53 protein-coding genes (1 of these 53 only partly in view) are annotated in these 57411 nt (G+C 73.0%); 17 read left to right on the top strand and 36 right to left on the bottom strand.

Features of this window, described 5'->3' with window-relative positions; all coding sequences use genetic code 11:
* The first annotated feature begins 96 nt into the window (after positions 1-96).
* The 3 genes from ACNAW0_RS07100 to ACNAW0_RS07110 are packed head-to-tail and all read left to right on the top strand — an operon-like array spanning position 97 to position 1468.
* Positions 97-1158, top strand: a complete 1062-nt coding sequence (locus ACNAW0_RS07100; protein WP_416286922.1) for a S8 family serine peptidase — start codon at positions 97-99, stop codon at positions 1156-1158.
* Positions 1159-1172: 14 nt separating this feature from the next.
* Positions 1173-1325 (top strand): hypothetical protein, encoded by a 153-nt coding sequence (locus ACNAW0_RS07105; protein WP_416286923.1) that lies wholly within the window; start codon positions 1173-1175, stop codon positions 1323-1325.
* Entirely contained in the window at positions 1322-1468 is a 147-nt protein-coding gene (locus ACNAW0_RS07110) for a hypothetical protein (RefSeq protein ID WP_416286924.1), read from the top strand. Before ACNAW0_RS07105 ends, ACNAW0_RS07110 begins: the two co-directional genes overlap by 4 nt.
* Positions 1469-1600: 132 nt before the next feature.
* Here the strand turns inward: ACNAW0_RS07110 and ACNAW0_RS07115 are convergent, their stop codons facing one another.
* On the bottom strand, positions 1601-2821 hold the full coding sequence (locus ACNAW0_RS07115) for an LCP family protein (RefSeq protein ID WP_416286925.1): 1221 nt from the start codon (positions 2819-2821) through the stop codon (positions 1601-1603).
* A gap of 385 nt (positions 2822-3206) precedes the next feature.
* On the opposite strand from ACNAW0_RS07115, the gene ACNAW0_RS07120 reads away from it, so the two are divergent.
* Entirely contained in the window at positions 3207-4358 is a 1152-nt protein-coding gene (locus ACNAW0_RS07120) for a hypothetical protein (protein WP_416286926.1), read from the top strand.
* 35 nt (positions 4359-4393) lie between these two features.
* Here the strand turns inward: ACNAW0_RS07120 and ACNAW0_RS07125 are convergent, their stop codons facing one another.
* Both ACNAW0_RS07125 and ACNAW0_RS07130 read right to left on the bottom strand, forming a co-directional pair.
* A complete protein-coding gene (locus ACNAW0_RS07125) occupies positions 4394-5464 on the bottom strand; it encodes an NYN domain-containing protein (protein WP_416286927.1) in 1071 nt (356 codons plus the stop codon).
* 57 nt (positions 5465-5521) lie between these two features.
* On the bottom strand, positions 5522-6538 hold the full coding sequence (locus ACNAW0_RS07130) for an SDR family oxidoreductase (protein ID WP_416286928.1): 1017 nt from the start codon (positions 6536-6538) through the stop codon (positions 5522-5524).
* Positions 6539-6673: 135 nt separating this feature from the next.
* Between ACNAW0_RS07130 and ACNAW0_RS07135 the strand changes: the two genes are divergently transcribed.
* A complete protein-coding gene (locus ACNAW0_RS07135; RefSeq protein WP_416286929.1) occupies positions 6674-8467 on the top strand; it encodes a glycoside hydrolase family 15 protein in 1794 nt (597 codons plus the stop codon).
* A 49-nt stretch (positions 8468-8516) separates the two neighbouring features.
* On the opposite strand, the gene ACNAW0_RS07140 is transcribed toward ACNAW0_RS07135, so the two are convergent.
* The 3 genes from ACNAW0_RS07140 to ACNAW0_RS07150 form a co-directional block, all read right to left on the bottom strand.
* Positions 8517-8936 (bottom strand): hypothetical protein, encoded by a 420-nt coding sequence (locus ACNAW0_RS07140; RefSeq protein ID WP_416286930.1) that lies wholly within the window; start codon positions 8934-8936, stop codon positions 8517-8519.
* Positions 8937-9061: 125 nt separating this feature from the next.
* Positions 9062-12166, bottom strand: coding sequence for an FAD-binding and (Fe-S)-binding domain-containing protein (locus ACNAW0_RS07145; protein ID WP_416286931.1), 3105 nt, complete (start codon positions 12164-12166; stop codon positions 9062-9064).
* The gene (locus ACNAW0_RS07150; protein ID WP_416286932.1) at positions 12163-13932 is read right to left on the bottom strand and encodes a thiamine pyrophosphate-dependent enzyme; all 1770 of its coding nucleotides are present in this window, start codon (positions 13930-13932) and stop codon (positions 12163-12165) included. The genes ACNAW0_RS07145 and ACNAW0_RS07150 overlap by 4 nt, the downstream gene beginning before the upstream one ends.
* 348 nt (positions 13933-14280) lie before the next feature.
* On the opposite strand from ACNAW0_RS07150, the gene ACNAW0_RS07155 reads away from it, so the two are divergent.
* Positions 14281-14985 carry a phosphatase PAP2 family protein gene (locus tag ACNAW0_RS07155; protein ID WP_416286933.1) on the top strand — a complete coding sequence of 235 codons (705 nt, stop codon included), beginning with the start codon at positions 14281-14283 and terminating at the stop codon, positions 14983-14985.
* A 12-nt stretch (positions 14986-14997) separates the two neighbouring features.
* Here the strand turns inward: ACNAW0_RS07155 and ACNAW0_RS07160 are convergent, their stop codons facing one another.
* The 10 genes from ACNAW0_RS07160 to coxB all read right to left on the bottom strand — a co-directional run bounded on the left by ACNAW0_RS07160 (position 14998) and on the right by coxB (position 24989).
* Positions 14998-16128, bottom strand: coding sequence for an enolase C-terminal domain-like protein (locus ACNAW0_RS07160; protein ID WP_416286934.1), 1131 nt, complete (start codon positions 16126-16128; stop codon positions 14998-15000).
* Positions 16129-16269: 141 nt separating this feature from the next.
* Entirely contained in the window at positions 16270-18054 is a 1785-nt protein-coding gene (locus ACNAW0_RS07165) for a cytochrome b (RefSeq protein ID WP_416286935.1), read from the bottom strand.
* Positions 18051-18914: a Rieske 2Fe-2S domain-containing protein gene (locus ACNAW0_RS07170; RefSeq protein WP_416286936.1), complete on the bottom strand. Its 864-nt coding sequence runs from the start codon at positions 18912-18914 to the stop codon at positions 18051-18053. Before ACNAW0_RS07170 ends, ACNAW0_RS07165 begins: the two co-directional genes overlap by 4 nt.
* On the bottom strand, positions 18911-19714 hold the full coding sequence (locus ACNAW0_RS07175) for a c-type cytochrome (protein WP_416286937.1): 804 nt from the start codon (positions 19712-19714) through the stop codon (positions 18911-18913). Before ACNAW0_RS07175 ends, ACNAW0_RS07170 begins: the two co-directional genes overlap by 4 nt.
* Positions 19715-19717: 3 nt before the next feature.
* Positions 19718-20113, bottom strand: a complete 396-nt coding sequence (locus tag ACNAW0_RS07180) for a c-type cytochrome (protein WP_416286938.1) — start codon at positions 20111-20113, stop codon at positions 19718-19720.
* Entirely contained in the window at positions 20110-21009 is a 900-nt protein-coding gene (locus ACNAW0_RS07185) for a cytochrome c oxidase assembly protein (RefSeq protein WP_416286939.1), read from the bottom strand. The genes ACNAW0_RS07180 and ACNAW0_RS07185 overlap by 4 nt, the downstream gene beginning before the upstream one ends.
* Complete coding sequence (locus ACNAW0_RS07190) at positions 20997-21398, bottom strand: hypothetical protein (RefSeq protein ID WP_416286940.1); 402 nt, start codon at positions 21396-21398, stop codon at positions 20997-20999. The genes ACNAW0_RS07185 and ACNAW0_RS07190 overlap by 13 nt, the downstream gene beginning before the upstream one ends.
* On the bottom strand, positions 21398-22027 hold the full coding sequence (locus tag ACNAW0_RS07195) for a cytochrome c oxidase subunit 3 (RefSeq protein ID WP_416286941.1): 630 nt from the start codon (positions 22025-22027) through the stop codon (positions 21398-21400). Before ACNAW0_RS07195 ends, ACNAW0_RS07190 begins: the two co-directional genes overlap by 1 nt.
* Positions 22024-23952, bottom strand: coding sequence for a cytochrome c oxidase subunit I (gene ctaD / locus ACNAW0_RS07200; RefSeq protein ID WP_416286942.1), 1929 nt, complete (start codon positions 23950-23952; stop codon positions 22024-22026). Before ctaD ends, ACNAW0_RS07195 begins: the two co-directional genes overlap by 4 nt.
* 8 nt (positions 23953-23960) lie before the next feature.
* Positions 23961-24989, bottom strand: a complete 1029-nt coding sequence (gene coxB / locus ACNAW0_RS07205) for a cytochrome c oxidase subunit II (RefSeq protein ID WP_416286943.1) — start codon at positions 24987-24989, stop codon at positions 23961-23963.
* Positions 24990-25126: 137 nt separating this feature from the next.
* Between coxB and ccsA the strand changes: the two genes are divergently transcribed.
* From ccsA to ACNAW0_RS07230, 5 genes are read left to right on the top strand one after another with little or no spacing between them, the layout of a single operon-like run.
* Positions 25127-25885 carry a cytochrome c biogenesis protein CcsA gene (gene ccsA / locus ACNAW0_RS07210; protein WP_416286944.1) on the top strand — a complete coding sequence of 253 codons (759 nt, stop codon included), beginning with the start codon at positions 25127-25129 and terminating at the stop codon, positions 25883-25885.
* An 11-nt stretch (positions 25886-25896) separates the two neighbouring features.
* On the top strand, positions 25897-26292 hold the full coding sequence (locus ACNAW0_RS07215; protein WP_416286945.1) for a cytochrome c maturation protein CcmE: 396 nt from the start codon (positions 25897-25899) through the stop codon (positions 26290-26292).
* On the top strand, positions 26282-28258 hold the full coding sequence (locus ACNAW0_RS07220) for a heme lyase CcmF/NrfE family subunit (RefSeq protein WP_416286946.1): 1977 nt from the start codon (positions 26282-26284) through the stop codon (positions 28256-28258). Before ACNAW0_RS07215 ends, ACNAW0_RS07220 begins: the two co-directional genes overlap by 11 nt.
* Entirely contained in the window at positions 28255-28818 is a 564-nt protein-coding gene (locus ACNAW0_RS07225; protein ID WP_416286947.1) for a TlpA family protein disulfide reductase, read from the top strand. The genes ACNAW0_RS07220 and ACNAW0_RS07225 overlap by 4 nt, the downstream gene beginning before the upstream one ends.
* Entirely contained in the window at positions 28815-29705 is an 891-nt protein-coding gene (locus ACNAW0_RS07230; RefSeq protein WP_416286948.1) for a cytochrome c-type biogenesis protein CcmH, read from the top strand. Before ACNAW0_RS07225 ends, ACNAW0_RS07230 begins: the two co-directional genes overlap by 4 nt.
* Positions 29706-29958: 253 nt before the next feature.
* Here ACNAW0_RS07230 and ACNAW0_RS07235 read toward each other — a convergent pair whose 3' ends face one another.
* The 17 genes from ACNAW0_RS07235 to ACNAW0_RS07315 form a co-directional block, all read right to left on the bottom strand.
* Complete coding sequence (locus ACNAW0_RS07235) at positions 29959-30141, bottom strand: hypothetical protein (protein ID WP_416286949.1); 183 nt, start codon at positions 30139-30141, stop codon at positions 29959-29961.
* A 53-nt stretch (positions 30142-30194) separates the two neighbouring features.
* Entirely contained in the window at positions 30195-30629 is a 435-nt protein-coding gene (locus ACNAW0_RS07240; protein WP_416286950.1) for a ChaB family protein, read from the bottom strand.
* Positions 30630-30680: 51 nt separating this feature from the next.
* On the bottom strand, positions 30681-31127 hold the full coding sequence (locus ACNAW0_RS07245; protein ID WP_416286951.1) for a phage holin family protein: 447 nt from the start codon (positions 31125-31127) through the stop codon (positions 30681-30683).
* A 134-nt stretch (positions 31128-31261) separates the two neighbouring features.
* Positions 31262-32740: a polyprenol phosphomannose-dependent alpha 1,6 mannosyltransferase MptB gene (mptB, locus tag ACNAW0_RS07250; RefSeq protein ID WP_416286952.1), complete on the bottom strand. Its 1479-nt coding sequence runs from the start codon at positions 32738-32740 to the stop codon at positions 31262-31264.
* 144 nt (positions 32741-32884) lie between these two features.
* Positions 32885-33640: an ABC transporter permease gene (locus ACNAW0_RS07255; RefSeq protein WP_416287052.1), complete on the bottom strand. Its 756-nt coding sequence runs from the start codon at positions 33638-33640 to the stop codon at positions 32885-32887.
* A gap of 98 nt (positions 33641-33738) precedes the next feature.
* A complete protein-coding gene (locus tag ACNAW0_RS07260) occupies positions 33739-34719 on the bottom strand; it encodes an ATP-binding cassette domain-containing protein (RefSeq protein ID WP_416286953.1) in 981 nt (326 codons plus the stop codon).
* Positions 34720-34786: 67 nt separating this feature from the next.
* Positions 34787-37951, bottom strand: coding sequence for a BTAD domain-containing putative transcriptional regulator (locus ACNAW0_RS07265; RefSeq protein WP_416286954.1), 3165 nt, complete (start codon positions 37949-37951; stop codon positions 34787-34789).
* 103 nt (positions 37952-38054) lie between these two features.
* The gene (locus ACNAW0_RS07270; RefSeq protein WP_416286955.1) at positions 38055-39155 is read right to left on the bottom strand and encodes a hypothetical protein; all 1101 of its coding nucleotides are present in this window, start codon (positions 39153-39155) and stop codon (positions 38055-38057) included.
* Between the two features lie 162 nt (positions 39156-39317).
* Positions 39318-40235, bottom strand: coding sequence for an RNA-guided endonuclease InsQ/TnpB family protein (locus ACNAW0_RS07275; RefSeq protein WP_416286956.1), 918 nt, complete (start codon positions 40233-40235; stop codon positions 39318-39320).
* A 2-nt stretch (positions 40236-40237) separates the two neighbouring features.
* Complete coding sequence (locus ACNAW0_RS07280) at positions 40238-40762, bottom strand: helix-turn-helix domain-containing protein (protein WP_416286957.1); 525 nt, start codon at positions 40760-40762, stop codon at positions 40238-40240.
* 155 nt (positions 40763-40917) lie between these two features.
* The gene (locus ACNAW0_RS07285) at positions 40918-42051 is read right to left on the bottom strand and encodes a P1 family peptidase (protein ID WP_416286958.1); all 1134 of its coding nucleotides are present in this window, start codon (positions 42049-42051) and stop codon (positions 40918-40920) included.
* Between the two features lie 301 nt (positions 42052-42352).
* Positions 42353-43555, bottom strand: a complete 1203-nt coding sequence (locus ACNAW0_RS07290; protein ID WP_416286959.1) for a peptidase M23 — start codon at positions 43553-43555, stop codon at positions 42353-42355.
* Between the two features lie 194 nt (positions 43556-43749).
* Positions 43750-45333, bottom strand: a complete 1584-nt coding sequence (locus ACNAW0_RS07295; RefSeq protein ID WP_416286960.1) for a DHA2 family efflux MFS transporter permease subunit — start codon at positions 45331-45333, stop codon at positions 43750-43752.
* A gap of 389 nt (positions 45334-45722) precedes the next feature.
* Positions 45723-46220 (bottom strand): DUF305 domain-containing protein, encoded by a 498-nt coding sequence (locus tag ACNAW0_RS07300; protein ID WP_416286961.1) that lies wholly within the window; start codon positions 46218-46220, stop codon positions 45723-45725.
* Positions 46221-46381: 161 nt separating this feature from the next.
* On the bottom strand, positions 46382-47119 hold the full coding sequence (locus tag ACNAW0_RS07305; RefSeq protein WP_416286962.1) for a lytic polysaccharide monooxygenase: 738 nt from the start codon (positions 47117-47119) through the stop codon (positions 46382-46384).
* A gap of 95 nt (positions 47120-47214) precedes the next feature.
* Positions 47215-47910, bottom strand: a complete 696-nt coding sequence (locus ACNAW0_RS07310) for an SDR family NAD(P)-dependent oxidoreductase (protein WP_416286963.1) — start codon at positions 47908-47910, stop codon at positions 47215-47217.
* Positions 47911-48120: 210 nt separating this feature from the next.
* On the bottom strand, positions 48121-49761 hold the full coding sequence (locus ACNAW0_RS07315) for an MDR family MFS transporter (protein WP_416286964.1): 1641 nt from the start codon (positions 49759-49761) through the stop codon (positions 48121-48123).
* Between the two features lie 175 nt (positions 49762-49936).
* Between ACNAW0_RS07315 and ACNAW0_RS07320 the strand changes: the two genes are divergently transcribed.
* The 4 genes from ACNAW0_RS07320 to ACNAW0_RS07335 all read left to right on the top strand — a co-directional run bounded on the left by ACNAW0_RS07320 (position 49937) and on the right by ACNAW0_RS07335 (position 53449).
* Complete coding sequence (locus tag ACNAW0_RS07320) at positions 49937-50539, top strand: TetR/AcrR family transcriptional regulator (protein ID WP_416286965.1); 603 nt, start codon at positions 49937-49939, stop codon at positions 50537-50539.
* Between the two features lie 32 nt (positions 50540-50571).
* Complete coding sequence (locus tag ACNAW0_RS07325) at positions 50572-50913, top strand: MmcQ/YjbR family DNA-binding protein (protein WP_416286966.1); 342 nt, start codon at positions 50572-50574, stop codon at positions 50911-50913.
* Positions 50914-50983: 70 nt separating this feature from the next.
* Positions 50984-52315 carry a low temperature requirement protein A gene (locus ACNAW0_RS07330; RefSeq protein WP_416286967.1) on the top strand — a complete coding sequence of 444 codons (1332 nt, stop codon included), beginning with the start codon at positions 50984-50986 and terminating at the stop codon, positions 52313-52315.
* A 57-nt stretch (positions 52316-52372) separates the two neighbouring features.
* A complete protein-coding gene (locus ACNAW0_RS07335) occupies positions 52373-53449 on the top strand; it encodes an SRPBCC domain-containing protein (protein WP_416286968.1) in 1077 nt (358 codons plus the stop codon).
* Between the two features lie 102 nt (positions 53450-53551).
* Here ACNAW0_RS07335 and ACNAW0_RS07340 read toward each other — a convergent pair whose 3' ends face one another.
* On the bottom strand, positions 53552-54199 hold the full coding sequence (locus ACNAW0_RS07340; protein WP_416286969.1) for a DedA family protein: 648 nt from the start codon (positions 54197-54199) through the stop codon (positions 53552-53554).
* A gap of 142 nt (positions 54200-54341) precedes the next feature.
* Between ACNAW0_RS07340 and ACNAW0_RS07345 the strand changes: the two genes are divergently transcribed.
* Together ACNAW0_RS07345 and ACNAW0_RS07350 are read left to right on the top strand one after the other, a co-directional pair.
* Complete coding sequence (locus ACNAW0_RS07345) at positions 54342-54908, top strand: ATP-binding protein (RefSeq protein WP_416286970.1); 567 nt, start codon at positions 54342-54344, stop codon at positions 54906-54908.
* Between the two features lie 60 nt (positions 54909-54968).
* On the top strand, positions 54969-55736 hold the full coding sequence (locus ACNAW0_RS07350) for an HD domain-containing protein (protein ID WP_416286971.1): 768 nt from the start codon (positions 54969-54971) through the stop codon (positions 55734-55736).
* Between the two features lie 5 nt (positions 55737-55741).
* Here ACNAW0_RS07350 and ACNAW0_RS07355 read toward each other — a convergent pair whose 3' ends face one another.
* The gene (locus tag ACNAW0_RS07355) at positions 55742-56959 is read right to left on the bottom strand and encodes a hypothetical protein (RefSeq protein WP_416286972.1); all 1218 of its coding nucleotides are present in this window, start codon (positions 56957-56959) and stop codon (positions 55742-55744) included.
* Positions 56959-57411, bottom strand: the 3' portion of a protein-coding gene (locus ACNAW0_RS07360; protein ID WP_416287053.1) for a polysaccharide deacetylase family protein. It continues 267 nt past the right edge of the window; only the last 453 of its 720 coding nucleotides appear in the window; its start codon lies off the right edge, out of view; the stop codon is at positions 56959-56961. The genes ACNAW0_RS07355 and ACNAW0_RS07360 overlap by 1 nt, the downstream gene beginning before the upstream one ends.

Consider the following 57411-nt stretch of genomic DNA (forward strand, 5'->3'; position numbering starts at 1 on the left):
GCCCTGAAGGGTCGAGATTGCAGATCGTGCTCGGTGCTGGCTGCATCGGTCACGCCGCGTTTGGCAGGCTGACTGCTGCCCAGTCCGCGACACCGCGTGCGGCGATGTTGCGGGGCGGTCATCCAGTTCACCGCCGGTAACAGCGGCTACGTGAACCCGTCGCCGCGAGGCGCCGCGCCCTACTTCTTGCCGGAGCTGGAGGGCAGCTGGTACACGACGTCGGGGATCAACCCCACGGTGGGGCGCACGTTCAACCCTGACGGGTCGGTCCTGGTCCCCGGCCAGCAGACGTTCAACCAGTGCGGCGTCGCGAAGTGGTCCTGCGTGACGGCGCCGAGCAACGGGATCAACAGCACGACCGTGTCGGTCGTCAACGGCGTGCCGGAGGCCCGCTACGGAAGTTCGTCCGGCACGTCGATGGCCGGACCGCACTCGGCGGCCGCGCTGTCGCTGATCATGCAGCGCTTCCCGTACCTGACCAACGAGCAGGCGCTCTACACGATGTTCACCACCGGCCGGCAGAACAACACGGTCAGCGACGCGGCGGGCAACGCCGTGTCGAACCCCACCCGGGGCCAGATCGTGCAGGTTCCGGACAGCCGCAACGGCTGGGGCACGGTCAGCCTGCGGGAGGCCATGAACGGCCCGGGCCAGTTCCTGGGGCCGTTCGTCGTCGACACGCAGGGGCACAGCGACGTGTGGTCGAACGACATCTCCGACGTCGCGATCCAGGCGCGCCAGCAGGAGGACGCCGCCGAGGCGGCCGCCTGGGAGGCGACCAAGGTCGCCAAGGGCTGGACGCAGGGTCTGCCGGCCGACGCGAGCGACGCCGACAAGTCGGACTACGCCATCGGGATGCGCCGCGAGCAGGCCCGCAAGGCCCGCGCCTACGAGGGCAGCCTCACGAAGCGGGGCGACGGCACCCTGTGTTCCTCACCGGCAACGAGGCCTGGCACGGGACGAGCACCGTCCTCGGCGGCAAGCTCTCGGTCGTCGGCTCGCACGCGAGCGCGATCGACGTGCGTGGCGGGACGCTCGGCGGCAGCGGCAGCGTGGCTGACAACGTCACCGTCACCGGCGGCGTGCTGCGGCCCGGCCTGGCGGCCGACGAGGCCGCGCAGATCACCGACGCTTCCGTCGCCGCGGGCAACGTCCTGAACGTCGGTGGGAACGTGACCATCGGCAACGAGGGTCGCCTCGCCGTCACCATCTCCGGCGACCGCGACTACACGAGCGTCCGGGCCGCGGGTGACCTGGTGCTGGCCGGCGAGCTGGACCTGGACGTGCGCGGGACGTTGACCCGGGCACCGTCTTCACGATCATGAGCGGCAAGTCGATCAAGGGCGCCCTCCACGCGCTGCCCGAGAACCGGGTGCTGAACGTGGGCGGTCACCTGTTCCGGGTGTCGTACAAGAACAACAGCATGACGCTGACCGTCATGCAGGCGGTGCCGAACAACGGGCAGTAGGCCGTGACCTGTTGGTTCAACTCGGCTTGACCAAGATCGAGCCGTGGTGAAGGACAGGAAGGAAAGGTGGGCCGCGACGCCGAGTTCGGCGTCGCGGCCCACCGATTCACATGGTCATCTGCGGCGGCCGGCCTAGTGGGCGGGCGGCGGGGGCCCGGAGTCGGCCACCCAGTCGGGGTGGGCCGCGACGAACTCACCGACGGTGTCGTCCCGGACCGCGTGCAGCAGTTGCAGGCTGGTCGGGCTGAGGACCTCGGCGCTGCCGACGCCCGGCACGGTACGGCTGTTGAACGTCCCGTTGTTGGTCTTGATCGTGGTGATCGAGTCGGGGCGGATCCCCCGCATGGCGAAGGCCCAGTCGTCCAGCGGGATGCCGCCGTCGTCGACGGTCATCGCCTTGCCGACCGCCGACAGCAGCCCGGGCAGCTTGGTCGGCGAGTTCAGGCCGTCGGTCACCACCTGGTGCAGCACCGCCTTGATGAACTGCTGCTGGTGGCGCTGCCGACCGTAGTCGACGTCGTGGTTGGCCAGGAGGTCCCGCTGCCGGACGAAGTCCAGCGCCTGCGTCGGGTCCAGGCACTGGTTGCCCTTGGCGTAGACGTTCGGGGTGACCCCGGGGATGCGGTGGTTCACCGTGCCGTCCGGATTGATCTTGTACGGCGCCGCCGGCTTGCCGGTCTTGTCGTCATGCCCCACATGGATCGAGGTGGTGGTCTCGTCGACGTACATGCAGACCTTGCCGAGGACCTGAACGATCTTCTTGAAGCCCTGGAAGTCGATGATCGCGCCGGCGTCCGGGGTGATCCCGGTGAGGTCGCGAACGGTCAGGGCCAGCAGCTCGAAGCCGTGCGACGTCGCCGGCGCGCCGGTGAGTCCCCGGCTGCCGAACGCGAAGGCAGCGTTGATCTTGCCCTGCCCACCGCGGTACGGCGTCGCGCCGTTGTCGTAGGCCGGGATGGTGACCAGCGAGTCCCGCGGCAGCGAGACCAGGTACGCCTGGCTGTGGTCCGCCGGGATGTGCAACAGGATGATCGAGTCGGCCCGGACGAGCTGGCTGGAGTCCTGGTTGGGGCGGCTGTCCACCCCGACGAGCAGGATGTTCTTCGCCCCCGTGATCGTCTGGTGCTGGCGTGGGGGCGCGGCGGCGCCGAGCAGGTCCTGCCGGGCGACCTTGCTGGTCGCGCTGTGCAGCAGGAGCGCGCCGCCACCCAGCGCCAGGGCGCCGAGCGTCATCAGCGTGGTGCCGACGGCCACGCACCACCGGGCCCAGCGGGGCCACGGCCGACGGGCCGGCCGCCGCGGATCTGCCGGCCGGTCGCTCGGCTCGGAGGGAGTGGCGGTGACGTACGACACATGACTCCTCTGGGTTACCGGGGGGATACAACCCGCTCCAGGCTATGCCGGCCGGCGATCTGACGGACAGGTCACCGCGCTGTGAACTGCCTGGGAGGCCGGCCAGCCCACCCCGACCGCGGTCACCCCGCCGGGCGGTCCCGCCGATCGGGTGCGGTTGGCGGACGTCGGCGACCACCAGGCCGTCCCGGCCCCGCAGCGCGCGGCGCCCGGTCTGCGTGTCCTTTCCCGGATGGTTGCCGTTGTACGAGATGTGCAGGCGAAACGATCCGCCGTCGCGATGAGCCCCACGGCGGGATGCTCCCGATGGCAGGTCGGGTGGGCGCGACACGAGAACGATCGGCGGCGGCGGGCGTACGACGCGCAGGCCGAAGCCTGGTGCCGAGTGGAGGACCATCTCGTCCGGCTGCGGATCGAGGCCACCGGGTTTCTCGGTTGCACGCAGCCACAGACCGGCCTGCCAGCCGAACTCGACCACGACGAGGTGGTCTACCGCGTACTCCCGGCCGCGGAGCTGGTCGAGGCCGAGGCCCGGCATCTCACCGGGCTGCCCGCGCCGGAGCTGACCGTCGCGGCCGCCGCCGTCCAGGAGCCCGGGCGTACGCTGCCGGCGGGCCTGCGGGTCGTCGACGTCGGCATGGCGGTCGTGACCGACCGCCGCGTGGTCTTCGCCGGGCGCGACCGCCGACGCGAGTGGGCGTACACCGACATGCGGGGCCCGGGGCATCACCCCGACCTTCCGATCACCCTGCTGCACACCGCGGACGGCCGCCGTCCGGCCGGGTTGCGGGTCCCCGCGGCCATGGCCGTGAACGCCCGGTTCTACCTCACCCTCGCGTTCGCCACCGCCACCGGGGCCCGCGCCGTCATCGTCCCGCAGCTCGACGCGTTGCTGGCGGCCCACCGCGACGCCCGGCCGTCGCCACCGCCACCGGTGGCGCCGCACCACGCTCCGCTCCCCCTGCCGCGTCCCGAGCGGGTGGCGGCGGCCGCCGCCGTCGTCGTCGCGGTGACGTTCGCGGCGCTGACCACCGGCACGGTCCAGGCGGGCCCGGCCGAGCTGCCGTACCGGGCGCAGGCGCGTGCGGGCGGGATCGCCGAGACCGGGGACGCGGGCCGGGCCACCGGCAGCCCGGTCCCGAGCACGCCCACCGACCCCGAGCCGTCGGGCAGTCCGGTTCTCCAACCGGCGACGGGCACCACCGCGACCCGGGTCGCGGGCGGTGGCGCCACCGCGGGCGAGCCGGTCACCCGGCCGGTGACCCGTCGAGGCACCGTTCCGGTGGCCGACCGCGCGACCACCGCGCCAGTATCGACCGCCCCTCCCGAAACGACGGCCCCGTCCGAGCCGACCACGCCGCCGGCACCGCCGACGACGCACCCCCCGACCGCCGCTCCCGGCCCGCCCCCGGCACCCACCCCGACCGCCGCCCCGACCACCGCGCCCAGCCCGGAGTCGCCGACGCGGAACGCCTGCCCGGACCTCCTCCGGCTACCGCTGGTGGAACCGCTGCTGTGCCCGTCGACCAGCTCCTGAGCGCGCCGAGGGTGTCGCCGCGAAGGTGGCGCCGGTCACGGCCGCGCGGTGAGCAGGTAGTCGTCGACGTCCGGGCTCCAGCGCAGCTCCACCACACCGCTGGTGGCAGCCGCCTTGCAGAACTGCAGGAAGCTGCGGTAGCCGAGTTTCTTCTCGCTGAAGTCGGGTCGCGCCCGGCGGAGTTGGTCCTTCAGCCCGGAGAGCGCGACCGCGCCGGCCCCGCCGGCCAGGTCCACGACCACGGAACGCAGCAGCGCGAAGGCCGCCTCCCGGTCGCCGCGTTCGGGCAGCGACACCTCGGGATCACCCTTGGCGGGCCCGGCGCCCAGCTCGACCACGTTTTGCTCGGCAAGGTAGCGCAGGAGCTCACCGAAGGTGCGGAAGCCGTAGTCGGACTCGCTGAACGTCGGATCCTTGCGCAGCAGGGTCCGTTTCAACCCGGAGGCGGTCACCTCACCGCTGATGCTGCCCTGCAGACCGGCCAGGGTCTGCGCCACGAGGACGGCGAGCGTGTCGACGTCCCGGGCGGGTTCCTCCGCCGCCGGCTGCGGCTCGGGCTCCGGCTGTGGCGGGGCCTCGGGGGCGGGCACCCGGGCGGGACGGGCACGCCGAACGGCGGGGGTGGGCACCTCGACGCCCTCCAGCCGGTCGTAGTAGAGGAACTCGTCGCAGGCGGGCGGGAGCAGGGCCGACGTCGACTTCTCCACGCCGACCCCGATGACCCGCTTGTTGAGTTCGCGCAGCTTGTGAACCAGCGGGGTGAAGTCGCTGTCACCGGTGCAGATCACGAACGTGGAGAGGTAGTCGCGTTCGAAGGCCAGCTCCACGGCGTCGACGGCCATCTTGATGTCGGCGGCGTTCTTCCGGGTGGCGCCCATCCGCTGGGGGATCTCGATGAGTTCGACGTGCGACCGGGTGAGCATCCGCCGGTCCTCGTCGAAGTACGACCAGTCGGCGTACGCCCGGCGCACCACCACCCGGCCCCGCTCGGCGAGGGCGTCGGCGATCGGGCGGAAGTCGAAGGCCCGGCCGCCGTGATGGTCGCGTACGCCCAGCGCCAGGTTCTCGTAGTCGAGGAACAGGGCGATCCGGTCTTCTGAATCCACGGCGGCCAGCCTACGCCCGGCGGCGCCCGGCCACCTGGACAGCGGCGGTGACCGGGGTCAGTGGCGGCGCAAGGCCAGTACGCCGACCGCCGCGCCGGCGGTGAGGCCGGCGGCGGTGACCAGCCGGTGCCGCGACAACCAGGCCTGCGCGCTGTGCCGGTGTGCCCGGCTGGTGAAGCTGCCCAACGCGCCGTAGTCCCGGCCGTCCGGGCCGTCCGCCGGCTGCCACAGGTTGGTCGGCTGGTCGTGGTCGGCCGGCCGGTCGGTCTGCTGCGACTGGTAACCGGTCCGGGCGAGGTACCGGTCGAGCAGGCCGGGGACGATCCGGTTGCCGAGGATGGTCAGGGCGGTGGAGGCGCCCACCCAGTACTCCCGGCGTCCGGGCCGGTCGGCGGCCCCGACGATGGCCCGGGCGGCGACCACCGGATCGTAGATCGGCGGCACGGGTTGGGCGTGCCGGGGCAGCCGGGACAGCAGCCAGTCGAACTGCGGGGTGTTCAGCGCGGGCAGGTGCACCATGGTCACCTTGATGTTGCTCTTGTCGTGCATCAACTCGCAGCGCAGCGCCTCGGTGAACCCGACGATCGCGTGCTTGGCCCCGCAGTACGTGGCCTGCAACGGGATACCCCGGTACGCCAGCGCCGACCCGACCTGGACGATGGCCCCCCGGTCACGGGGCACCATGTGGTGCAGGGCCACCCGGGTGCCGTGCACGTAGCCGAGGTAGGTGACCTCCATGGCCCGGCGGAACTCCTCCGGCCCGGTCTGCAGGAACGGGGCGAAGACGGAGCTGAACGCGTTGTTGATCCACAGGTCGATCGGCCCGAGTTCGGCCTCGATCCGCTGCCCGGCGGCCACCACCTGGTCGTACTCGGCCATGTCCACCTCGACGGGCAGGGCCCGGCCGCCGGCCGCTCGTACCTCTGCGGCTGCGGCGTCGAGGCCGGTGCGCCCCCGGGCCAGCAGCGCGATGGCGATCCCGCGTTGGGCGAGCAGCCGCGCGGTGGCCCGCCCGACCCCGGCGCTGGCCCCCGTGATCACCGCTACCTGTGCTCGCTGTCGATTCCGGCTCATGTCACTCCCCGGGCGTCGTCCGTCCTGGCCTGGGCTGTACCCCGGCAGTGGCGGGCTAGTCGGGCCGGACGCGACCGGGTTCGGGACAGGTGTGGGCCGGCCCGCGGCGGGTAGGCGCGGCGGGAGGTGGTGCCGGTGGGACGGGACGAGCGGTCGCCCGGGCCGACGGCCGTGGACGTCCACAGGCCGAGCGTGCTGCGCGAGTACGCCCTGCTCGCCGACGGCCATCGGGGCGCCCTCGTCGGGCCGGACGGGAACGTGAGCTGGCTCTGCGCTCCCGGGTGGGCGGACCCGCCCGTGTTCAGCAGCCTGCTCGGCGGGCGGGGCGACTACCTGGTCACACCGGCGAACCGGCGGTTCGTCTGGGGCGGCCACTACGAGCCGGGCTCGCTGGTGTGGGTGAGCCGCTGGGTGACCACGGACGCGATCATCGAGTCCCGCGAGGCCCTGCTGTTCCCCGGCGAGCAGCGGCGGGTGGTGCTGCTGCGGCAGATCCGCGCGGTGGACCGGGAGGCGGTGGTCCACGTCCGGCTCGATCCCCGTGCCGACTTCGGCCGCGAGCCGGTGCGCGAGGTGCGGCGGGAGGGGCCGTGGTGGCTGGCCCGTACGGGCGACCTGTACCTGCGGCACAGCGGTGGGGAGCGGCTGCGGCCCACCGCCGACGGACCGCTCCGCGGCGAGCTGACCATTCCGGCCGGCGGGCGGCACGACCTGGTGTTGGAGATCGCGACGCAGCCGCTCGACGCCGAGCCACCCCGGCCGGACGAGTTGTGGCGGACCACCGAGCACACCTGGCGGGCGTCCCTGCCACCGTTCACCGGCGGGCCCGCCCAGCGGGACGCGGCCTTCGCGTACGCCGTGCTGCGTGGCCTTACCCGGCCGGGTGGTGGCACGGTGGCGGCGGCGACCATGGCGCTGCCCGAGCGGGCGCTCGCCGGCCACAACTACGACTACCGGTACGCGTGGGTGCGGGACCAGTCCTTCACCGGCCAGGCCGCCGCCCTGGTCGGCCGGCACGACCTGCTGGACGACGCGGTCGCCTTCCTCACCCAACGGGTACTCGCCGACGGTGACCGGCTCGCCCCTGCCTACACCGTCGACGGCAGCCCGGTGCCGCCGCAGCACGGGCTGGACTTCCTGCCCGGCTATCCGGGCGGGTCCCCCCGGGTCGGCAACTGGGTGCGGGAGCAGTTCCAGCTCGACGCCTTCGGCGAGACCCTGCTGCTGCTCGCGGCCGCCGCTCGCCACGACCGGCTGAACGACGCCTCCTGGCGCGCGATGGAGCTGACCGCGCGGGCCATCGGGGAGCGCTGGCAGCAGCCCGACTCGGGCATCTGGGAGCTGCCGGCCCGGCAGTGGACCCACTCGAAGCTGATGTGCGTGGCCGGGCTGCGGGCGGCCGCCCGGATCGCGCCGCGTGGGTTGGCCGGCCGGTGGGAGTCGCTCGCCGACACGATCCTCGCCGACGCCGCGGCACACGGCCTGCACCCGTCGGGGCGTTGGCAGCAGGCCTACGACGACGAGCGGGTCGACGGTGCACTGCTGTTCCCCAGCATCCGGGGTGCGCTGCCGGCCGGGGATCCGCGTACCGAGGCGACCCGCCGGGCGGTCCTGGCCGAGCTGGGATCCGAGGGTTACCTCTACCGGTTCCGTCCGGACAGCCGCCCGCTCGGCGACGCGGAGGGCGCCTTCCTGCTCTGCGGGTTCGCCGCGGCGCTCGCCGACTGGCAGGCAGGCGACGTGATGGGGGCCAACCGGTGGTTCGAGCGCAACCGGGCGGCGTGCGGATCGCCGGGACTCTTCACCGAGGAGTACGACGTGCAACAACGGCAGTTGCGGGGCAACTTTCCGCAGGCGTTCGTGCACGCCCTGATGCTGGAGACCGCGATGACCCTGGATCAGGCCGAAGTCTGCCAGGTCCCCCACTGACCAGGCCTCGGACGGTCGGCCTCGGCCGTCCAGGAGCCGCCGGCCCGCCTCACCCGGGCCGCGGCGAGCGCAGCGGCGTGTGGCCGCTGCCCGCGCCGGCCCGCGGCGAGCGCCGGGCCCGCCGGGCCGCGCGCAGGTCCAGCACGGTCCAGCCGCCGGCGATCGCGGTGTCGAGGAGGGCGATGCGGCGCTGGCGGCGGTCGACGGCGGCGAGCGCCAGCGCGGTCCCCGCGTGCAGCAGGTCCGCCGCGGCGCCGGCGACGAGCACCAGCGGCACCGGCCGGCGCAGGGTCACCGCCGCCTGGGCCAGGTGCCGCACGCCGAGCACGCGCAGCGTGCCCACCGCCAGCCGGCTCGGGTGTCCCCAGCGCCGCAGCACCCGACGGGGCGCCACGATCAGGGTCGTACCCCAGGCCAGCCGCACGAAGCCGCTGGTGTGCCACGCCGGCGCCGGGCTCGTCGGGTCCATCGCGCCGCTCCTTCCCGCTCGGCTCACGCCACCCGGTAGTTCTCCGCCTCGGCGGCCCACCGGTCGAGGCCGCTGCCCGGGCGCTGGTGGGCACCTGGTGCGCCGCCGCGGTCAGCCGCCCCCGGTCACCGTCCCCGCCGGCTCGCCCTGGCCGCGAGCGCGGCCGCCGGGGCAACCGCGGCCAGGCCGACCAGCCCGGCGGCGGCCCACCGGGCGGCCCGCGACGGGGGCGCGGGCCGGTGGGCCCAGCTGTGCTCGGGCCGCGGCGGCACCGACCCGCCGTGCAGGCCGGCACGGAGCAGCTCGGCCAGGTGGATCGCCGTCCGGCCGTCCGCCGCGCTCTGCTCGACCTGGGTACGGCAGCTGAAGCCGTCGGCGAGGATGACGTCGGTGTCGGCGGCGTCCCGCACGGCGGGCAGCAGTACCCGTTCGGCGCATGCCTCGGAGACCTCGTAGTGCCCCTGCTCGAAGCCGAAGTTGCCGGCCAGGCCGCAGCAGCCGGAGTCGAGGAAGTCTGCGCGCACCCCGGCCTCGGCCAGCACCGCCTGGTCGGCGGTGGTGCCCATGATCGCGTGCTGGTGGCAGTGGGTCTGGATCAGCGCGTGCGCCGGCAGCCGGGACGGTCGCCAGCCCGGGCTGTGGTCGTGCAGCAGCTCGGCCAGGGTGACCGTCTGCTCGTGCAACTTGGCGACGTCCTGGTCGTCGGGGAACAGCTCGTGCGCGTCGCTGCGGAACACGGCCGTGCAGCTCGGCTCCAACCCGACCACCCGGGTGCCGGCCCGCAGGTGCGGGCGCAGCACGTCCACCGTCCGCCGGAGCACCCGCTTGGCGATGCCGAGCTGGCCGGTGGAGATCCAGGTCAGGCCGCAGCAGACCGGCCGGTCCGGCACGCGTACCCGCCAGCCGGCCGCCTCCAGCACCTCGACCGCGGCCTGCCCGATGCCCGGATGCAGGTGGTTGGTGAAGGTGTCCGGCCACAGCAGCACCTCGCCGCGGGAGCCGTCGCCGTTCGGCGTCCGGCGGGCGAACCAGCGCTGGAACGGCTCCGGGGCGAAGACCGGGATGTCCCGCCGCTGGTCGATCCCGCCGACCGCCTTGGCGAGCCGGTTCAGCCCGGGGGCCTGCGTCAGCGCGTTCACCACCCGGGGCGCGGTCGCGGCCAGCGCCGCCGCCACCGGCAGCCAGCCCATCGAATAGTGCGACCGGGGGCGCAGCCGGCCCGCATAGTGGTGGGACAGGAACTCCGCCTTGTAGGTGGCCATGTCCACGTTGACCGGGCAGTCCCTCTTGCAGCCCTTGCAGGCCAGGCAGAGGTCCAGGGCGTCCCGGACGGCGTCGGAACGCCAGCCGTCACCGATGACTCCGTCCCGGGCCGTGCCGTCGAGCATCTCGAACAGCAGCCGGGCCCGGCCCCGCGTCGAGTGCTCCTCCTCCCGGGTGACCATGTACGACGGGCACATCACCCCGCCGTGCTGCCGCCGGCACTTGCCGACGCCGACGCAGCGCCGCACGGCCCGGCCGAAGCTGCCGGAGTCGTCGGGGTAGTGGAAGTGGGTCGTCACGTCGCCGTGGTTGTAGTCGACCCCGATCCGCAGGTGGCTGTCCAGCGGGTAGGGGGCGACGACCTTGCCCGGGTTCATCCGGTTGTCCGGGTCGAAGATGGCCTTGAACTGACCGAAGGCGCGGATCAGCCGGTCGCCGAACATCTTCGGCAGCAGCTCGCCCCGGGACTGCCCGTCGCCGTGCTCGCCGGAGAAGGAGCCGCCGTACGACACCACCAGGTCCGCGGCGCGCTCGACGAACGAGCGGAAGTGCCGTACGCCGTCGGCGGTTTCCAGCTTGAACGGGATCCGGGTGTGCACGCACCCCTGCCCGAAGTGCCCGTACAGCGACGCCTGCTCGTAGCCGTACTCCCGGAACAGGGTGTCGAGATCGCGCAGGTAGTCGCCGAGCCGCTCCGGCGGCACCGCCGAGTCCTCCCAGCCCTCCCAGGTGTCCGCCTCGCCCGGCACCCGGGCGGTCGCGCCGAGGCCGGACTCGCGGACCAGCCACATCTGTTCCTCGTGGGCCACGTCTTCGAAGCGGTGCACGGTGGGCCCGCCGTCGCGCCGCAACGCCTGCAGCATCCGAACGAGGGCGGCCTCCGCCTGCTCCGGTGTATGGCCACCCATCTGGACCATCAACCAGCCGCCCCCCTGCGGCAGCAGGTGCAGGGCGGCGGAGTGCAGATGCTTGCGCTTCTCGAAGTTGATCAGCTTGTCGTCGAGCCCCTCCAGGGCGATCGGATTGTGCGGCAGGATGTGCTTCACGTCGTCGCCTGCGGTGGCGATGTCCGGATAGCCGAGGAAGACCATCACCTTGCAGGGCACCACCGGGACCAGCTTCAGCCGGGCCCGCAGCACGGTGACCAGCGTGCTCTCCGAGCCGACCAGCGCCTGCGCCACGTGGAACCGCTTCTCCGGCAGCAGGCTGTCGATGTTGTAGCCGGAGACTCGGCGCGGGATGTCCGGGTAGCGGCTACGGATGTCGCTCAGGTACTCGTCCCGCAGGGCCCGCAACTGGCGGTAGATCTCGGCCTGCCGGCCGCCCCGGCGCTGGATCTCGGCGTACTCCTCCTCGCTGGTCTCGCCGACCCACATCCGGGTGCCGTCGTAGAGCAGCACCTCCATCTCGACGAGGTTGTCGACGGTCTTGCCGGTGCGCTGCGCCGTCGACCCGCAGGAGTTGTTGCCGATCATCCCGCCGATGGCGCAGTGGGTGTGGGTCGACGGCTTGGGGCCGAACTCCAGCTGGTACTGGGCCAGCAACTCGTTGAGCGTGTCCAGCACGATGCCCGGCTCCACCAGGCAGGTCTTCGCCTCGGCGTCCACCTCGAGCAGCCGGTTGCAGTACTTCGACCAGTCGATCACGACAGCGACGTTCGTACACTCGCCGGCCAGGCTCGTGCCGCCACCTCGGGAGAGCACCGGGACGCCCATCCGGCGGCACACCGCGATCGCGGCGACGGCGGCCTCGACGTTACGCGGCACGACCACGCCGAGCGGGACCTGCCGGTAGTTGGAGCCGTCCGTCGAGTACGCACCGCGCGAGCCGTCGTCGAACCGGACCTCGCCGTCGACCACCGGGCGCAGCTGCGTGGCCAGGGCGTCGAGGTCCACGTCGGTGGCGGGCGCGGGCGACCGGGTCACCGGGTCGGGCAGCGCGACCGGAGGAGCCGTGACCCGGGTCATGAACGCAGCTCGTTGATCTTGTCACGGGCGACGGTCGCCATCGTGGCCACCTTGTGCGGCTGGCCCCGCAGGAACGCCTCGGTGAAGTGCTTCGCCTGGTCGTACCGGACCTTCCCGGGCATCGGCGGCTCGTTCGGGTTGACGTCGCAGTCGACCAGCGCCGGACCGGGGTGGGCGAGGGCCTCCCGGATCGCCCCGGGCAACGCCTTCGGGTCGGTGACCTTCGCGCCGTAACCGCCGCAGGCCCGGGCCCAGGCGGCGTAGTCCGCCTCCGGCTGCCGGTGCCGCACCTCGTACTCGGGGTAGCCGAGGATGATCTGCTCCCACAGGATCTGGCCGTACGCGTTGTTGTTGTTGACGATCACCTTGATGGGCAGCTCATGCCGTGCCGCGGTGAGGAACTCGGCCATCAGCATGGCGAACCCGCCGTCACCCACGAAGGCGATCACCTGCCGGCCCGGGAACGCGTGCTGCATGCCGATCGCGTACGGCAGGCCCGGCGCCATCGTGGCCAGGTTCCCCGACAGGTAGAACTCCCGGTTGCCGCGGATGGTCCAATGCCGGGCGGACCAGGTGGCGATGGTGCCGGAGTCGCAGGTCAGGATCGCGTCGGAGGTGGCCGCCTCGTCGACGCAGCTGATCAGGTACTGCGGGGCGATCGGGTCACGGGACGGGTCCTGCAGGGCGACCATGTCCGAATGCCACGCGTCCCGGTCCCGCTGGTACTTGGTCAGGAAGGACCGGTCGGTGCGGGTCTGCAGCATCGGCAGCAGTTGCTGCAACGCCAGCCGGGCGTCGGCGGTGACCGGCGCTTCCACCGGCAGCCGCAGGCCGACCAGGCTGGCGTCGATGTCGATCTGCACCACCCGGGCCTGCCCCGGCTTCGGCAGGTACTTCCCGTACGGGAAGGAGGTGCCGACCATCAGCAGGGTGTCGCACTCCTCCATCAGCTCCTCGCTCGGCCTGGTGCCGAGCAGGCCGAGGCCGCCGGTGGTGAGCGGGTGGTCGTCGGGCACCACCATCTTGCCCGACAGCGTCTTGACGATCGGGCTCGCCAGCGCCTCCGCCACGGCGATGATCTCGTCGCGGGCGTGCCGGGCGCCCACGCCGACCAGCATGGCCACCTTCTTGCCGGCGTTGAGCACCTCCGCCGCCCGAGCCAGGTCGGCCTGCGCCGCCGGCACCGCCGGCTGCGACGCCACGGGACTGCTCATCGGCGGCTTACCCGGGCTGACACTCCGGTACGGATCCTCGCCGGCCACGGCGACCTGCACGTCGTTGGGGAAGCTCAGGTGGGCGATGCTCCGCCGGGACAGCGCGTGCCGGATGGCGATGTCGACCACGCCCGGCATCTGCTGCGGATTGGTCACCATCAGGTTGTAGGCGTCCGCCACGTCCTGGTAGAGCAGCTCGGTGTGCACCTCCTGCTGGTAGTGCGAACCCAGCACCGACGTCTCCTGCATACCGGTGATTGCCAGCACGGGTACGTGGTCGAGTTTCGCGTCGTACAGCCCGTTGAGCAGGTGGATGGCTCCCGGGCCGGAGGTGGCGACGCAGACACCGATACGGCCCGTGGCCTTGGCGTAGCCGGTGGCCATGAAGGCCGCCGCCTCCTCGTGGTGCACCAGCACGAAGTTCAGCTTCTCCCGCTGCCGACGGAAGCCCTCCATCAGCCCGTTGATGCCGTCACCGGGCAGGCCGAAGACGGTGTCGACGCCCCACTCCACCAGTCGTCGGGCCAGGCTGTCGCCTACGATCTCCTGCACCTCACGCCTCCTGATCTGGATTGCCGCGCTGCCCACCGGTGACCGAGACCGGAGGCAGCCGGCGGAGCCGGGCGTCGGGCGACCCCGGCCGATCACCGGCGCGTCCCGATGTTCCGGCAGCTACCCGCACCGTTAACCGGCAAACCTCCGATCCGGTGGAATGCCCGGCAACGGTCGCCCGGGCGCAGAGATCGGCTCCAGTCGACCGATTGGGATGAGCCGGACGAGCCTGGATCAGGCCGAGCGGCTTGCACCTACGGCCGAGAGCAGATTGCGCATTTTTTGCCGGTATCCTGCCTTTCGGGCGCCCTTCGGGTCGTCTGATGACAGACAGTGGCAGGAAGGGGCATGCCAGTGGCGCCGTCGCCGGCCCGGGCGCGCCGTCGCCCGGTGCGACCACTCGGCGTACCGGTGCTGGTTCCCACGCCCCCTGGTTGGTGGTTCGACGGGCTGTTGGCCGCCGCGCTGGTGGCGTTCACCGCCGCGCTGGTCTGGTGGTCACCGCTGCTGCGGCTCGACATCCTCGTACGCGACTGGTGCGACCAGCATCGGCCCGAGGCGGTCTGGCTGGTGATGCAGGCCTTCGACTTCTTCGGCCAGGGCGGACCGTGGACGACGCTGACCGTGCTGGTGTCGCTCTGGCTGGCCTGGCGGCACCGCACGGTCCGGCCGATCATTCCCGCCGGGTTGGCGCCGATCGTGAGCACCATCCTGATCGTCAGCCTGAAGCGGTGGACCGCACGCGGGGCTCCGCACCTCGGCTCGGTCCGCCTGTTCAGTGGCGGCACGGAGGTGGAGTACCCCTCCGGGCACGTCAGCAACGGGATCGTCTACTTCGGGGTCCTGGCGATGCTGCTGGCCCCGTACCTGCCCGTGGCGGCCCGCCGCCTGGTGCAGTGGCTGCCCGGTGTCCTGGTGTTCGTCGGCACCACCTATCTCAGCTATCACTGGCTCACCGACAGCATCGCCGGATATCTGCTCGGCCTGCTGATCGTGCGGCTGCTCCTACGAGTGCCCTGGCGGCCCCTCAGCAGCCAGTACCAGCTGAGGTAGGCGGAGCCGCGGCTAATCGAGCGAGCGCCCATGAACGCGGTAGGGCTCAGCGTCCGCCCACCGCACCTCGAGTCCCAGCCCGGGTCGCGATGGATCCGGCCGCAGGGCACCGCCGACGGGCGACAGGACACCGTCGAAGACCATCCGCTCAATCCGAACGTGATCATGGAAGTATTCCAGGTGACGACACTTCGGAACGGCGCAGAACGCGTGCGCGGACACCGCGGGCGCGGTATGCGCGGACAGGTCCATGAAATGGCCCGCCGCGAGACCGGCAACCTGGAGCAGCGCGCTGATCCCGCCGCAACGGGTCACGTCGGCCTGCAGGCAGTCCACCGCCCGTTGCTCGATCAGGTTGGTGAAATCGCGCAGCACATAGCCGTACTCGCCGGCGGCCACATCCACACCGGGCGGCCCGCACTCGCGGACCAGTCGCAACCCGTCGAAGTCGGCCGAGCTGACCGGCTCCTCCAGCCACGACACACCCCACTCGTCGTGAAACCGGTACGCCCACGCCAACGCCTGCTTGCCGGTCAGCGCGCCGTTGGCGTCGGTGAACAGGCGCGGCTTGTCGCCGATGGCCTTGCGCACGGCCGTCAGCCGGCGCGGGTCCTGGTCGGGATCGCGTGACGTCTTCATCTTCACCCGGTCGATGCCCTGGTCGACCCATGCGCTCAACTGCTCGACCAGCCGGTCGAGGGGGTAGTTGGTGAAGCCGCCGCTGCCGTAGACCGGCAGGTGATCGTGGCAGGCCGGCAGCGTACGGAACAGCGGTTGCCCGATCAGCCGGGCGCGCAGATCCCACAACGCGATGTCGACGCAGGACAGGGCCATCGCGCCGGCACCCGGCCGGCCCGCGTTACGGATCTCGGCGGACATCGTCTGCCACGTCATGGCCGGGGTGAACGCGTCCGCGCCGGTGGCCACGGGTGCCAGCTTCGACTCCACGAACCGCGCGACCGAGACGTCGCCATAGGTGTAACCCAATCCGGTCACGCCGCCGCCGTGTGCCCGAACCAGGATCATGGTCGTTGAAGTCCAGGTCGCCGTGCCGTCCTGCTCGACGCCGTCCGGGCCGTCGGTGGGCACCGTGAAGGCATGCACGTCGATGCCATCGACGGCTACCTCAAACCGGTTGTCCATGCCACCACCCTCGACACACGCCTCCTGTCAAAGGGTGCCCAATACCCCTCGAAGCGGCTCCGAAACCAAGAGACCGGGGACGGGTCTTTCGTGGAGCAGTCGTCCGCACGGACTCGTCAGCACGGCGAGCGCCAGGCACCTTCACGGCCGCTCGCCCGGCCCGGCGCGCCCGTCCCCCGGCGCTCCGGGTTCCGCCGGATCCGGCGGCCGCGGTCCGCCGTCGCCACCGTGCCGCCGACGTCGGCGGCGGTCGACAAGGAGGCCGGCCAGCAGCGATCCGGCGGCAGCGGCGTGGACCCAACGCCGCAGAGCGGTGCGCACGCGACTGGGCGGCGGGGGCGGCGGCGGGCCGGGCACCACCACCCGGCCGACCCCGGGGTACGCGAGCCGGGACGCCTCGACCGCCTCCTCCTCAGAACGCAGGGCGCGGTTGCCGCTGAGGACGACCTGTCCGGCCTCGTCGCGGTAGCGCCACCGCCAGAGCTCGCCCTCCGGCCACAGCTCGATCCGCTCCCCCGGCCGGTGCCGGGCGGGTGTCTCGAGTCCGCCCTCGCCCTCACCCTCACGCGGTGCCGGGGCGGGGCCGGCGGCCCGCCGCAGGTCCGCCCGGGTCAGCTCGCCGAGACTGGCGGCGTCGCCGCGGCGCAGCGCCCGCGCGATCAGGTAGGCGGCCAGTCCGGTCAGGATGGGCAGCACGAGCGCCAGCACCCGGAAGAACCAGAGCAGGTCGTAGAGAGATACCCGCATGAGCCGGGCGAGGATGTCGTCCCCGCCGGCGACCACGAGCACCACGTAGAACGTCAGTGCGCCGACGCCCACGCCCAGCCGGACCGGGTGGTCGCGAGGCCGGTCAAGCAGTTGGTGCGGCCGGCGGTCCCGGGTGCGCCAGCGTTCGACGAACGGCCAGGCGTAGAGGGCGAGGAAGCTGAACCCGCCGAGCACCACCCCCGGCCAGAACGGCGCCGGCACGAGGTACCCGGCTATCCGGAACTCCCACGGTGGGAAGAGGCGCAGCGCGCCCTCCCCCCAGGCGATGTACCAGTCCGGCTGGGCCGGCGAGCTGGACTGAGCCGGCTCGAACGGGCCGTAGAGCCAGACCGGGTTGATCTGCACGAGCCCGCCGAGGGCGAACAGCACCGCCAGCACCCAGGCGAACAGGGCGAGCGTGCGCAGCGTGTAGCTCGGCCACAACCGGGACCCGACCACGTTGTGCTCGGTCCGCCCGGGGCCCGGGAACTGGCTGTGCTTCTGCCGGACGAGGATGCCCAGGTGCAGCGCGACGAGGGCGACCAGGATGGCGGGCACCAGCAGCACGTGGGTGATGAACAACCGTGGGATCAGGTAGTCGGAGGGGAACTCGCCGCCGAGGCCCAGCGCAAGCAGCCACGTCCCGACCAGGGGGATCGACTCCACGACCGAGACGAGGATCCGCAGGCCCAGGCCGGAGAGCAGGTCGTCCGGCATGGAGTAGCCGGTGAAGCCGTTGGCCAGGGCGAGGGCGAGCATGGTGACGCCGATCAGCCAGTTCAGTTCGCGCGGTTTCCGGAACGCCCCGGTGAAGAAGATCCGGGTCAGGTGCAGCACGATCGCCGCGATGAACAGCAGCGCCGCCCAGTGGTGGGTCTGCCGGATCAGCAGCCCGGCCCGGATGTCCCAGCTCAGCCGTACGGTCGAGGCGTACGCGGCGGAGGTGGTGGCGCCGTCCAGCGGTGCGTAGTCACCGTGGTAGACCCGGTCGGCGGAGCTGGCGTCGAAGAAGAAGGTCAGGTATACGCCGGTCAGGATCAGCGCGACGAACGAATAGAGCGCGATCTCGCCCAGCATGAACGCCCAGTGGTCGGGGAAGACCTTCGCCAGCGCACGCCGGGTGATCGGGGAGAGCCGCAGCCGGTCGTCCAGCGCCTGGGCCAGCCGGTCTGTGATCACTGCCGCCTCCAGAAGCCGGCGCCGGGCGGGCCGGTGAAGCCCCCGGTGGCACGCAGGAACCCGTCCGGTCCGACCTCGAACGGCAGGCCGGGCAGCGGTCGCGCGGCCGGCCCGGCCACCGGGCGCGCGTCGGCCAGCAGGTCGAACGAGGACTGGTGGCAGGGGCAGAGCACCCGTCCGGTGCCCTTGAGATAGAGCCGGACCGGGCAGCTGGCATGGGTGCAGAGCAGCGACCAGACCACCAGGCCGTTGAGGTGGCCGCCGGAGGGCGGCCGGGTGAAGCGTTCCGGTTCCAGCCGGACCGCGAAGGCGGGGGCGTCCCCGGAGTCGACGGAGCCCTCCGGGAACACCCCGATCATGGTGTTGGCCGGCACGTCCTCGGGCCGCAGCGGCCGGCCCTGCTCGTCGACCAGCCGGACGCCGGGGCGCCACGGGGTGCTCGAGAGCGCCTGGGCCGGGCGCAGGCGGTTCCAGGGCAGCAGCGAGCGCAGCGGGAACAGCGCGGCGACGCCGAGCGCGGTCACCGCCAGCCCGAGGGCCGCCAGCAGGCCGCGCCGTCGGATCGGGCTGTCCGGCGCGGTGAGCACCGCGGCCGTCATCGCCTGCTCGTCCAGTGGCGGGGTGAAGCCCTCGTGCTCCTCGACGTACCCGCCGACCGGGACGAGGTGCCGCCCCCACTGCGCGAGCCCGACGGCCAGGCCGGCGAAGGCCACCGCCAGGCAGATCCCCTCCCACTGCGGGCCGGCGTTGAGGGCGTACACCACCGCGAAGCCGACCGCCCCGGCGGCGCTCGCCAGGAAGGCGGTGGCGATGCGTCGGCTGGCCGCGCGTTCGGTCGCCGGGGGACGTGAGGCGCTCACTGCCCCGCCCTCCGGCCTATCCACCGGATGGCGCCGACCAGCACCACCAGCGCCACCAGCCAGGCCACCAGTCCCTCGGCCGACGGACCCAGCCGCCCGAGCGGGGTGCCGCCCCGGTCCAGCCGCTCGCCGCGCAGCCGCCCCACGTAGGTGGTTACGTCGTTCACCTGCGCGTCGGTGAGCACCTGGCTCGGGAAGACCGGCATCAGCCCGGGGCCGACCCGGATCGCCTCGGCAACCTGGACGGGGGTGGCCCGGTCCAGCGGCGGGGCGATCCACCCGTTGGTCAGCACCGCGCCGGCACCGGTCGCCCCGTGGCACGGCGCGCAGTTCGCCGCGAACAACTCCCGGCCCGAGCCGAGGTTCCCCGGCGCGACCCGCGGGATCTGCGGCCCGCCGCCGAAGCTCGACACGTGGCCGACCAGGGCAGCGATGTCGTCGGCCGAGAAGGCCGGTTGCCCACGCCAGGCCTCCTGCACCTCGTGCGTCAGCGGCATCCGCCCGGTGGAGACCTGAAAGTCCACCGAGGCCGCGCCGACGTCGATCAGGGACGGTCCCAGCTGCGTGCCCTGCCCCTGCGGGCCGTGGCAGCTCGCGCAGCTCTGCAGGTAGAGCTGGCTGCCCCGGCCGCCCGGCCCGGCGGGTGCGGTCGCGGTGGGGGTCGGCCCGGCGGTCGCGGTGGGGGTCGGCGCGGGGGCGAGCGCCGCCGGACCGGCGGCGAGCAGCAGCACCGCCCCCGCCGCGAGCATCCGGTGCGGGTGCGCGCTGGGCAGCCGGGTCGCTGGTCGGATACGCCGCATCGGTCAGCCCGCGGTGTAGAGGTAGGCGACGATGTCCTGCGCGTCGATCGCGCTGACGCCCAGGTTCGGCATGGCGGTGCCGGGCTCCACGGCCTGCGGATCGGTGATCCAGCGGCGCAGGTTGTCGGCGTTGTTCGGCAGCTCACCGGCGATGTAGGAGCGGGCGCCGAACTGGGTCAGCGGCGGGCCCACCAGCCCGTTGGCCCGGTTGATGCCCGGGATGGTGTGGCAGGATCCGCAGCCGTACTGGGCGATCAGCTGCGCGCCCCGGTCGGGCCACCCGGCGTGCGACTGCGGGGGCGGCGGTGGCGGGGCCGTCGAGGCGCAGCCGGGGACGGCGACGATCGGCAGGCCGACGAGGGCCGCGCCGAGCGCCCGGAGGGTACGGGTCAGCGTCATCGGGCCGTCCCTTCCGATCTGGCCTCGACCGGCCGGCCCGGCGGTGCCGGCGGTGCCGGCGGCGGCCCATCGAGGTCCCCGGCCATCTGTAGCAGCCAGCGCAGGAACACGCTGAGCGCCGCGACCAGTACGGCCACGTCCATCGGCGCCCACATCAGCAGCCCGGCGAGCTGCTGGTCGGTCAGCGGGTCGGGGCCGAGCACGCGCACCGGGTAGATCGGTTCCGGGGCGAAGGTGAGCACGGCGCCGAGGGCGGAGGCGGGCAGCATGGTGCCCACCAGCAGCAGCACGGTCACCGGGGCGGGCGGACGGTGCCGGGCGGCGCCGAGCACCGGCGCCCAGAACAGCCAGGCCGTGCCCAGCAGGCAGAGGTGCTCGACGTAGTGCACGGCGGGCCGGTCGACCGCGGCGACGTAGGGCCCCGGCAGGTGCCAGAACCAGAGCGCGACCATCTGCGCCGCCCCGGCCAGCAGGGCGTACGCGGTGGGCCGGCGCAGCCGACGTACCGGTGATGCCACCCGGCAGCGGGCGAACAGCCGGCGCAGCGGCGGTGGCGCGGCCAGGCTCAGCGGTAGCCCCGCGGCGCCGGCCGCGAGCAGCGGCCCCGCCACCAGCAGGAGCAGCATGTGCTGGGTCATGTGGCCGGCGAACGAGGACTCGGCCAGCGCGTGCACCGGGCCTTGGTCCGCGGCGAGCACCACCAGCACGCCGGCGCCGAACGCGCCCACCCGCCAGGCCGGCAGGACCGCTCCGGCACCCCGTCGGTGCCACAACTCGTGGACGCCTCGGCCGTAGCCGGCGGCGAGCACGCAGGTCGCGACGACCGCCAGCATGGTCAGCAGGCTCTCGGTCGGGGCGTCCGGGCCGTGTGCCCGGTAGACGTTCACCGCTGACATGGCGGGAACACCAGCACGGCGATCCCGCCGAGCACGATGATGGTGACGAACAGCAGGTTGGCCCAGACGCCCAACCCGGCGAGCATCCGGGACCGGGCGTAGGCGCGGCCCGCCGCCCCGGCCGCCTGAGCCGCCGCGGTGCGCCGCCAGGCCAGCACGGCCACCAGTAGGGATCCCACGGCGACCAGGCCGGGGATCACCACGGCCAGCCCGACGACCTGCCAAAGCGGCAGGGCCAAGATCGACTCCGAGCCGGCGGCGCAGGCCAACTCGTCCAGCGACCAGGCGGCGAGCAGGTGAACCGCCCAGGCGACGGCTCCGCCGAGCACGCCGTACCAGAGCAGCAGCCCGCCGGCCAGGCGGACTCGGGAGTCGGGCCGGGTGGTCATCACAGCCGCGGGGAGAGGTAGATGGTGAACAGGATGCCGACCCACACCGTGTCGACGAAGTGCCAGTAGATGGCGGCGTTGCGGACCCGTTCGTGGCGGTGGGACCCGAAGCTGCCGCCGCGCAGCGAGGCGGCGAGCAGCCACCCGATCATCATCAACCCGACCGAGACGTGCAGCCCGTGGAAGCCGGTGATCACATAGAACAGCGAGCCGTAGACGTTGGTGGTCAGGGTGTGCAGCTTGAGGTCGTCGGAGTACTCCTTCACGAGCAGGCCCATGAAGGACAGCCCCATCACCAGGGTCGCGGTGAGGCCGGCCTGCAGGCGCCAGCGCTGGCCCCGCCGGATGCCGTGTTCGGCCCAGACCACCGGAATGCTGCTGGGCACCAGCACCAGGGTCATCAACAGCGGGATGAGCAGCTTCGGCTTCTCGAGGCCGCCCGGCGGCCACTGGGAGCCGAACTGGAAGCGGAGGTAGAAGTAGCTGCCGAGCAGGCAGGCGAAGAGGGTGGCCTCGGTGGCCACGAACATCACCATGCCCCACCAGCCGGTCGGCCGGCCGACCGGCAACTCCGTGCTCAGCGCCTCCGCGTTGGTGGCCGCGGCCACCACCCCGCCGCGGTCGGTCATGCCGCCACCCCCAGTTCCTCCTCCGGGCGACGGGGCGGCCAGAGCCAGGCCGCGATCGTCGCCGCCACCACCAGCACCGAGATCACCGCCACCGGATAGAAGGCGAACAGCATCATGACGAAGAAGACCAGCAGCGCCCCGGCGAGCAACAGCGGTTTCAAGCTGGACTCCGGCATCTCGACCGCCCGTTCGTAGCGGGCGTCCAGTTCGCTGGTGAACACCGTGCGTTTGCCGTCGCTGAGGATGCGGTCCTCGGTCGCCCCCGCGCCGGTGGATTCGGCGGTCCGTTCGTCCCAGGCGGGGTGCAGGCTGTGCACCATCGGGATGACCGCAAAGTTGTACGGCTCCGGCGGCGAGGCCGCCGTCCACTCCAGGGTGTCGCCCTCCCACGGGTCCGGCGGGGCCGGCCGCCCCCGCAGCACGGCGTGCACGATGCCGGCGAGCACCAGCAGCAGCCCGAGCGCCAGCACGTAGGACCCAACCGTGCTGACCAGGTTCCAGCCGTCCCAGCCCGGCTCGCTGGTGTAGGTGTAGATCCGGCGGGGCATGCCGAACAGGCCGGTGAGGTGCATCGGGAAGAACGTGACGTGCATGCCGGTGAAGACCAGCCAGAACGCCCACTTCCCCAGCCCTTCGTGGTACATCCGGCCGGTGATCTTGGGAAGCCAGAAGTAGACCCCGGCGAGCATCGGGAAGACCGACCCGCCGATCAGCACGTAGTGGAAGTGCGCCACCACGAAGTACGAGTCGGTGACCTGCTGGTCGAACGCGGTCACCGCGACCATCGCGCCGGTGAACCCGCCGAGCAGGAAGGTCACGAGGAACCCGATGACGAACAGCATCGGCACCCGCAGCACCACCCGGCCGAGCAGCATGGTGGCCAGCCAGGCGAAGAACTGGATTCCCGAGGGGATGGTGATGATCGTGCTGGCCGCGCTGAAGAAGCTGTAGGACAGTTGCGGCAGCCCGGTGGCGAACATGTGGTGCACCCACACGCCGAACGAGAGGATCGAGATCGCGACGATCGCCAGCACGATCAACGGGTAACCCACGATGCCCCGGCGGCTGAACACGGGCAGCACGGCGGAGACGATCCCCAGCCCCGGCATCACGATGATGTACACGTCGGGGTGCCCGAAGATCCAGAACAGGTGCTGCCAGAGCAGCACGTTGCCGCCGCCGCTCGGGCCGAAGAAGTGGGTGTCGAAACGACGGTCGAGGAAGAGCAGGGCGTTGTCCGCGTTCAATGCCGGCAACGCGAAGATCACCATGAAGGAGGTGGCCACGATCGCCCAGACGAACAGCGGCACCCGGTTGAGCGACATGCCCGGCGCGCGCAGTTTGATCGAGGTGACGATGAAGTTGATCGACGCTGAGGCGGTGGAGATGCCGAGGAAGAGCAGGCCGAGCGAGTAGATGTCCATGTGCAGCCCCGGGTTGTGCTGCAGTTGGTTGAGCGGCGCGTAGGCGAACCAGCCGTTGTTCGGCGCGGCCCCGAAGGGCACGCTGGCCCACATGAACAGACCGGCGAACAGGAACACCCAGTAGCCGAAGGCGTTCAGCCGGGGGAACGCCATGTCGCGGGCGCCGATCATCAGCGGGACGAGATAGTTGCCGAATCCGAAGAGCATCGGGGTGGCGAACAGGAAGATCATCGCCGTGCCGTGCATGGTGAACAGCTGGTTGTACTCCTGCGGGGAGAGCACACCGGACTCGGGCTGGGCGAGCTGGGTCCGCATCACCAGGGCGCTGACCCCGGCGAGCACGAAGAAGAACCCGGCCGTGATCAGGTAGCGGCGGCCGATCCGCTTGTGGTCGGTGGTGCTGAACCATGTCTTCAGCGAGGGACGCTCGCCCCAGTGCTCGGCCAGCCGGGCCAGGTCGTCGCCGGTGAGGCCGGCGGGTGGGCTCGTGGTCGTCGACATGTCCCCACCTACTCCAGCGACCGCAGGTACGCGATGAGGTCGGGCAGCCGGGCCGCGTCGACCGGCTGCGGGGGCATGGCGTTGCCCGGCTTGACCGTCTGCGAGTCGGCGATCCAGCCGCCCAGGTGGCCGGCGTCGTTGGGCACCGCCCCGGCCCCGATGCTCCACCGGGAGCCGATGTTCGACAGGTCCGGCCCGACCTTCCCCTGCGCGCCGGTGCCGCGGATGCTGTGGCAGCCGGCGCAGGTGCCCTGGACGAACGTCTGCTGGCCGCGGCGCTCGGCGTCGGTCTGCGGCTGCCGGGCCCCGGCGTTCAGGCGGGCCAGCCAGGCGTCGAACTCGGCGCGGGGCTGCGCGACGACGAGGAACGCCATGTGGGCGTGCTGGGTGCCGCAGTACTCGGCGCACTGGCCGCGGTAGCTGCCGGCCCGCTGCGCTTGCAGCCAGGTCTCCCGGGTCTCGCCGGCGATCAGGTCCATCTTCGGCATCAGCTGCGGCACCCAGAAGCTGTGCAGCACGTCGTCGGTGCGCAGCCGTACCCGCACCCGCTCCCCCACTGGGATGCGGATCTCGTTGGCGGTGGCGCCGGACGTGCCCGCGTAGCGCACCTCCCACCACCAGGTGTGGCCGATGACCTCGACGGTGGGCGCGTCCGCGTCGGGTGCCGCGCCGAGCGCGGCGAGGTCGCGCAGGCCGATGCCGTAGACGGTCACGAGGATGACGACCGGGATCGCGGCCCCGGCGATCGCGACGAAGCGCAGCGGTTGCCCGTGGCGTACCCGCACGTTGCCCCGCCGGAACACCAGGGCCCAGGCCAGCAGCGCCATGACCTCGACGAACACGGCCACGGAGATCCAGAACAGCAGCCACCACAGGCCCGCGACACGGATCGCCCCGGTGCCGCCCGGGTTGAGCGCGGACGGCGAGTCGCCGGCGCAGCCGGTGAGCAGGCACAGGCCGAACAGCGTGGCGACGACCGGACGTGGTCGCGGGCGCCGGCGGGGCGAACCCAGGCTCGTCTGCGGTGTCGTCTCCATCGGAACGGACAGTAGACCGGCTTGTTCGCTTGCGCGCCTTTTACGACGATTTGCGGCTAAGGACCCCTTCGCACCTTATGGTGGAGCCCGCAGTTCTGCTCCTCCGGCAAGTGCCCACGGGCGCGGACAGGGAGATCATGCGATCCTCCACGGTGGACCTGATCGCGGACACCGCCCGAGCGGCCGCCGCACGCCGCACGGCCGCCTGGCTGGCCGGCGGGCTGAGCGCCGCCGCGGCGGTGGCTGGTGGCTGGCTGGCGCCCCCGGACGCGGTGCAGGGCCAGGCGCAACGGCTCATGTACCTGCACGTCCCCGCCGCCTGGGTGGCGTACGTCGCGTTCGCCGTCGTGCTGGCCGCCGGCGGCGCGTACCTGGTCGGGGGCGACCTGCGCTGGGACCGGTTCGCCCGGGCCGGCGCGGAGGTCGGCGTGGTGCTCACCGCCGTCGCCATCGGCACCGGGTCGCTCTGGGGACACCTGGTCTGGGGCACCTGGTGGGCGTGGGACCCCCGGCTGGTCAGCACGGCCCTGCTGCTGTTCGCGTACACCGGTTATCTGGCCCTACGCCGGACGGTGAGCGAGCGGACCGGGGCGCGTGACGGCGGTGACCATCGAGTGGCGCGGCCGGCGGCGATGGTGGGCGTCGCCGGGTTCCTGCTCGTCCCGGTGGTGCACTTCTCGGTGGTCTGGTGGCGCTCGCTGCACCAGCAGGCGACCGTGCTCGCCCCGCAGCGCCCGCCGATCGACGCGCGGATGGGGGTCGCGCTGCTGCTCGCCGTCGCCGCCGCCACGCTCGTCGCGTTCTGCGTCGTGCTGCACCGGGTGGTCCGGCTGGAGCGGCGGCTGACCGCCGACGCCTCCCCCGCTGCCGAGCGTGCACCGGCCCGGGTCGGATGATCCGGCGCCGGGTGGGCCGAGCCGCCCTCGTCGCCGTGCTGCTCGCCGCCGGTGGGCTGCTGGTCGCCGGCGCGCTGCGGGACACCCTGACCTACTACCGCACCCCCGCCGAGGTGCTCGACCACCCGGCCGCCGACGGGGAGCGGATCCGCCTCGGCGGTGACGTGGTGCCCGGGTCGCTACGCCACGACGGCGACCTGGTGGTGTTCCGCCTCGCCGAAGCCGGCCACGAGATCACCGTGCAGCAGCGCGGCGTGCCGCCGGAGACGTTCCGCGAGGGCGAGGGTGCGGTCGTCGAGGGCACCCTCGCCTCGGACGGCGTGTTCCACTCCGACCACGTGGTGGTCCGGCACGGCAACGAGTACCGCCCGTCCACCGACCCGGCGGGACCGGTCGATGCTCGGTGAGCTCGGCACCGCCAGCCTCGCGGCCGGCCTGGCCTGCGCCACCCTGACCGCCCTGCTCTGGCTGCGGGTGGCGCTGTTCGGTGCGCCCGCCCGGCCGGCCCGCCTCGGCGCCGCAGCGACCCTGGTGGCGGCCGTCGCCGCCTGCGCCCTGCTGGAGACGGCCCTGCTCCGGCACGACTTCAGCGTCCGGTTCGTGGCCGAGAACGGCGGACGCCAGGTGCCGCTGTACTACGCGGTGACCAGTCTCTGGTCCGCGCTGGACGGCTCGCTGCTGCTCTGGTTGCTGGTCCTCGGTGGCTACGCGGCGCTGCTGGCCCGGCAGCGCTACCCGACCCGGCTGCACGCGTACGCGATGGTGGTGGTCAGCACGGTCACCATGTTCTTCTTCGCGCTGTCCCGGTTCGCCGCGAACCCGTTCCGGCCGGTCGACCCGGTGCCCGCCGACGGTCCCGGACCGAACCCGCTGCTGCAGCAGCATCCCGCGATGGGGGTGCACCCGCCCCTGCTCTACGCCGGCTACCTCGGCCTGGTCGTGCCGTTCGCCCTCGCGCTCGCCGCCCCGCTGGCCGGGCCGGCGGGCCGCGGCTGGCTCCGGCTGGCGCGCCCGTGGGCGCTGGCGGCCTGGGCGGCGCTGACCGCCGGCATCGGGCTGGGCGCCTGGTGGTCGTACGCGGTGCTGGGTTGGGGCGGCTACTGGGCGTGGGACCCGGTGGAGAACGCCTCCCTGCTGCCATGGCTGACCGCCACCGCGTTCCTGCACACCGCCCTCGGACGGGCCGCCGGCCGGGCCGCCTGGAACACCACGCTGGCCACCGCGAGCTTCATCCTGGTGCTGCTCGGCACCTTCCTCACCCGCTCCGGCGCGGTGGCCAGCGTGCACGCCTTCACCGACTCGCCGCTCGGGCCGATGCTGCTCGGCTTCGTCCTGCTGGCCGTCGTGGTGTCGACCGTGGCGACCGGACGGCGTACCGCCCGACCGGCCCGCCGGGGCGCCCCGGTGCTGTCCCGGCCGACGGCCGTACTGGTCAACGGCGTGCTGTTGGTGACCATCGCGGCGGTGGTGCTGGTCGGCACGGTCTTCCCGCTGCTCTCCGCGCCGCTCGGCGGGGTACGCGCCGCCGTCGGACCCGCCTACTACCAGCGCACCGCGGTGCCGCTGGCGATCGTGGTGCTGCTGCTCGCCGGGGTGGCACCGGCGCTGCGCGACCGGGCGCGGGGACTGCGCCGGCTCGCCGTGCCCGGCGGTGCCGCCCTGGCCACGGTGGCGGTGGTGGGCCTGCTCAGCCGGCCCGGGCTGCCCGCGCTCACCGCGTTCGGCGCCGCGGCGTTCATGCTCGCCGGTCTGGCCGGGCAGCTGGTCGACCGGCTGCGGGCCCGCAACCGCGTGGTCGGCCTCGCCGGGCTCGTCGCGCACGCGGGGATCGCCCTGGTCGCGGTGGGCGTCGCCGGATCCTCGGCGTACGGCCGGGACACCGAGGGGACGATCCACACCGGGGAGACCCTGCGGGTGGCCGGGGTGAGCGTACGGCTGGACGGCGTGGACCGGTCCGCCGGCGACGGTGGCATGGCGGTCGGCGCCCGGCTCCGGCTCACCGGGGCGGACGGCACGGAACGGACGGTCACCCCGGCGCTGCGCTACCACCCGGCGCGGGACGCCACGGTGACCGTGCCGGCGATCGACACCGGGCCGCTGCGGGACACGTACGTCACCCTGATCGCGGTCGCCGCCGACAGCGGCAGCGCGACCGTACGGCTCGCGGTGAACCCGCTCGTCGGGCTGCTCTGGGCCGGCGGGGCGCTCACCGCCGCCGGTGGGCTCGTCGCGGCGGCCGGCGCCGCCCGCGCCCGGCGGCGACCGACCGGGCAAACCGTCGGTCGACCTCCGTCGCCAGTCGCCGCCGGCCCGCAAGCCACCGCCGCGGAAGCCGCCGACCCAGGAGCCGGCGGACCGGAAGCCGCCGGATGAGCCGCCGGACGCTGCGCCTACCGGCCGGGCTGCGCCCCGGACCGGCGGTGGTGCTCGCCGTCACCGTCGCCGTCGGCACGCTGGTCGCCCTCGGCCTGCGCGCACCGGACACGCCGGCGAGCACGGACTCCGACACGTCGGCACCGGCGCCCGCCCCCGCCCTGTCCGGCACCACATTGGACGGTGGGCGGTTCGACCTGGCCACGGCCCGGGGGCACGTGGTGCTGGTCAACGTCTTCGCCTCCTGGTGCGGCCCCTGCCGCGACGAGCTGCCGCTGCTGGTCGACGCCGAGCGCCGGTGGTCGCCGCACGGCCTGCGACTGGTCGGGCTGAACGTCCGGGACGGTGCCGAGGCGGTCCGGGCCCTGCTCGACGAGACCCACGCGACCGGGCTGACCGTGCTGCCCGACCCGGACGGCACCCGGTCGGTCGACTGGGGCGTACGCGGGGTGCCGGAGACCTTCGTGGTGGACCGCGACGGCCGGATCGTGGAGCGGCAGCGGGGCGTGGTGACGCAGGCCTGGCTGGAGCAGCGGGTGGCGCCGCTGCTGTCCGGTTGAGGTGGCGGGCGGCCCTGGCCGCGCTCGTACTCACCGCACTGGTCGTCGGCGCCGCGGTGGGGCTGCTGCGCTCGGCCGGCGGCACCGGCGGAGAGGACCGGGTCCACGAGGTGGCCGCCGGACTGCGTTGCCCGGCCTGCCAGGGCGAGTCGGTCGCCGACTCCCGGTCGCCGATCGCGGCCGCGATGCGGCAGGTGGTGGCCGACCAGCTCGCCCAGGGTCGGGACCGGGCCGAGATCCGCCGGTGGTTCGTCCAGCGGTACGGGCCGGAGGTGCTGGCCGAGCCACCCGCCCGCGGGGCCACGGTGCTGCTGTGGGCCGTGCCCGCGCTGGCCCTCCTGGGCGCCGGCTACGCCGCCCTGCGTACGCTGCGCCCCCGCCGGGCCCCGGCCCGGGGCGTCGCGGCACGGCCGACGCCGGCCGGCCGGGCCGCCCGCCGGGCGTGGTGGGCGGGCACGGCCGGGCTGGTCTCCCTCGTGGCCACGGTCGCGATCGCCGCCGAGCGCCTGGACCGGCCGCCGGAACAGCCCCCGGCCGACCCGGTCGCGGTCACCGTGCAACTGGCCCGTGACCTGGAGAGCCAGGACCGGTACGCGGCCGCGGCCCAGCTCTATCGCGAGGCCCTGCGGGACCGACCGGACGTCGCGATCCGCCTGCGGCTCGCGTTCGCCCTGCTCCGGGCCGGCGACGCCGCCGCGGCCGAGCAGGCGGCGCGGGAGGTCCTCGCCCAGACGCCGGACTCGCCGGACGGCCTGCTCGTGCTGGGGCTGGCGCAGCGCGGCGAGCACGCGGCGGAGGCGGCGCGCACCCTGCGTCGGTTCCTCGCCGTCGCCCCGGAGCACCCGGCCGCCCCGGAGATCAGCCGACTCTTGTCGGCCGGACCCTGAGTCCGGCCGGTCGCCGGTCCCCGTCCTCGGCCCGGCAGCACGGCAGCACGGCAGCACGGCGGCGCGGCAGCACGGCGGCGCGGCAGCACGGCGGCGCGGCGGCGCGGCGGCGCGGCGGCGCGGCGGCGCGGCAGCACGGCGGCGCGGCGGCGCGGCAGCACGGCGGCGCGGCGGCAGGGAGGCACAGCGCCACGGCGGTGCGGCCGCACCGACGGTCCGGGGGCGCGGCGTGGGAGAGCGACCCCGACAGGCGTCAGCCGCGCCGGCCGGAACGGGCCAACAGGAAACCGACGGCCAGCCCCGCCGCGATGGCGACGACGGCCCTGACGGTGACGACCGACCGGAGCTTGCCGAGCCCCTGCCGGGGGTCGACGAACGCCCCGGCGATGTCGCCGGCCGTGCCCACCACCAGGTCACTGATCCGATCCGTGTTCATCACCCGCCGCCTTCCTCGTCCACTCGTGCCCGGCACCGGGGTTCGGATTGCCGTCACCGCTTCCGGGCCCGCGCGGTGGCCCGGGCGTTGGCCTTCTCGATCGCCCGGACCAGTTCGTCCCGGCCCAGGTCCTGCGGGTTGTCGATACCGACCCGGCGGGCCACCTGGTCGAGGTGCCCCTTGCTGGCGTTGGCGTCCACACCCTGTGCGGTGGGGCGCGGTCGCCGCTGGGACGCCGGCGCACCCTGGGCCGCCTGCGGATCGGACGGCCCCCGGTGCTCCTTGGGTTCCCAGTGGTCGCCGACCTTCTCGTGGGTGTGTTTGAGCGACGCGTACGCGGTGCGGTGCGCCCGCTCGCCCTCGCCGTACGTCTCCTCCGCCGCTTCGAGGGTCTTCTTGTAGGTGCGGACCGCCTTGTCGTCCGACCGGGCGACGGTCGACGGCACCTCGTTCCGCATCTCCTCGGCCTGCCGGTGCTTGTCCGTCATGACGCGAGGTCCTCCTCAAGGCCGGCAACGGTGGTCATCGTGGGCGGCGGCTCAGCGTTTGAGCGCGTCCCGGGCGGCGGTGGACCCGGCCGGCACGACCCGCCCGGCGGTGGCGGAGACGGCGTCGCGGACCTCGTCGGCGAGCCGGGCGGAACTTCCCCCCGCCGCCCGCAGCTGGTTCAGCCCCAGCCGGGCCAACAGCGCCGCTGTCGCCAGGTAGCCGGCGGTGAGTCCGGCCGCGGCCAACCGGCGCGGCAGGAACGCCTCCAACATGCGCAGCACGGTCGTCGAAGCCGCTCCCGCGCCCAGCACCAGGCAGCCGCCGGCGGCGGCGAGCAGGGCGACGCCGAGCCCGGCCGGCCGGGCGGCGTCCGCCAGCTGGCCACGCACCGAACGGACCTCCGCCCGGACCACCTCGGCCACGTCCTCGGCCAGACGATCGGCCGGGCTGACCGGGCGCCCGCCCCCTTCGGGCGGATTCGCGGCAACATCACCCATCAGGGCTTCCCCTCCTCGTACCCCTCCTCGCGTTGCTACCCCGGAACGGCCGCGGCATGCGTCGTGGCCGGCGCCGGGCCGCCCGCGCTCCCCCTGGCCGCGCCGGGTGGGCCGTCGCGCCGGGCGGCAAAGCCCTATAGCGGCGCGTCCGCCAGCCGGGTCCACAGCCGCTGACGGGAGCGGAACCTGGCCGCCGCCGCGACGACCAGCACCGCCGACGAGCCCAGCACCGCGCCGAGGAACGCGGGCAGGCCGGGCTGGACGCCGCCGGGCAGAACCACCAGAACGAGGACGACCGAGCCGACGGTCACCCCCCGGCGCATCAGGACGCCCCGGGCGGCCGCCGCGAGGGGTACGACCGCCCACAGCAGATACCACGGGTGCACCACCGGGCCGGCGAGGACCAGCACAGCCAGGCACAGGCCCAGCGCGGCCACCGGTCCGATCCCGGCGGCGCGCCGCCACAGGGCCAGGCTGACCCCCGCGGCGAGGACCAGCCCGACCAGCCAGAAGACCCGGACGGTGGGCTCGACCGCAAGGCCGTTCAGGTGGTGCAGCAACGTCCCGGCCGCCCAACCGAGGTCCGTGGTGATCGACATCCAGGTGTGGGCGTGGGTGGGCGCGCCCAGGGCGCGTACCCAGCCGAAGCCGCTCTTCGTCGCGGCGGCGACGGCCAGGCTGGTGACGGCGACGACGATGATGGTCCGCTGGGCCGCGCGCAGTCGTCTGCGTCGGCCGGCGAGGTACCGCGCCCAGATCGGGATGACGAAGGCGATCGCCACCACCGCCGGTGCCTTGACGAGGGCGGCGAGCATGATCACCAAGATGCCGGACGCCGGCCGTCGCCGGAGCGCCAGAAGCAGCCCGACGCACATCAGGCCCAGCATCACCGCCTCGTTGTGGGCGTCGCCGATCAGGTGCAGCAGCACGAGGGGGTTGAGCACGCCCAGCCACAGGGCCGCGTCCGGCCGCACCCCGCACAGGGCGGCCAGCCGGGGCACCGACCAGGCCAGCAGGCCCACGCCCAGCAGTGCCAGCACCCGCATCCCGACGATGCCGGCCCAGACGCCGCCGCCGGTCAACGCGGTCACTGCCGCGGCGAGCTGGAGGAAGATCGGACCGTACGGCGCCGGCGTGTGCTGCCAGATGTCGGGCACGTTGACGGTGAGGGGGCCGCCCAGGGCGGACGGCCCCACCCGGTAGGCGTCCAGGCCGGCCACCGTCATCGCGCCCTGCGCGAGGTAGCTGTGCACGTCACCGCTGAAGATCGGGGTGATGAGAGCGAACGGCGCCGCCCACCACGCCGCCGTCGTGACCAGTTCCCGGCCGGACGGGCCGTCACCGGCGCGCACCGACCTGCCGACGCGCCACCAGGCCAGCAGGAGCATCGCGAGGCCGACGTAGACCACGGACACCGACAGCGTCGTCAACGTCCGCAGGTCGTGGAGGAGGGGCAGGTCGATCGCGAGTTCGCCGAGCGGCAGCACGCCGGCCAGCAGCCCGCCCACCGCGATCACGGTCGAACCGAGCATGCCGAGCAGCCGGTGACGGGGTGCCCGCGAACGCGTGGGTGACGCCGGGCGAGCCGGTGCGGGAGCATCACGCAGAACCATCAGCAACCATTCGTCCGTCGGTTCACCTCGACAGAGGCAGTCCGCTACGGCGTCGCCGGTGCTCCCGGCCAGAGGTGCCGAGTGATGCGGAGGTGCCACGCGGGCGCGTGGGGCGCGGGTTCCCCGCGCACGGCCGACCTAACCTCAACGGCTCAGCCGCTGGTAGCGGCGTACGGCCAGGGGCGCGACGAGCGCGATGAGCAGCACCGGCCACCCGACGGCCAACAGCAACGCGTGCTGCGCCGCCCACGACTCGCCGCCGATGCCCGGGTTGCCGAACAGTTCCCGCGCCGCCGCCACGGTGGCGGAGAGCGGATTCCACGCGGAGATCGCGCCGAGCCAGGCCGGCATCAGGTCCGGCGCGACGAAGACGTTGGACAGCGCGGTGAGTGGGAAGGCCAGCGGGAACACGATCACGCTGACCGTGTCCGGGTTCGGGACGGCGAGCCCCAGGAGGATGCCCACCCAGGTCAGCGCCAGCCGCAGCAGGAGGATCAGACCCACCGCCACCAGCGCGTCGCCCACGCCGTGGCGCCATCGCCAGCCGACGAGCAGGCCGCAGACGACCAGGGTGGCCATCTCCAGCAGCGCACGGATGACGTCGGCACCGGCCCGCCCGGTCAGCAGGGCGGACCGGGCCATCGGCATCGACCGGAACCGGTCGACCACACCACGGCTGGCGTCGGCGGCGACGCCCGACGCGGTGGCGCCGAGGCCGTAGAGCATCGTCATCACGAAGACCCCGGGCAGCAGGAACTCCCGGTAGTTGCCGTCGCCGGGCACCGCCATCCCGCTGCCGAACACGTAGCCGAAGACGAGCACGAACATGATCGGCAGGCTGAAGTAGAGGATGATCTCCTCGGGCGACTTGGCCACGTGCCACATGTTGCGGCCGGTCATTACCCAGCCGTCGTGCACCGCCCAGCTCAGCCGGGCCGGCGTACCGGCGGACTCCGGCGATGCCGCGACGTCGACGGACGGTCGCCTCACCTCGGTGGTCATGCGACCACCTCCGCCTGCCGGGCGGAGCCGGCGGGCTCGCGCTGGGTGAGCCACAGGAACGCCTCGTCGAGGGTGGGTCGACGCAGGGCGATGTCCTCGACCGCCACCGCGGCGTCCTGCAGCGCCCGCATGACGTCGGCGAGAGCGGCGACCCGGTCCACGACGGGGGCGCTGAGCTGTCGGATCTCCGGGTCGACCGTCACCGGCCCGCCGGCGGTCCGCTCGACGATGCCGGCGGCGGCGGGCAACTGCGCGGCGTGCCGGAGCACCAGTTCGATCCGGTCCGCACCGATCCTGGCCTTCAGCTCGGCCGGGGTGCCATCGGCGATCACCCGGCCGGTGTCCACCACCGAGATCCGGTCGGCGAGCTGGTCCGCCTCCTCCAGGTACTGCGTGGTGAGCAGCACGGTGGTGCCGTCGGCGACGAGGGACCGGACGGCAGCCCAGAGGCCGTTGCGGCTACGGGGGTCCAGCCCGGTGGTCGGCTCGTCGAGGAACAGCACCTGCGGCGTTGTCATCAGGCTGGCGGCCAGATCGAGCCGGCGCCGCATCCCGCCGGAGTACGCCCCGGCGGACCGGTCCGCCGCGTCGGCCAGCCCGAACTGCTCGAGCAGCTCGTCCGCCCGCTGCCGGGCCACCCGTGCCGGCAGGTGGCGGAGCCGACCGAACAGGACCAGGTTCTGCCGTCCGCTGAGGCGTTCGTCGACGGCGGCGTCCTGCCCGGTCAGGCCGATCGCGTGGCGGACCCGTTCGGGCTGCCCCGCCACGTCGTACCCGGCGACCCGGGCCCGGCCGGCGTCGAACCGCAACAGGGTGGCCAGGATCCGCACGGCGGTGGTCTTCCCGGCGCCGTTCGGTCCCAACAGCCCGCAGATCGTGCCGGCGGGCACGGCCAGGTCGAACCCGTCGAGGGCGAAGTTGCGGCCGTACCGCTTGCGCAGTCCCTCGGCCATGATGGCTGGTGTCTCGTTGGTCATGTCGGCAGCCTCACCGCGGGCGCTGACCGATCACGCACCGGGCGCTGACGGCGCGGCCGCGACGCCGTCAGCCGGCGTCCAGCAACGCCGTCGCCTCGGGCCGGCCCATGGCGGCGCCCCGGGCGAAGGCCCGCTCGTAGGCGGTGTCGCCGAGGCGGTCCCGGGCCACAGCCGCCATCGGCGTCGCGTGCGCGGCGGCCACGGCACCAGGCAGCAGCGCCGTCAGGGCACCGAGCAGCACCACCGCCCGCTCGTCGGCGCCGCGCCGCAGCACCGGCCCGGCGAGGCCCTCCAGGGCGGCGGTGAGCAGCGGCGGGTCCCAGGCCCCGACGGTCGCGCCGAGCACCTGCCGGTAGCGGAGGCGGGCGGTCGTCGGGTCACCCGCCGCCTCGGCCGTTTGCCCGAGGGCGACCAGCGCCGCCAGCCGGACCACCTCGGCGCCGAACCAGCCGGCGGGGCACTCGGCCAGGGCCTGCTCGCCGAGTTGTCGGGCCTCGGTCAGGTCGCCGCGCCGCCGGGCGATCTCGCCGAACCCGAGGTGGGCCGCGGCGAGCAGTTCCGGCGCTCCGGCCGGTTGGGCAAGCGTCACGACCCGCCGGTAGTCGTCCTCCGCTCCGGCCAGGTCGTGGGCCCCGAGCCGGCCGTCGGCCCGGGTACGCAGCAGCTCGGCCATGTCGAGCGTGGAGCCGAGTTCGTCGGCCAATCGCAGTGCCTCGTCCAGCGGTCCGGTGGCCGCCGTGGGCTCACCGGCGCGGTAGGCCACCTCGGCCAGTGAGGTGAGCGTGAGGATGGTCCCCCACCGCTCGCCGAGGGCGCGGAAGCCGTCGAGGGCGACCGTGAGTGCCGCCCGGGACCGGTCGAACCGGCCGTCGAGCAGCCACATCATCCCGAGTCCGAGGGAGCCCAACGCACGGGTCCACGGGTCGGCACCGAGCAGCCCGCCCCAGCCGTCGCGGGCGCGCAGCAGCGCCTGCCGCTCGGGAGACGGCGGCCCGGCGGCCATCCCGGACAGGTAGAGCGCGAACGGGAACCCGGGCGGCCGGCCCAGCTGCCACAGGATCGCCACGGCCGGTTCGACGTCGCGCCGAGTGGCGCCGCCCAGGAAGGCGACCAGCAGGCAGAGCGCGTACTCCTCGGCCAGCCCGGGCGGCGGTCCGTCGAGCCGTTCGACGAGCTGGCCGGCGACCGCTGCGGCGTCGCCCCGCAGACCCCGCAGCCACCAGTAGAACGACAGGGCGGCGACCAGCCGCAGCGCGTCGCACGTGTCACCGACGGCCACCGACTGGCGCAGCGCCGCGTGCAGGTCGTCGCGGTCGGCGTCCAGCCGCCGCAGCCACTCCAGTTGCCCCGGGCCGCGCAGCCGCGTGTCGCCGGTGCGGGCCAGGTCGAGGAAGTACGCCGCGTGCGCGCGGCGAAGCCGCTCGGCCTCCCCCGCCTCGGCGAGCTGTTCGGCGGCGAACGCGCGTACCGTCTCCAGCATCCGGAACCGCCCGCCGGCGGCCTCCACCAGGGACTTGTCCACGAGACCGGACAACACGTCGACAACGTCGGCGTCGAGCGGCGCGCAGACCCGCTCGACGGCGGCCAGGTCGGCGCTGCCGGCGAACACACTGAGCCGACGCGCCAACCGGCGCTCGGTCTCGTCCAGCAGGTCCCAGCTCCACCGCACCACCGCCCGCAGCGTCTGGTGCCGCGGCTCCGCGACCCGGCTGCCCCGGTTGAGCAGCCGGAACCGGTCGTCGAGACGGGCGGCGACCTCCGCGACCGGCAGCGCCCGCAGCCGCGCCGCGGCCAGTTCGATGCCCAGCGGCAGGCCGTCGAGCGTACGGCAGATCCGCAGGACCGGCCCGACGGTGTCGGCGTCGACGGTGAAGCCCGGTGCCACGTCGGCGGCGCGGTCGGCGAAGAGCCGCACCGCCGGACACTCCCGGGCGAGGTCGGGCGTGGCGACGGGGGACGGCACCGGCAGGCCGATCACCGGGCACAGCGCCTCGCCGGGCACACCGAGCGGTTCCCGGCTGGTGGCCATGACGCGCAGCAGCGGAGCGGCGCCGAGCAGCCGGGCGGCGAGCCGGGCCGCGTCGGCCACCACGTGCTCGCAGTTGTCGAGCACGAGCAGCAGCCGCCGGCCGGCGAGCGCCGCGACGAGGCGACCGACGGCCTCCCCCGAGCCACCCCGCCCGCCCAGCGCGGTGTCCCGCAGGTCGAGCGCGGCCAGCACCGCCGCGGTCACGTCCGCCCCCGGAGCCACCGCCGCCAGCTCGACCAGGCGCACCTCGCCGCCGTGCCGGGTCGCGGCCTCGATCGCCAATCGGGTCTTGCCGGCGCCGCCGGGGCCGTGCAGGGTGACCAGCCGGCCCGCGCCGAGCAGTTCGTCGACCCGGCGCAGCTCCGACTCCCGGCCGACGAAGCTGGTGAGCTGGCTCGGCAGGTTGTCGCCGCCCGACCCGGCAGGTGCCGGCGGCGCCTCGTCCCGCAGCAGCGCCGTGTGCAGCGCGACCAGCTCGGCGGACGGGTCGGTGCCGAGTTCGTCGGCCAGGAGGCGGCGCAGTTCCGCGAAGGCGACCAGCGCCTCGGCCCGCCGGCCGCACAGGTGCAGCACCCGCATCAGCTGGCCGCGCAGCCGTTCCCGCAACGGGTACGCGCCGACCAGCTCCCGCAGCTCGGTGAGCAGCGGCTCGGCGGCGGACGGCCCGGGCCCCGCCCCGGCCAACCCGAGCTCCGCCTCGATCCGATCCTCGATCGCCGCCAGCCGGCGGTCCCGCAGCCGCGCCGCCCAGGCGGGCGCGAACGGCGCCTCGATCACGTCCGCCAGCGGTTCCCCCCGCCACAGCCCGAGCGCCTCGCGGAGCAGCTCGACGGCGTGCCGCCGGTCACCGGTGGCCAGCGCGGCGTGCCCCGCGCCGGCGAGCCTCGTGAAGCGGTGCACGTCGACGTCTTCCGGGTCGACCGCGAGCCGGTAGCCGGCCGGGTGGGACTCGACCGGGGCGGATCGCCCGGCGGGCCCGGCCAGGGCCTGGCGCAGCCGCGACACCTGCGACTGCAGTGCGTTCGCCGCCCGCGCGGGCGGGTCGTCGCCGTACAGGCCGTCGATCAGGCGGTTGGCCGGCACCACCCGCCCCGCGTCGAGCAGCAGCAGCACCAGCAGGGCGCGCAGCCGCGGGCCGCCGACGGCGATCCGCTGGCCGTCGGCCTGGAACACCTCCGTCGCGCCGAGGATGCCGAACCGCATGCCGTCGATTGTCGCCCACCTTGTCCGGACGCCCGCGACCAGTGCGGCCGGTCGGCGTTGCCCAGGTGCGACCGCATGGGGGTCGACAGCCAGTGTGCTCGGGTCACCGCACGGGTGGCTCCTGCGGTCGGCGGTCCGTCGGCCGTTGGGGCGGCACGGGCGTGCTGGGGAATTCCCGGTTGCCGGTCCACAGTGCCGGCACCGCGTCGGTGCTGTGGGCCAGCGCGTAGGCGATGCTCTCGTAGTTGACCCGCCAGCCGCGAAAGTGCGGCCACGACTGTGCGGCCGAGCGTTCCAGGGGGAAGCCGGCCCGCTGCACGTGCGCCACCGCCTCGGCGTACTCCTCGAAGGTGAGCCGCAGCGGGCCGTCCGGGCGGGGATCGGGATCGAACGGGATGCGGACGACGCGGGCGATGTCGCGCAGCGCGGTGAAGCCTGAGCGAAGCATCAGTCGTGCGGCCGGTACGGTCGCCGCCGTCGGGGCCAGGGAGATGTGCATCGCGGCGGCGTCCATCACCGCGATCAGGGCGATGACCCAGCCACGGTACGGGCGAGGTGAGCGGAACGCGAGCAGCACCGGATAGTTGGTGTGGGTCTCGCCTACGTCCGCGGCCAGCCGTTCCCAGTCCTCGTACAGCCCCCGCAGCTCGTCGACGGTGCCGACGAGGGCCTGCCGGGCCAGTAGTTCCGGCCCCCACGCGGGCGGGGAGACCCGGGACTCCAGCAGGGTGACCTCCAGTTCCCGTCGGTTGTAGGCGCCGTACAGCGTCGGCAGGTACGCGATCTGCAGCGCGATGACCAACGGCCCGCTCGCCGCGGCGAGGAAGTCCAGCGCGTTGAGCCGGCTGCGGACGTTGGACGCGAACCCGAGGGTGAACAGGCTGGAACCGGCCTCGCGGAAGGAATCCGCCCAGGACAGTCCGGAGAACGCGTACATGAGCAGCCCGTACCCGGCCAGCAGCCCGGCCAGCCAGGACCAGAGCATCGCGAGCAGCACGATCGGCGCCAACCAGGCGAGGAACCGGTCTCGTGCCTCGTAGCCATGCAGGGGCGCCGACAGCCGGCGCAGCAACCATCGGGCCAGCCGCCAGAGCACCCGGACCAGCGCCGAGCCCAGCCCGCGCGTCACCACCAGGTTGCGCAGGACGCTGCCCACCGTGATCACCAGGACGGCCAGGCCGGCCACTCCGGAGACCCACCGCATCAGGTCGTCCCCCGAACGGGTTTGCGCCACAACCGGTGCCAACGCAGCCGGCGCGCCGGTGTCATCGCGACCGCCTCGTCGACATGAACTCCCTCTCGGACCTGGCCAGTCGGGGCGGTGGGTGCATCGTCACTTTACAGCGTGTCCCATAAGTCTGTTGGGTCATGAGACACCGCCCTTCTCGGGCGTCCCTGCCGTCACGGATGTTCGTGGCGGTGGGGTTCCTCCGTCATCGGGGCTGGTTTCACCGGCGCGTGGGCGCTGGCCAGGGCCGTCCTCTCGGGAGGCGTTGGTGACCGGGCCTCGTACTTCGGGGTCCCGGGTCTGGGCATGGTGGTGTTCGGCCCAGACAGCGAGGTTGATCGCCGCGTTGACGTCCCGGTCCGCCGTATGCCCGCACTCGTCACAGGCGAAGATGCGGACGGACAGGGGTAGGGCCGGGCCGACGGTGCGGCAGGCACTGCACATTCTGGTGGACGGGTACCAGCGGGGCGCCGAGATGGCCTGCCCGCCCCGCCAGCGTTGCTGGTAGCCGATGATGCGAGCCAGATCCGCCCAGCCCGCATCGGAGATGGCGGCGGCCAGACGCCGGTTACGCAGCATGCCGGCGGTGTACAGGTCCTCCAGAACCAGCCGGTCGTGAGTCTTGACCAGCCGGTTGGCGACCTCGTGCAGGAAGTGTCGACGTACGTTCGCGACACGCAGGTGGGCCCGGCCCAGCCGGGCGACAGCCTCAGCCCGATTACGTGAGCCTCGCTGTTTACGGCTGACGTGGCGGGACAGACGCCGCAGCCTCGGCAGCGCGGTCCGCAACGGCCGCGGCGCATCACCGACACGCTCCACCTGCCGGCCGGTGGTGTCCGCGGCGACGATGAGGGCGGTGAGGCCGCGGTCGACGCCCACCCAACCGCTGCTGTCGGTGTCGGGGCGGGGTGGGTGCTGGCGGGCGGGATGCAGGTCCGCTGCCTCTACGGTCACGGTGATGGTCCATCGGCCTGCCCGGCACGAGACGGTGGCATACCGGATGCGGGCCCGGCCGGTGCGGATCATCCGCCGCAGGCGACGGGTGTCCTCCCGCACCCTCAGGACCCCGATCTCCGCAGACAGACACTGCGAGGTCCCCCCGTGGGATCTCCCACCCGGATGCTTGCCCGACCCGCCTTAATGGTGCAGCGGATCCGATACGACGACCGGGTGCGGGTCTTGCATTTGAATGTCGGGAACCCCACCCGACGGCCCGACCGTTTCCCCCGCCGCGATTCGGCCCAGGCGGTCAGGCCACGGCCCAGGTCGACGGCGGCTTCCTCACACACCTGCGCCCGCCACGCCACCCCCGTCGCCACGACCTCGACCGAACCGGCCGCATCGGCCACGAACCGGCGACCCGCCGCAGCCGAGCACTTCCACGAGTTGAACGCGTTGATCAGGCCAAAACCCGACCACGGCACCACCACCGGCACGCCCCGACGCTTCGCATCCAGGGCTTCCTTCAGCAGAGCCAGGCACTGGTTGAACGCGAACCGGGACGCCCCCGCATGACGGGCCAACACCACCACCTGCGACGGTGACGCGTCGACGGTGAACCGGAACGCGGTAAACCCTCCCACAGCCCCACAGCATGCCTGCCACCTACGATACTTCCGAAACACGGCGTAGCGCCGGACGGCGTGGTCGGGGGCGCGGACGGCGAGCCAGGCGCCGGGTCTCGCCTCGACCGCGATGTCGCAGCCGGTGTTGCCGGCGCGGCCGACCGCCGGGGGCGTCACCCGGTGGCGGCGCGCAGCAGCTCGGCCACGCGGGCGCGCGGCAACCCGGGTACGTGGTGACCGTCCCGCCCGGTCATGTCCCTACCGGCGACGAGCGCGTTGACGACGGCCTCCTCGACGGCCTGTACACACGCCTCGTAGAACGGGTCCAGCTGCCCCCACGGGACGAACCGGAGCTGCTCAAGATGCTCGGTGTCGGGGCCGGGGTGGCGGCTGGCGAGCACGCCCGGGTTCGCGGTGGAGAAGGCCAGGAAGAGGTCGCCGGAGAAGTGCGACCCGCTGGTGCCGGTACGGGCCAGCCCCAGCGGCACGCGCCGGGACAGGGCCGCGCACTGGCCCGGCAGCAGCGGGGCGTCGGTGGCGACGACGGCGATCACCGACCCCGCCCCCGGCGGCAGCCTTCGGCGTGGCACCGGGCACTCGTCGCCCAGCAGCCGACCGACCGGCACGCCGCCGATCGTCAGCTCGGGGCGGGCGCCGAAGTTCGCCTGCACAAGCACGCCGAGGGTGTACGTGACGCCGGCAAAGCGGACCAGCCGTGAGGCCGTGCCGGTGCCGCCCTTGAAGTCGTAACAGGTCATTCCGGTGCCGCCGCCGACCGACCCCTCCCGGACGGGGCCGCCCGTGGCGGCGTCGAGCGCCGCGACGACGGTCGCCGGGCGGACATGGTCGCCGTTGATGTCGTTCAGGTAACCGTCGAAGGTTTCGGCGACGACCGGCAGCAGCCAGACGTCGGTGTCCGGGCGCTCGCGCAGCATCCAGTCGATCGCCCCCCGGTGGCCGGCACCGACCGCGTGCGAGTTGGTCAGCACGACCGGCGTGGACAGGATCCCGCTCTCGGCGATCCAGGCGGTGCCGGTCATCTCCCCGTTGCCGTTGAGCACGTGCACCCCGGCGGCGCAGCCGTCGCCGAGGCCCGCTCGGCCCCGGGGCAGGATGGCGGTCACTCCGGTACGCACCGGCCCGTACCCGACCCGCAGCGGCCCGTCGCCCACGATGAGCGTACGCATCCCCACCTCGACGCCGGGCACGTCGGTGATGGCGTTGAGCGGGCCGCTCGTCCCGTGACGGGGGAACCCGATCGCGCCGGCGCGCGTCTCCGCCGTCCCGTGCCCGGCCTGCTTCCCCATCAACCGTTCCTCCCCTCGGCCGCGGCGCCCTGGGCGGGACCCGGGTGCTCGGCGGACGTACAACCGGCGTCAGTGTACGAACGGCTCGGGGGCCGGCGGACGGCACGATGACCGGTGGTGACGCCGGCGCACGCCGCGCGGCGGCCACCGGCCGGTCGCACCGGTCGAGGGCCGCGCCGGAGCGGTGTGAGCAGCGGATTTTCGGGAGGGACGGCGACGAGGCTCCCGGCCCCGAGGCGTCGGATCTTGACGACGTCGCCTCGCCGGGAGCCTCGCGCTCCGCCGACCGGTGGCCGGTCGCTCAGCACCAGCCGCTGATCGCGCCCGCCGAGCCGGTCCACATGTAGGCGTCGCTGGCCCAGGTGCCGTCGGTCAGCTTGTTCCACAGCGAGGTGGTGCCCCACCGCCCGCTGTGCGTGGTGCCGTTGGCCGAGCAGGCCACCGTCACCGTGGCCCCGTCGGCGACCGAGCCGACGACTCCGTAGCCGGTGCCGGGGCCGCTACGCCGATTGACCGTGCCGCCGCCGTTGGCGTCGATGATCCCCTGGTTCAGCCCGAGCGCGCCGTAGTTGTAGAGCGCCCCGCCGACGTTGACCTGCGCGGAGCCGTGCAGCGCGTACCCCTGGTAGGTGGCGCTCCCGCTCCAGATGACCCACTTGCCGAGGTTGTGCCCGACCATCGGCACGTAGGCGTTGTTCTGCCGGAGGGCGAAGTGCACGTGCCGTCCGCTGGCCGCACCGCCGCAGGTGACATCGGTGCCGGTGTCGCCAAGGTAGGCGCCCTCGCCCACGCTCGCCCCGTTGACGCTGATGCTGTTCCACAGGTGGTAGTAGTCGGTGGCGTAGCCGCGGTCGTGGATGACTCGGATCCAGCCCGTGCACATGGTGTACGCCGTGCCACCGCGAGCCGCCAGCACCCGCTGGTCGCCACCCGACAGGTCGATGGAGCTCCACGGCGTGTCGTTGCCGCCCCAGCCGTGCGGCCCGCCGGTGAAGTACCAGGACTGGCCCAGCCCGTACGGCAGGCGCATGCCGGTGCGGTAGTCACCGCCGGCGTACGTCGGTTGGACGCCGGTGAACACGTCGCGTTCCTGCGGCGACACCACGTTGGCCGGCGCACTCTCGGCGAGCGCGGCGAAGGCGGCCTCCCCGTCGAAGGCGACCCGCCAGCCGGCGCGTTCGCGGTGCGCCACGAACACCCAGCCCGCCGGGTAGACGCCCTCCTTGTGGGGGGCGACGATGACGGCCGTACCGAATGCCCACGCCTGGCCGCCGCGGCGGGTGACCGTGACCCGGGTGTCGTCGGTGCCGGCGGACCGCAGCCCCGGGTCGGCGGCGTTCGCCGCCTGGTCGAGCAGCCTGGCGGTCACCGCCGCCGTGACGTCGCCGGCCGATGGCGCCGCCGTTGCGCCCGGCGCGGCGCTCGCCGCGGCGGGGGCGGCGAGGACGATCGTGGCGGCCAGCGCTGCGACGCCGGCCCGACCTCGAGTGAGACTCCTGAACACACGCACCTCCGGATATGGATATGCATCATTGCAACCGAGGTGAGGGAACAGTACCGACATCATCGAGACTTGTCCATGGATTGTTGAGCGCGCGAGAGACGGCTCGAGGGCGGTGATCTTTTGATCACCGCCCTCGAGCGGGTGTCCGGGACGAGGGCCGGGCCGTCAGGCACGCCAGACGCCCGCCCGGTGACTCAGTGGATGACCACGGGAGTCGACGGCTGCTCTGCCTGCGGGCCGCCGTGCGGGTCCGGCCGCTCGCGCCGGCGCGGCAGGAACGCGGCCGGGATGAACGTGACCAGCACGAGCAAGAACGCCACCCAGAAGGTGGCGGCGAAGGAACTGGCCGCGAAGTCGAGGCCACGATCGATGAGCGCCTGAGGTACCGGGAACTGCTGGGTGAGCGCCGGCTCCTGCTGCGCGGCGATGGCCAGCCCCGCCTCGGTGATCGGCTTGCCGCTCGGATCCGTCACGCCGGGAATCAGCCGGGAGCCGTTCAGCTCGCTGGTGAGGAGCACCGACATCACCGCGGCGCCGACCGAACCGCCGATCTGCTGGAGGATGTTGACCAGCGTGGATCCGCGGGCCACCTCCTGGGCATGCAGGGTCTTCAGCGCCGACGTCATGATCGGCATCATCGCGGCGCCCATGCCCAGGCCCATCACGAACAGCGAGCCGCCCAGCAGCCAGTACGAGGTGCTCGCGTCGAGCTGGGTGAAGGTGAAGAACCCGGCGGCGATGAGCATCAGCGCGAACGGCACCGTCCGGCCGACGGGCACCCGGTCGGCCAGCATCCCGGCGATCGGCATGGTGAGCATCGCGCCGATGCCCTGCGGAGCCATCAGCAGGCCCGCGGTCAGGGTCGACTCACCGCGGACCTGCAGGAAATAGCTCGGGAACAGCAGGCCGGCACCCATGAACGCGATGATGAACACGACCAGGGTCACCGCCGCGATGGTCAGGTTGCGGTTGGCGAACAGACGCAGGTCCACGAGCGGGTGTCGGGGCCGGAAGGAGTAGAGGACGAAGCCCACCACGAGCGCGGCGCCGACCAGCATGGGCAGCCACACCTTGGTCTCGGCGATCGTGCCGGCCTCGGGCAGCGACGAGACGCCGTAGAGGAAAAGGGCCAGCCCCGGCGAGAGCATCAGCATGCCGAGGAAGTCGAACGACTCCGACGGCTCGGGGTTGTCCTTCGGCAGCGCCAGCAGGGCGTAGACGAGCGCGATGGCGCCGATCGGCAGATTGATCAGGAAGATCCAGTGCCAGCTGGCGGTGTCGATAAGCCAGCCACCGAGGATCGGGCCGCCGATCGGCCCGAGCAGCATCGGGACGCCGAGGACGGCCATCAGCCGGCCGATCCGGTGCGGGCCGGCGGCCCGGGTCATGATCGTCATGCCCAGGGGCATGAGCATGCCGCCGCCGAGTCCCTGCAGTACGCGGTAGGCGATCAGCTCCCCGATCGTGTCGGCGGTGGCACACAGCCCGGACCCGAGGGTGAACAGCGCCAGGGCGGTCATGTAGAGGCGCTTGGTGCCGAACCGGTCGGCGGCCCACCCGCTGAGCGGGATCACCGTGGCCAGCGCGAGCGTGTAGCCGGTCATCGTCCACGCGACACGGGCGTAGGACGCGTCGAACTCCCGCATGAACGTCGGTATCGCGACGCTGACGACCGTCACATCGAGGATCGACATGATCGCGCCGAGCACGACGACTCCCGCCACCTTGAGCACCGCGCCGTCGAGTTTGTCCGAGGTCGCGACAGGTTGCTGGGTCACAAAAGGTCTCCTGAATCCGATGGTTGCGGGGGCGGTGGCGGCACCACGCGTATCGTGCGTGGGGGGTCGCGTGCGGTAACGGGCGACGTCCGCACGGCAGCCTACCGACCGCCACCGACACTTCGCCTCGGATTTGCGCCCGCCGGCCCGGCCCGGCGACGTGACCTGCGTCGCCGCCGGCGTCGCGGCGCGGTGCTCGCGCGGGCTGACCCCGCACACCCGCGGGGCTGTTCGCCGGCTTCGCGTGCGCGGTGATGGCGGGCCTGGGGGGGGGTGGACGACCACGCGTTCGTCGCCGCACGCGGTCGATCAACGCGGCCATCTTGAACGGCTGGGGCGGCGGGGCGCCGCCCGGCTCGGGCGGCCCCACCGGCCGCCCGGCCACCTGCTCACGGCCCGGCCAGCGGCGCGGAGGCGAGCCTCGCCATCAGCGCGACCTCGGCGCTCCGCGACTGTTCGATACGCCGGGCCAGCTCGCGCACCCTGGCGCTGGTGCCGACGCTCAGCTGCTCGTGGGCGAGCTTCGCCGCCGTGCGCTGGTGCGCGCCGAGCACGTCGAGCAGCACCCGGTCCACCTGCGCGGCCGGGGCGGCGCGCAGCCGGGCCAGCCCGACGGTGGCGTCGCTGTGCCCGGAGTGGTCGTGCCGGGCGGCGGCGGCCACCGCTGAGGGCCCGGCGTCGCGCAGCCAGCCGCGCATGCTGGACAGTTCGTCGGTCTCGGTGACCTCGATGGCGGCGATGAGCGTCCGGATCTCCGGGTTCGCGGCGCGGTCGAGCCCGAGCCGGACGATCTGCAGGGTCTGCTCGGTGTGCGCCACCATCATGGCCAGGAACAGCACGTCGATTCCGCTGGCCGGCGCGTCGACGACCGCCCCGGACGGGGCCACCCGCGCAGCAGGCGACCCCGACGGCCGCGTACAGCCGGTGGCGGCCAGCAGGATCACCGCCAGGACGGCGGTGAGTGGGCGACGGATGCCTCGGCGCCGATCGCGGCGCCGGAGGACGGCCCCGGGTGCGGCGCACGACGGCCGTGGCCGCGCCCGGTCGGTCAGACCTGCAGCCACAGCGCCGGGGTGTTCGGCGGCTCCCAACCGGGGAGCGCGGTGTGCGCCTGGCGGCAGCGGTAGGTCAGGCCGTTGTAGGTGACCTGGTCCCCGACCTGGTAGGCATGCCCGGCGGTCCAGGTGCCGCCGGGGGCGGGTGAACCTGTCGGGCTCGCGGTCGGGGTCGGCGACGGGCTGGTCGGGGTCGGAGTGGGCGTCGGGCCACCTCCGCCCCCACCGATCTGCAGGTCCACGCAGGAGTAGAAGGCGTTGGCGGTGTCGGCGATGTTCCACACCGCGAGGAGCTTCTGCCGGCCGGAGAAGCTGCCGAGGTTGACGGTGTGCGACACGGTGGCGTCGGGCTGGCGGCCACCGCCGTCGAAGGCGGCCACCCGGGTGTTTCCGATCCAGTACTCCCAGTTGCTGGTGGCGTGGCGGGCGGTGTTGACCCAGGTGAAGGTGACCGAGCTGCCGACCGAGGTGGCGGGCCAGTTGCGGCTGTCGTCGTTCAGCACGGCGAACTGGGCGATCCCGGCGTGGCAGCTGCGCAGGCCCTTCGGGCCCTCGACGCTCTGCGGCTCGTACTTGATCTGGCCGCAGTCCGGCACCCGGTTCTGCGCGCAGAGCGCCTGGCGGCTGGGCGGCGAGGAGACGTAACCATGGGCTTGGGCGGGGGTGGCGACGGCCAGGGTGGCGGCGACGACGCCCGTGCTGAGGAGCGGGACGCTGATTCTTCGACGCATGGCGGCAACTCCTTCGGAGGCGACACGTGGAGCTGCCACGAACATAAATTAAACCTTGTTAACAGTAAAGGTCCTTATCTATGAATCTGCTTCCGTCACCACCGCCCGTCCGCCCGCAGCACGCGCTCGCCGGAGACGTACAGGTCGTCGGGGGCGAGCTGGAGCAGTCGTACGATCTCGCCGGCGACCTGCTCGGGCCCGGCGTAGATCTGGTCGAGGAACTCGTCGCCCACCCGCTCCTGCAGGCGGGTGGGCATCGGTCCGGGGTGCAGCTGCATGACCTTGATCCGGTTGCTGTGCTGCGCCTCTGCCAGCGACTCGACCAGGCTGCTGCCGTAGCTCTTGGTGGCCCGGTAGACCGGGATGCCCGGGCGCGCCTTCGTCACCGCCATCGCGCCGACGTAGACCACGTTGCCGAAGCCCTGCCGGTGCAGGTGGTGCAGCGCCTCCTTGAACACGTAGGTGGTGCCGAGCGCGTTGACCTCGACCGCCCGGCGGATGTGCTGCGGCGAGAGGTCGGCCAGGTCGCCACCCGCCCACACCGATGCGCAGGCGGCGACGCCGTCGACGGCGCCGTACCGGTCGACCACCTCGGCGAACGCGTCCCGTACCTGGTCGTAGGAGGAGACGTCACAGACGATCCCGGCGCATGACAGGTCGTCCGTGACCGCGGCGACCTCGTCGGGCACGTCGCCGAGCACCGCCACCTGATGCTCCTCGACCAGTAGGCGGGCGACCGCCAGGCCGAGGCCGCTGGTCCCTCCGACCACCATGAAAGTTCTCGCGCCCAAGGCCTCTCCCGACGTGGTGGCGCACGAGCGGTACGCGGTGCGGTGACGGCGATGCCTTCCCGTTGGCACTGATCCCACACCCGGCAGGCGGGCGGAGAGCTGGACGCCGGGCCGGGATCGGAGGCCGGCCCGGCGTCGCAGCCGGGTGTGGAACCGGGACTGACGGGAGTGGCACGCCGTCCGGCGACGGCCCCGCGCCCCGGGGAAAGGTCAGCGACGCGCGGATTCCTTGCCCGTCGCGTCGACGGTCACCTGGTCGAAGGCGGGCGCGCCGTCGACCGCGTCCGCCGCGACGGCGGCCGACCGCGCGGCGTCGGGCAGGTCGAGGCTGGACCGCAGGGTGACCGGCTTGAGCAGCAGCGCGGCGATGATGCCGACGACGGCGATGGCCGCGGAGATGAAGAAGATGTGCCCGGTGGCGTCGCCGTACGCGGCGCGGACGATGTGCTGCACCGGGGTCGGCAGCGCCCCGAGGTTGAGCGTGCTGCTGCCGCCGCCGCTGCCGGAGGTCGGGATGCCGGCGGCGGCGAGGTCGTGGGTGATCCGCTCGGTGACCCGGCGGGCGAGGACGGCACCGAGCACGGAGACGCCGATGGTGCCGCCGAGGGAGCGGAAGAACGCGACGCTGGAGCTGGCCGCACCGATGTCCTTGAGTGCGACGGTGTTCTGCACGGCGAGCACGAGGTTCTGCATGGTCATGCCGACGCCGGTGCCGACGATGAACATGGCGGCGCCGAGGACGAGGAGCGGGGTTTCGTGGTCGATGGTGCCGAGCAGGGCGAACCCGGCGACCAGGATGATCGACCCGGCGACGATGTAGGGCTTGATCCGCCCGCTGGCGGTGATCAGTCGCCCGGCGACGATCGACGACAGCAGGACGCCGGCCATCATCGGGATGGTGAGCAGGCCGGCCTCCGTGGGGCTGTAGCCGCGGCCGATCTGGAAGTACTGACCGAGGAAGACAGAGCCGCCGAACATCGCCATGCCGACCGCGAGGCTGCCGAGGATGGCCAGCGCGGTGGTGCGTTCGCGGACGATCTTCAGGGGAACGACCGGCTCGGCGGTTCGCGACTCGACCCAGATCGCCAGGGCGAGCAGGACCAGCGCGCCGCCGACCATCGCGGCGGTCTGCCAGGAGAGCCAGGCGAAGGAGTCGTCGACGAACGAGATCCAGATCAGCAGCACGCTGACCCCGGCGGCGATCAGGCTCGCGCCGAGGTAGTCGATCTTGACGTCGTCCCGGCGGACGGTGGGCAGGTGCAGGGTGGCCTGGAGCAGGATCAGCGCGACGACGGCGACCGGCACCCCCACGAAGAAGCACCAGCGCCAGCCGAGCCAGGACGTGTCGACGATGAGGCCGCCGAGCAGCGGTCCACCGACCGTCGCGAGGGCCATGACGCCGCCCAGATAGCCGTTGTAGCGGCCCCGCTCACGCGGCGGGATCATCGCCGCGATGGCGACCTGGACCAGGGCCTGGAGCCCACCGACGCCGATGCCCTGGAACGCGCGGGCGGCGATGAGCTGCCCGGCACTCTGCGCGAAGCCGGCGACGATCGAGCCGGCGAGGAACACGACGATAGCGATCTGGATCAGCAGCTTCTTGTTGAACAGGTCGGCGAGCTTGCCCCAGATCGGGGTGCTGGCGGTGGCGGTGAGCAGGGTCGCGGTGACCACCCAGGTGTACTGGGTCTGGGAGCCGTTCAGCGCGCCGATGATCTTCGGCAGCGCGATCGAGACGACCGTGCTGCTGAGCATCGCGACGAAGAGCACCAGCAGCAGGCCACTCAGTGCTTCGAGCGTCTGCCGCCGGCTCATCGGTGCGGCTTCGGCCGTTGCGGTGGGTGCGCTCATCGCGCGTCCTCCTGGTTGTCGTGGTGTGCGAGGGCGACCTCGAGGTCGCGGGTGAAGAGGTCGCGGGTGAAGCAGCCCAGCGCGGTTGGTTGCCTCAAGCAAGCATCAGGGAGTTTTGCGCATCAGGCAAGTTTGCCCGTTGAGAAAAGGATCACGTCTCGCGTACCCTGGCCCCATGGATGAGGCAGCGGGGCTGCGGGAACGCAAGAAGGCGGCGACCCGCCTCGCCCTGCACGAGGCGGCGCTGCGCCTCGCCGCCGAGCAGGGGCCGGACCGGGTCACCGTCGAAGCGATCGCCGACGCCGCGAACGTCTCCCGGCGGACGTTCTCCAACTACTTCTCCAGCAAGGAGGAGGCCCTCTTCCACAGCGACACCAGGTGGCTGCGTCGGTTGCTGGACCTGCTGCGCGCGCAAGCCCCCGACGAGGCGCCGTGGGCCGCGCTGAGCCGGGCCGCCCTGCACCTGGCGGCCGAGTTCTACGACGACGGCAGCGCCATGTCCTGGCTGAACCGCCGCCGTCGGCTGCACGGGCACCCGGGCCTACTCGCGCATCAGGCCGCCGCGTACGCCACGATCGAACGTGAACTGGCCGGTGAACTCGCCCAGCGGCTCACCGGCCCCGACCGGGCGCTGCGTGCCCGGATCATGGCGGCGACCTTCCTGGCCACCGTACGTGTCGCCACCCAGCACGGGATCGAGCACCCCGACACCTCGATGGTCGACACGCTCCGGGCCGCGCTCGCCCACGCGGCCCCGACGGCCGAAGGCACGACCTGAGAATGTCACCGGTCGGCGCTACGGTCGGGCCCGTGGTCACCGTCGACGACGTCCGCGCCCTGGCCCGGACTCTCCCCCGCACCAGCGAGCACCTGATCCGCGACCGGATCAAGTTCCGGGTGGGCGCCATTGTCTACGTCGCGTTCAGCCAGGACGAGCGGACCATGGGCTTCGGCTACCCGAAGGAGGAAAGGGACGCCCTGATCGCCGCCGAGCCGGACCTGTTCTTCCTCCCCCGCCCGTCCGACCTGCGGTTCAACTGGGTGTGCTGCCACCTGGACCGGCTCGACCACGACCGGATGACCGAGCTGGTGACCGAGTCGTGGCGGATGGTGGTGCCGAAGTTCCTCGCCCGCCAGCGACTGGGCGGCTGAGACCCGGGGCCCCGGGTGGGCGTGCGCCGATTCCGACCCGTGGCCGTTCCGGCGCTGCGAGACTCGTCCGGTGGGCGGCGACCGGAGGCACGGCGGGTTGGGGCCGGCCATCCTGGTCGCCCCGGCCGCCCGGGTGGAGAAGTTCGAGGTCTTCTTCGACCTCGTCTTCGTCGTGTCGTTCTTCATCATCACCCGGGCCACCGCCACCAACGTGGGCGGGCCGCAGCTGCTGCACGCCATGCTGGTACTCGCCGTGCTCTGGTGGTGCTGGGTGGTGCACAGCATGGTCGCCGCCCGGCTCCGGCTCGGCGAGGGCTTCGTCCCGGCGCTGATGGTGGTCGGCATGATCGCGCTGTTCACCTTCGCGCTGGCCCTACCGCAGACCTTCGACGGCGGCCTGCGCACCGTGGGTGGGCCCATCCTGGTCACCATCAGCTACGTGCTGTTCCGCGCCGTGCACCTGGTGCTGTACGTGCACGCCATCCGAGGCCAGCCGGGGGCCCGCCGCCAACTGCTCCCGCTCCTTCCCGAAATGGTGATCACGGCCGTCCTGCTGCTGTTCGCGGCGCTGCTCCCGTTGAAGATCTCGGATCCGCATTTCGGGCTGCGGCTCCGGGACGGCCTGTGGATCGCCGTCGTCGTCGTCCAGTACGCCAGCGGGCTACTGACCGGCACCCGGGCCTGGGAGGTCACCTCCGCCGAGCACTGGACCGAACGATACGACCTCATCCTCATCATCGCGCTGGGCGAGTCGGTCATCTCCGTCGGCGTCGGCGGCAACCTGCTCGGCAAGCCGGTGACCTGGGCGGCCATCGTGGCGGCGATGATGGGCATCCTCTTCACGGCGGCCCTGTGGTGGGCGCACTTCGACATGATCGGTCCGGCCGCCCGGATCGCGCTGCACGGCACCCAGGGCCCGCCGCGGATGGCGATGGCCCGCGACGCGTACGCCTACCTCTACCTGCCGATGGTCGCCGGCGTGATCCTGTTCGCGATCGGCGCGGAAGAGCTGGTGGCTACGATCACCGACCCGGTGGGCGGGTTGGGCGAACGGGGACGCGGCTCGTCCGTACAGCTGCTGTTCGGCGGGGTGATGCTCTACCTGGCCGCCGACCTGGCGTTCCAACTGCGCACGTTGGGGACCGTGACCTGGACACGGGTCGGCGTGCTCGCCGCGCTCGCGGTCGGTCTTTTCACCGGAGGCCTGATACCGGCGCTCGGCGCGCTCAGCCTGCTGACCGTCATCTGCGTCGGGCTCACCGTCGTCGAGGTGGTGGCGTTCGCGGAGTCCCGCAACGCCCTACGCCAAGCCGTGTACGAGGAGAAGACCAGGTACGAGACGAGCGAGGCAGCGTGGCGCGCCCGCTGGCACAACGGCGGCCCGGAGCAGCCGGCGCGGTGACGCGGCGGCGGGGATCCCCGCCCGGAACGGCGGCACGCCCGACCGTAGAGTCTGCGCGTGATCGAGATCGACATCGAGGTCGACCTGTTCCACCCGCCGGACATGGTGTGGCGGGCGTTGACGGAGCACGCGCTGCTCGCCAAGTGGTTCGCCGAGAGCGCACCGCAGGCGGACCAGCCGGATCGGCTGCTGCTGCGTACGGCGGAACTGCCCGGGTTCGACGCCGATGTCGAGGCGACGGTGGTCGAGCGGCAGGCGCCGGAGCGGTACGTGCTGGACTGCCGGGAGGGCGACCGGGGCACCCGGCTGACCTGCCAGATCGTCCCCGCCGGCCACGGCTGCCGGCTGTCTCTGCGCGAGGTGCTGGTGCACGGCGAGTGGGACACCGACCAGCGCGCTCGCCGCTCGGAGTACCACCAGCAGGCGGTGACCGTACGCCTGCCGGCCATCCTCGACTGGCTGGCGTTCCAGCGCGTCGACCTGCGACGCGCCGAGGGCGGGTTGACCGCGGAACTGCCCGTCGTCCGGCTGCTCGGCGACGTCCGTACCCACGCCGGACGCCGGCGGGCAGGGGTGATCGGTGGGGGCATGGCGTGTCTCGCCCTGGCCGCCGGGGCGGCGGTGTGGCTGACCCGGCCGGCGCCGCGGCTCCCGGAGGCCACGCCGCAGTCGGCTCCGCTGCTGGTGCCGACCCCCACCAGCCGTACGCCCTCGGCCGCCCCGTCGCAGACCGCACCGACCGCAGCCCGGAGCAGCGACGCGCCGACCCCGGCACCGATCCACAAGCCGACCCGTACGTCCAGCGCGACCCGGACGCCGGCCGCTCGGCTGAGCGCCCGCTACCAGACCGTCGCCGACCGGGGCTTCGGCTACCGGGGCGAGGTGGTCGTGACCAACCCGGGCAGCACGGCGAAGCAGGGCTGGGCCGTGGTCGTGACGCTGGGCGAGGGGGACGCGATCAACAGCGTCAACTGGGCAGAGTGGCGGCAGGACGGGCGGGTCGTCACCTTCACCGGGCCGGCAGTGCCGGCCGAGGGGTCGACGACGTTCCGGTTCGACGTGCGGGAGCGGAATCCGCGCGTGAAGGCGCCCGAGGCGTGCACCATCGACGGTTCCCCCTGCTCCGTCGAGTAGCAAAGCACGGCGATCATCCGTGCAGCCGGCGGCGCCGGGGTGAGCGGTGGCTCCGGCTGATCACTCCCCTGACCAGGCCGGCGTCCCCCTCGGGGCGCCGGCTCAGGGCTGTCCGGCGGATCTGCCGCCTTCCCGTCGGGCGGCCCAGCGGGCGGCCCGACGGGCCCGGATCACCCGAAGCAGCACCAGCAGCACCACCAGGGCCAGCAACGCCTCACTGACCCAGCTCAGGCGCTGCTCCAGCAGCCGGTACGACGCCCCGAACAGGTAGCCGAGCACGGCCGTCGTCGCCGCCCAGAGCATGCCGCCGGCGATGTTCGCGATGGTGAAAGCGCCGTACGGCATGCCGCTCATCCCCGCCAGGCCGGGCACCAGCGTGCGCAACTCCGCCACCCAACGGCCCAGCACCACCGCGACGACGCCCCGGCGGCGGATCAGGTCCAGCCCTCGGCGCACGCGGTCCGGACGGACTAACCGGCGGGGCACCCAATCGAGCAGCCGACGGCCGTACCGGCGGCCGACCAGGTAGCCGACCTGGTCGCCGAGCGCCGCCCCCGCGATCGCGGCCACCACCACGGCCCAGAGCCGCAACCGCCCCTCGTTGGCGGCCACGCCGCCGACCAGCACCGCCACCTCTCCCGGTACGACCAGCCCGAGGAGGGTCGACGCCTCCAGCGCCGGGAGCAGGAAGACCAGGGCCAGGACCAGGGCCGGCGGCAGCACCATCAGCAGGTTCAACACCCGGTCCATCCGCCGATTGTCACCCGCGGGCGGATCCACCCGGGCCGGCACAGCTTCGGCCGGCCGGCGCACCGGGACGTTCGCCCGGCCGAGACGAACCCGGATCGAGGAATGAAGAGCGGCCTCACCGGGGACAATAGGACAACGGGCAGTGACAGCGCCGGCGAGCGGCCAGGCCCGGGGGACGTACGTGGGACGGGGGCCGAACGTGGAGGACGGGACAGCCGCCACCACACCCTTCGCGGCCGACGACCCGATCAGCACGGCGCACCGGATACCCCTGGATCCGGAGGAGCGGTGCGAGCCGCCGACCCGCCGGCACCCGGCCGAGACCGTCTTCACCGCCGCCGTACCGGCCGACCCGGGCCAGCTCGCGCCCATCCGGGAGCGCCTGCGCGGCTGGCTGCACACCCTCGGCGTCGACGAGTGGGACGTCGAGACGGTGCTCATCGCCACCGGGGAGGCGTGCGCGAACGCCATCGAGCACGGCTACCGACTGACCGCCGACGGGATCTTCACCCTCCGCGCCGAACTGCGCGACGACCGGTTGGAGATCGAGGTGCGCGACCACGGCGGCTGGCGGGAGACCGCGGCCGGGCCCGACACCGACCGGGGCCGAGGGCGGTTGATCATGGCGCGGGTGATGGATGAGGCGACCATCGTCGGCACCCCAGAGGGGACGAGCGTCCGCCTGGTCAAGCGGCTCTCGAACGGCTGACGGCCGTCGGATGACCGACGACGGATCCCGCCGGCAGCGAAGATCAGCTATAAGGATCACATGACGTTTCCCGCGTACCTGGCAAGCATGCCGATGCACGCGATCACCGAGATCCACGGCGAACCGGGCCTGCTGGAGCGGTTCCGCCTGGAGATCCGGGCGTTCGACGCCGCCGCCCGCGAACGGCTCACCGCAGCCCTCGACCTCGCCGCCGACCTGCACCGCGACGACCGGCGGGTCCGCGAGCCGTACCTCAACCACCTGCTTCGGGTGGCGATCCGGATGATGCACCACTACCAGGTGCGAGACGTGGACGTGATCGTGGCGGGCCTGCTGCACGACGCGGTCGAGGACCACCCCATGGAGCTCGCCGACCTGGACGCCTGGCGACAACTCCAGCTCGCCGACGCCGCGCAGCGGCCCGTAGCCGTCGGTGAGGACCCCACGGCGGCGGCGCTGGCCGCGTTGGCCGACCGCTTCGGCCCGCGGGTCGCCCGCCTGGTCGGCGCGGTCACCAACCCGGCGTACGACCCGGGACGCGACCGTCACGTCCAGTACCGGGAGCACGTCGCGGCGAGCCTGGACCGGGAGCCGTGGGCCCGGGTGATCAAGGTGTCGGACTTCACCGACAACGGGGTGGGCGTGATCCACACGGTCGGCCCGAAGGTGGCCCGGTCGGCTGCCAAGTACCGGCCGCTGGTGCCGGTCTTCCGCGACCTCATCGCCCGGCCGGACACGCCGCTGTCCGTGCCGGTGAAGCGGCACATCTTCGCCCAGCTCGACCTGGCCGAGGAGCGCTTCAGCGCCATCCTCGACAACCCCAACTAACGTGGTCAGCGCATGATGCCGGTGTGGCCGAGTGAGTAGCGGCCGGGCTGCGGCCAGACCAGCAGGCCGTGCGGTTCGGCACCTACTTTGATCTTGCGGATCAGGTGGCCGTCGCGGGTGTCGATGGCGTAGATGACGCCGTGGTAGCGGCCGGACATCCACATGATCGTGCCGTCGGCGGAGAGCCCGCCCATGTCAGGGCTGCCGCCACCGGGGATCCGCCATTTGGTGGCCAGCTTGCCGGTGGCAAGGTCCAGCAGGGATATCGTGCCCTCGCCCCGATTGGTGATGTACAGGTATTTCGAGTCCCGGCTGACGTAGAGCCCGTGGGCGCCGGCGCCGGTGGCCATGAAGCGCGGCGGGGTGAAGGCGTCACCGTCGAGGATCCAGATGCCCGAGGTGTGCATGTCGGCGACGTACCACGTCCGACCGTCGGGAGAGATCTTGACGTCCTGCGGCATCGGGTGCCCGGCCTTCAGGTGCAACTGACCGATGACCTGTTCCTTCTCGGTGTCCACCTTGATCAGATCGCCGGAGTACTCGCAGCTGGCGATGAAGTAGCGCCCGTCGGGGGAGAAGTCGACGTGATTGACCCCGTCACAGCTGACCGGCACCGCCTTGTGCACGGCCATGGTGTGCGCATCCCGGAAGACGATCTGGTGGGCTGCCTCGGACATCACGATCGCCCACTTGCCGTCCGGGCTGAAGTACAGGTTGTACGGGTCGTTGACCCGTACGGCCCGCCCGAATCGGCCGGTCGCCGGATCGATCGGCGTGAGCGTGTTGCCCCGGTCGCTGTTGACCCAGAGCGTCCGCAGGTCCCAGGACGGGACGACGTGCTCGGGGCTCGCCGCGACCCTGACCGTCTGGATGACGGTGAAGGTCGCCGGGTCGATCACGGAGACGCTGGAGCCTCGGTTGTTGGGTACGTAGACCCGTGGAAGATCGTGACGGACCGCGTCGGACAGCAGATCGGGGCGATCGGCGGCATACAGGTCGTGCGGGTCGAGCGGCAGCGGCATGCCCGGCAGCAGGCCGGCGGGCGCCGTACTCGCGGATGGCCAAGCGGTCGGCGTCGCGGTCATCGGCGGCATGGTGGCCATGACGGTGTCGTCACCGCCGCGGGTGTCCGCGGACGTGTCCCCGCCGCAGCCGCCGACCAGCATGAGGGCGGCCAGGCTTGCCGCCGCCATGAGTCGGCGGTACAACCGAACGACGGGCATCAGTCCAGCAGCTCCTTCATCGTCACGGCGTGCAGCCCCCGCTGGCGGAGCCCGTCGAGGACAGGCCCTACGGCGGCCAGCGTGCCGGGGTGACCGAAGTGCAGGCTGACGACCGAGCCCGGCCTGACCTGGTTCAGCGTCGTCCGCACCACCGCGGCCGAGCCAGGGTCGGTGTAGTCAAGCGAGTCCACGTCGTACGACACGCACGTCGGATAGCCCGCCCGGTTGGCCTGGGCGCGGATCATGGCGCTGGCGTGCTGGGTCTGCGACGGCCGGAACCAGGTGCCGACGGAACCGGTGAGCTTCTTGATCCGCTGCGCGCACCTGTTGATCTCATCGAACGCCTCGGCCGGGGTCATCCGGCTGATGTCGCGATGATTCTCGGTGTGGTTGCCCAGCTCATGGCCGCCCTCGAGGATCCGTCGGGCCATCGCGGGCTGCTCGGCCAACCA

This window comes from Micromonospora sp. SL1-18 (assembly GCF_047921505.1).
Taxonomy (GTDB): Bacteria; Actinomycetota; Actinomycetes; order Mycobacteriales; family Micromonosporaceae; genus Micromonospora.

Excerpts from the sequence above, each read along its gene's own strand:
- ACNAW0_RS07110 (WP_416286924.1), top strand. The coding sequence starts at position 1,322 with ATGAGCGGCAAGTCGATCAAGGGCGCCCTCCACGCGCTGCCCGAGAAC.
- ACNAW0_RS07130 (WP_416286928.1), bottom strand. The coding sequence starts at position 6,538 with ATGAGCCGGAATCGACAGCGAGCACAGGTAGCGGTGATCACGGGGGCC.
- ACNAW0_RS07140 (WP_416286930.1), bottom strand. The coding sequence starts at position 8,936 with ATGGACCCGACGAGCCCGGCGCCGGCGTGGCACACCAGCGGCTTCGTG.
- ACNAW0_RS07145 (WP_416286931.1), bottom strand. The coding sequence starts at position 12,166 with ATGACCCGGGTCACGGCTCCTCCGGTCGCGCTGCCCGACCCGGTGACC.
- ACNAW0_RS07155 (WP_416286933.1), top strand. The coding sequence starts at position 14,281 with ATGCCAGTGGCGCCGTCGCCGGCCCGGGCGCGCCGTCGCCCGGTGCGA.
- ACNAW0_RS07160 (WP_416286934.1), bottom strand. The coding sequence starts at position 16,128 with ATGGACAACCGGTTTGAGGTAGCCGTCGATGGCATCGACGTGCATGCC.
- ACNAW0_RS07175 (WP_416286937.1), bottom strand. The coding sequence starts at position 19,714 with ATGCGGCGTATCCGACCAGCGACCCGGCTGCCCAGCGCGCACCCGCAC.
- ACNAW0_RS07180 (WP_416286938.1), bottom strand. The coding sequence starts at position 20,113 with ATGACGCTGACCCGTACCCTCCGGGCGCTCGGCGCGGCCCTCGTCGGC.
- ACNAW0_RS07185 (WP_416286939.1), bottom strand. The coding sequence starts at position 21,009 with ATGTCAGCGGTGAACGTCTACCGGGCACACGGCCCGGACGCCCCGACC.
- ACNAW0_RS07190 (WP_416286940.1), bottom strand. The coding sequence starts at position 21,398 with ATGACCACCCGGCCCGACTCCCGAGTCCGCCTGGCCGGCGGGCTGCTG.
- ACNAW0_RS07195 (WP_416286941.1), bottom strand. The coding sequence starts at position 22,027 with ATGACCGACCGCGGCGGGGTGGTGGCCGCGGCCACCAACGCGGAGGCG.
- ctaD (WP_416286942.1), bottom strand. The coding sequence starts at position 23,952 with ATGTCGACGACCACGAGCCCACCCGCCGGCCTCACCGGCGACGACCTG.
- coxB (WP_416286943.1), bottom strand. The coding sequence starts at position 24,989 with ATGGAGACGACACCGCAGACGAGCCTGGGTTCGCCCCGCCGGCGCCCG.
- ccsA (WP_416286944.1), top strand. The coding sequence starts at position 25,127 with ATGCGATCCTCCACGGTGGACCTGATCGCGGACACCGCCCGAGCGGCC.
- ACNAW0_RS07220 (WP_416286946.1), top strand. The coding sequence starts at position 26,282 with ATGCTCGGTGAGCTCGGCACCGCCAGCCTCGCGGCCGGCCTGGCCTGC.
- ACNAW0_RS07225 (WP_416286947.1), top strand. The coding sequence starts at position 28,255 with ATGAGCCGCCGGACGCTGCGCCTACCGGCCGGGCTGCGCCCCGGACCG.
- ACNAW0_RS07235 (WP_416286949.1), bottom strand. The coding sequence starts at position 30,141 with ATGAACACGGATCGGATCAGTGACCTGGTGGTGGGCACGGCCGGCGAC.
- ACNAW0_RS07240 (WP_416286950.1), bottom strand. The coding sequence starts at position 30,629 with ATGACGGACAAGCACCGGCAGGCCGAGGAGATGCGGAACGAGGTGCCG.
- ACNAW0_RS07245 (WP_416286951.1), bottom strand. The coding sequence starts at position 31,127 with ATGGGTGATGTTGCCGCGAATCCGCCCGAAGGGGGCGGGCGCCCGGTC.
- mptB (WP_416286952.1), bottom strand. The coding sequence starts at position 32,740 with ATGGTTCTGCGTGATGCTCCCGCACCGGCTCGCCCGGCGTCACCCACG.
- ACNAW0_RS07255 (WP_416287052.1), bottom strand. The coding sequence starts at position 33,640 with ATGACCGGCCGCAACATGTGGCACGTGGCCAAGTCGCCCGAGGAGATC.
- ACNAW0_RS07260 (WP_416286953.1), bottom strand. The coding sequence starts at position 34,719 with ATGACCAACGAGACACCAGCCATCATGGCCGAGGGACTGCGCAAGCGG.
- ACNAW0_RS07265 (WP_416286954.1), bottom strand. The coding sequence starts at position 37,951 with ATGCGGTTCGGCATCCTCGGCGCGACGGAGGTGTTCCAGGCCGACGGC.
- ACNAW0_RS07270 (WP_416286955.1), bottom strand. The coding sequence starts at position 39,155 with ATGCGGTGGGTCTCCGGAGTGGCCGGCCTGGCCGTCCTGGTGATCACG.
- ACNAW0_RS07285 (WP_416286958.1), bottom strand. The coding sequence starts at position 42,051 with ATGGGGAAGCAGGCCGGGCACGGGACGGCGGAGACGCGCGCCGGCGCG.
- ACNAW0_RS07305 (WP_416286962.1), bottom strand. The coding sequence starts at position 47,119 with ATGCGTCGAAGAATCAGCGTCCCGCTCCTCAGCACGGGCGTCGTCGCC.
- ACNAW0_RS07315 (WP_416286964.1), bottom strand. The coding sequence starts at position 49,761 with ATGAGCGCACCCACCGCAACGGCCGAAGCCGCACCGATGAGCCGGCGG.
- ACNAW0_RS07320 (WP_416286965.1), top strand. The coding sequence starts at position 49,937 with ATGGATGAGGCAGCGGGGCTGCGGGAACGCAAGAAGGCGGCGACCCGC.
- ACNAW0_RS07340 (WP_416286969.1), bottom strand. The coding sequence starts at position 54,199 with ATGGACCGGGTGTTGAACCTGCTGATGGTGCTGCCGCCGGCCCTGGTC.
- ACNAW0_RS07350 (WP_416286971.1), top strand. The coding sequence starts at position 54,969 with ATGACGTTTCCCGCGTACCTGGCAAGCATGCCGATGCACGCGATCACC.
- ACNAW0_RS07355 (WP_416286972.1), bottom strand. The coding sequence starts at position 56,959 with ATGCCCGTCGTTCGGTTGTACCGCCGACTCATGGCGGCGGCAAGCCTG.